Source organism: Dyella subtropica, from assembly GCF_026283965.1.
Taxonomy (GTDB): Bacteria; Pseudomonadota; Gammaproteobacteria; order Xanthomonadales; family Rhodanobacteraceae; genus Dyella_D; species Dyella_D subtropica.
Genome location: NZ_JAPDPD010000004.1, coordinates 115,344 through 173,014, shown reverse-complemented (window position 1 = coordinate 173,014; position 57,671 = coordinate 115,344). Strand labels below are relative to the sequence as shown.

Here is a 57,671-nt window from a genome sequence, read left to right as displayed (position 1 = left end):
AACGTCGTGCATGTCCAGCGGCAACTAAGTTCCAAGCGCTGCAGAATCGATCGTCGGGATATTTGCGTAGCCTGTCACTGCGATCCAGTTGGGGCCGAGGTCCGCTTTCGACCCGAAGTGGAGATCTCCAAGCACGTCTAAAGCTGCGTTTGATTGGAAGGGGGCGTGGATGGGTAGCCGCGCATCGTTCATGTAAACAGGGGGCAGCGATGGAAAGCCTCGCCAATGATGCAACGCTCCTGTACGTAGCGTACTGGGTTGCGGTACTCACTCTGCTGTTTGCCTTCGGCCTGTTGACGGTCATCGTTTTTCTGCGAGCGCATGCGCAGAGGCGTGAGCGGCGTGATGAGCGCGCGCGGCTGTACTGGTCACAGGCGATGCAACACGTGCTGGCAGGCAAGGATGTGCAAGTGCGCCGCTTGGAGCGAAGCGAAACAACTGGTTTCGTTGAAGCTTGGAACACGATCCACGAATCACTGTCTGAACCGGACTCGCGACGACTGACGTCACTGGGGCATCGCGTGGGATTGGTGGAGGCATCGCGGCGCATGCTGCGGGGTAGCTACCATCATCGTGCGATGGCCATCATTGCACTCGGATACCTGCGCGACCGAGAGGTGTTCGACGAGCTGGCATCGTTCCTTCGCGATCGCAGCCCCATCGTTTCACTGTGCGCGGCGCACGCACTGGGACAGGTGGACCCGCCCCGGGCGATGGCGATATTTGTGCCGATGATTCTGGAGCGTGAGGACTGGGTGCCGGGTAACGTGGCACGCATCCTGGCCAGAAACGAGGATGGCAGCGCAGCGCGCGAGCTCGGCGATGTTGTGCTGCGTGCCAATGCCGGCACCATGGCGAAAATGGTGCGGTTCCTGGCCGACATCGATTCCGTGCGCGCCGCGGGCGTGATCAGGGAATTGCTCGACAGTTCTGTCGATGACCACGTAACGTCGGTCTGCCTGCAACTAGTGAACGACAAACAGGATCGCGAGCGTGTGGCCGGCTTCCTTGCCGCATCGCGTTGGCATGTGCGCATGCATGCGGCGGCGGCACTGGGTCGCATCGGCGAGGCGGCCGATGGCCAGCGCCTGGAGCCCTTGCTGGCCGACACGGTGTGGTGGGTTCGCTATCGTGCCGCACAAGCGCTGTTGGCGCTTCCGGGAATGGGTACGGCAGCATTGCGCCAAATGCAGCAGCGGCAGACTGACGCTTTTGGTCGCGACATCATCGACCACGTGCTTTCCGAGCACGAGATGGGGGGGCTGGCATGAGCACGTACTGGGCGGGGTTCGTGACCTATCTGCACCACGTGCCTTGGGTACAAATTGCGGCATCCATGCAATGGATCTTCATGATCTACTTCATGGCGATCAATTTGGCCTACCTGATCCTCAATTACATCTCCGCGTATCAGATCGTGCGCTATATGCGCGAATACCGGGCCAACTACTTGCCGCCGGGTTTGCGCCAGTACCAGCCGCCGGTGAGCATCGTGCTGCCCGCGCACAACGAGGAGAGGTCGGTAGTGTCCTCTGTGCGCTCGCTACTCACGACCAGCTATCCCGAGTTCGAGATTGTCGTGGTCAACGATGGCTCCAGCGACCGCACGCGCGAAGCGCTGGTTGAGGCGTTTGGCCTGGTGCGGGTACCCGAGGCCTATCGCGACCGGCTGCAGACCGAACACGTCAAGGGTGTCTACGCTTCGGCGCGGTACCCACGCGTGCGCATGGTCGACAAGCTCAACGGCGGCAAGTCCGATGCGATCAATGCCGGCATCAACTGCGTGCGTTATCCATTGTTCTGCGTGGTAGATGCTGACTGCATTCTGCATACGGAAAGCCTTTCGCGAGTGGTGCGCCCATTCCTGGAGGACCGGCGAGTCGCAGCCAGCGGCGGCGTGGTGCGTGTGCTCAATGGCTGCACGGTCAGGGATGGCATGCTGTCCAAGGTAGGTCTACCCAATCGCTGGCTGCCAAGCTTTCAGGTGATCGAGTACCTGCGTGCGTTCCTGTTCGGACGCATGGGCTGGTCGCCAATGAACGCGCTGCTGATCATCTCTGGCGCATTCGGCGTGTTCTACAAGGAACGAGTGATCGCCATCGGTGGCTACCGCCCCGATACGGTGGGTGAAGACATGGATCTGGTGATCCGGCTGCACCGCAACCTGCGCGAGGAGAAGCACGACTATCGCATCGTATTCGTGCCGGACCCGGTGTGCTGGACGGAAGTACCGACGGACATCGCTTCGCTGCGCAACCAGCGCGTGCGCTGGCAGCGTGGCCTGGCCGAGAGCCTGTGGTCGAACATCCGCCTGATGTTCAGCCGTCGCGGCGGCGCAGCGGGCTGGGTGGCGTTTCCATTCATGCTGGTGTTCGAGTTCCTTGGCCCGGTGATTGAGGTGACCGGCTACATCTCGATGATCCTGCTGGCCCTGACTGGGCTGGTGTCGCTGAAAGTGTTCCTGGTCTTCCTGGCGGCGGCGGTGGGCATGGGCATCCTGCTTTCGGTCAACGCGATGCTGCTGGAGGAATTGTCCTTCGGTCTGTACGCACGACCCTCGCAGCAACTTCGATTGTTCGCGATTGCGGTGCTGGAGAACTTTGGCTATCGGCAGATCAATGCCTGCTGGCGCTTCTACGGCACCTTGACGTGGTTGCTCAAGCGCCGCAGGCGCCACGGGTGGGGCTATGTCAATCGTGATGGCTCGTGGCAACACGCCCCGGCGGAGACTGCGGCGGTGCCCATCGTGCAGACTGCTGACGGGAGCCGCTCCCCATGAAACGCAGCAGCTCATCCGGTGCCGCGCCATGGAGTCCGTCCCGCGCCTTTCGCACGCTGCGACCTTGGCTGCTGCTCGCATTGGCGGCGAGCCCGCCTTACCTCATGGCACAGGATGTCGCCCCCGATGCACTGACGGCGCAGATGCAGCAGGTACGCGAACTCGCCACCAGCGGCCAGCGGCAACTGGCCATCAAGCGCTACACGGCATTGCTGGCCGAGCACCCAGGCAACAGCGACCTGTTGCTGGCGCGCGGGCGTACCTATGCCTGGGACGGACAATACGACGCTGCCGAAGGCGACTTGCGCACGGTAGTGCAGAACAACCCGGGTTACGCCGATGCCTGGTCGGCACTGGGCGATCTCTATCGTTGGAGCAATCACCCACAGCAGGCAGCTGACGCCTACTCCCACTGGGTGGAGCTGGCACCGCAGGATGCGGCAGCGCGCATCGCGCGTGGCCGTGCGCTGCGTGATGCCGGGCAGTTCGCCGCCGCTCGCACCGATTTCGATGCTGCCGCAGCACGGGGGGCGGATGCCGGAGAGGTAGCCAGCCTGCAGCAAAGCCTGTTGCCGCGCATCACCAGCCCCGACAGTACTACCGTCGACGGCTATCGCTGGGGCGCCACCGCCAGCTGGGACCACACGGGCTTCAGCGGCAGCCGGCAAGACTGGAACGACGCCGATCTATCGCTGCGCCGCTATTTCAGCCGGGGCTCGCTCGCGCTGGAATTGCTGCGCGCGGATCACTTCGGCAGCAGCAACACGGCCTGGGCGCTGGACGGTTACGTACCCCTGTGGTCGCGTGCTTACGCCAACGTGCGCTACCAGCACGGTCCCTCCAATGGTGTATTGCCGCAGCAAGCATGGCGCATGGAGGCGTTCCAGGGCGTGGGTCGTGGCTGGGAGCTGTCGGCCAGCATCGACCACCTGCACTTCTCCAGCGACACCGATTTCTACGGCATCGGCGTGGGTCGCTACGTTGGCAACTGGTACGCGCGCTACAAGCTGCAGTACGTGCCTGGCGTGGGTTCCGGCAGTTGGAGTCAACGTTTGGTGGTCCGCAACTATTACCGGGGTGATGCCGACGATTACCTGGAGCTGAGCATCAGTAGCGGTCGCAGCACCGACGTAGCGCGCTTCGGCTCCGTGGTGCGCAACAGCAACGCGGCGATCGGCATTGCCTGGGCCCATTACTTTTCGCCACATTGGGGATTCAAACTGGGTGCGGGCTATGCCAACGACGACGGTGGCTACGACGAGCGCCGACTATGGCTAGCGTTGTACTCACGGTGGTGAGGGGGGCGTACCGATGACTGTCGAACATCACGGCAACGCCTACTCGCGCTTCTCCGCCGCGTTCCCGGCATTGCTGCTGGCGGAGTTCGTGCTGGTGGCAGACGCGGTGATCAATGGCATCGCCAACGCCACTTGGGACGGCCACCAGAAGTGGATGATCGCTGGTGTCGCCTTCGCGCAAGCATGGTGGGTACTGTTGCGTGGAGTACCCGCACTATGGCTGTTGTCACTTCCGCTACTGGCCTTGAAGAAGCCCTGGCTGCGTGCCATGGCGTTGGCGGTGCTGTGGTCGGTGCTCGTCGTCGCGCAGGCATTGCTTGACCAGTACTACCAGGTGGCGCACGTGCCACTGGGTACGGACCTGTTCGGTTACAGCGCGGCGGAAATCCGCACCACCCTGGCCGGTGGTGCGGCGCTCGATCCGCGCAGCCTGCCGGCTCTGGTTCTACCGTTGCTGGTGCTGTGGGCTGGCTTGGGCTGGCGGGCACGTCGGAATGCGCGCGGCTCGAGGTTGTGGACCACGTTGCTGCTGTGCGCCAGCCTGTTGGTCTGGCTGGTGCCGTTGCCGACGGGTGCAGGCACGCTGAAGGACGATGCAGCACGGGATCTGGCCTACAACAAGCTGGCATGGTTCGGCGCCGATGTCTGGCGCTGGTCGAAGGGCGACGCCAGTGCAGCGACGAGTGAGGCCGCCGCCACCGCCAACGAGCCACCACTGGACCCGCAGTTCCCATTCTTGCACCCGGAGCAGACGCCGGACGCGCTTGGTCCGTACTTCTCGCCCACCTCTGACGGCCACCCGCCCAACTTGGTAGTGATTGTGGTCGAAGGGTTGGGGCGCTCGTTCTCCGGCCCGCAGGCACCGCTGGGCAGCTTCACCCCGTTCCTCGACGAGCTGGCTGCGCGAAGCCTGTACTTCGACAACTTTCTGGCCAACCAGGGTCGCACCTTTGGCGTGTTGCCGTCGCTGTTTGGCTCGGCACCGTTCGCCAAGCAAGGATTCGCCGCACTGGGCGAGCACATGCCACCACATCCGGGGCTGTTCAGCGTGTTGGAACAGCAGGGCTACCACAGCGCGTTCTACAACGGCACCGATACCACCTTCGACAACGAGCGTGGCTACCTGCAGCTGCAGTCGCTGCAGCACCTGGTGGACTTGACGAACTTTGGCCCGGGTTACACGCGTAATCCTTTCGACGCTTGGGGCTACCCGGACGAAGAGCTCGTGTCGCGGGTACAAGCCGACAGCGCACGGTTGCAGGCTCCGTTCGTGCTGGCGATGCAGACCATCTCCATGCACACCAACTACCAATTCCCTGGACAAGACGCATACCGCACACATTTCGAACAACGCCTGCGCAAGCTGCTTATTCCCGACTCGCAACTGGCGGCCTATCGGGCCAATGCCGACATCTACAGCACCATCCTCTACACCGATGACCAACTGCGCCGTTACTTCGAATCGGTGGCTCAGGCGCCGTGGTACGCCAACACCATCTTCGTGATCACCGGCGACCATCGCCTGCCAGAGATTCCGATGGGCGAGCACGTGGACCGCTACCACGTGCCACTGATCATCTTCTCGCCGCTACTCAAGCAACCCAGGCGCGTCCGTGCGGTGTCCTCCCAGCTGGATGTCACGCCGTCGCTGTTGGCGCTGCTGTCCCATACCTATGGGCTGAAGCGACCGGAGCGGACGCCTTGGTTAGGTACCGGCTTGGACATGGCCGACAGCTTCCGCAACATCCACCAGCTGCCATTGAAACAGACCAAGACCAGCGCGCTGGAGTACTTGGCCGGGCGCTGGTGGTTGCGTGACGGGCAAGTCTATGAATTGCAGGATGGCATACACCTGGCACCCACCGACGATTTATCCGTGCGTGACTGGGTGGCCCACCGCTTGCAGCGCTATAACCAAGCCAATGCGATTTTCATGCAGCAGCAGGCGATGACACCGGACGGCCCCACGCCGAAGCTGGTGGCTTACCAAGCTACCGCGCAGAAAGTGGAACTGAGCAGCATCGCATCGGTCGTGCGTGGACTGTCGATGGAATCGGTCGATGTGGCCGCTGGTACTAGTGATGTGCAACTGACAGCCATCTTCAGCAACGGCGATGCACGGCAGAGCCGCGTGTTCGTGCCGCTAGCCGTGTTGACCGCCGATGACGGCCGCGAGCTGCAGGAAGTCGACGGCCACGCGTTGCAACTCCCAGCGGGCGGACGTCGGCAAGTGCTGCTGACCATGCGCCAGTCCGAGGCCTGCAACGGTCGCTGCTATGTATCGGTGTTCCCATCGGACCCGCAGACCGGCAAGGCCATTGGGCAGGGGCGCTACCACCTGACGGTGAATGCCGCCGCCATAGGAAGCCCGCCTTGATCCGTCTCACTGGCCTGTTTCTGATGCTCCTGATGTGTGCGTTGCCGATCAGCGCGACCGGCAACCTCAGCCGCGCCATCTGGATCTGGGAGACCGAGTCCTACGCCATGGTCAAGGATCCCGCCGTTGCCGAAGAAGCAGTGACCTATCTCAAATCCAAGCACATCGACAGCGTGTACCTGTACGCCGACGCTTACGAGGGTCACGACCTTCTCGTCGAGCAACCGCAGCTATACCGCGGCTTCATCGAGCGGCTGCATGGGCAACACCTGAAAGTGTACGCGCTACTGGGCTCGGCTTACCTGCACACCGAGAACTACGTACTGCCCGCCTACCGCAAGAAGGCCGAGGCGATGTTTCGCCGAGTGGTGAAGTACAACGTCGCCGCCCCGCAGATGGCACGCTTCGATGGCGCCAACCTGGACATCGAGCCGCACCTCCTCGACGAATGGAATGACAAAAGCCGCGAGCGCCTGCTCACCGACTTCATTGACATGGGCGATGCGCTCATGCGGATCAAGCGCGAATACGGCGCCACCTTGGCGGTGGGGCCAGCCATTCCTTTCTGGCTGGACGGCATCGAACTGGAATGGAAAGGTGTCCGACGCCCGGCAAGCGAGCACATCATCGACTTGTTCGACTACGTCGCGTTGATGGACTACCGCCACAAGGCCGAAGGCAGCGACGGCATCCTTTCAAATGCAGCCAGCGAGATCGCCTATTCAAACCGCGTTGGCAAGAAAGTGATGATCGGACTCGAAGTGTCGCCCAACGAGATCGACAAGGTCACCTTCGACAAAGTCGGGCCGAAAGTGTTTGAGCAGGAGGTGCGAAAAGTAGAACAAGCGCTGCGTGACGAGCCATCGTTTGGCGGCTTTGCTATCCATCATTATCGTGCCTATCGGCGCTGGGTCGAGCGGGATCGGGATTGAGAGCCCGTTCAAAATCGAAGCAGCCGCTCAGTGCAGAGGCGAACTATCGAGCGCCCCGCCGAGCAGCGAAGGTGATCAAACGAAAACAGAGAGATGCGATAGCAAGGGCTCTCATGGACTAATGGCAACGTTTTTTGGATGAATTGAGTCCATCCATACCATATCGATGCCTAGACTTTCCTCCTGTTCCTCAATCAACAGGAGAAACCATGAGCTTTTCACGATGGGTCGGTGCCGCCACCCTTGCCTCCACTTTGCTGCTGGCCCAGCAAGCCAGTGCGCAGAGCGCGCCTTCGATCCCCGGCTACACCTACGGGCAGCATTCGCTGGCCAAGGCGCCGTATACCCTGCAGGACCTGAAGTCGCTGGAGAAGACGCTGCTCTTCACCGATGAGGACGTGCGTTATCTGCGCATGAGCAAACCCATCCTCGCCGACCAGACCGACGCCATCCTCGATGTCTGGTATGGCTTCGTCGCCTCCACGCCAGAACTGGTCGTGTACTTCAAGAACAACAAGACCGGCGAACCGGACGCGGCGTACTTGGGCGCCGTGCGCAAGCGCTTCGCTCAATGGATTCTCGACACGGCAGACGCGAACTACGACCAGACTTGGCTGGACTATCAGTACGAGATCGGCCGGCGCCACACCACACCGAAGAAGAACCAGACCGACAAGGCCGACAGCACGCCTTCGGTGAACTTCCGCTATCTCCCCGCGCTGACGATCCCGGTGACGACGACGCTCAAGCCCTTCCTCGCCAAGAAGGGCGCCTCCCCGGAAGACGTCGAAAAGATGCATGACGCATGGGTGAAGGCCGTTCTGATGCAAAGCATTCTGTGGAGCTACCCCTACGTGCGCGATGGGCGCTTCTGATCCCTAGCCGGGAGAAGCGTTTTTTTGCTCGTCATTCCGGCGCAGGCCAGTACGCGGGGAGAGCACATGGATGTGCTCGGGCTTGAGGAGCGAGAAATCCAGTAGAGGTGCTGTGCGAAGCACTCAAAACAGCTTTTGTGTGCTTCGCACGGCTTATTTCATTCCCCACCACCTTGGAATCTTGACCATGAACCGTGCTCCCCTCCCGGTCACGCCGACGCTGCATGTCAGCCGCTGGTACAACACGCCCAAGCCGATCGCGCTGGACGCCTTGCGGGGTCGGGTCGTGGCGATTCACGCCTTCCAGATGCTGTGCCCGGGCTGCGTGACGCACGGCCTGCCGCAAGCCGTGCGGTTGCGCGAAGCCTTCCCCGAAGATCAGTTGACGGTGATCGGCTTGCATACCGTTTTCGAGCATCACGCAGTGATGGGGCCGGAGGCGCTCGAAGCTTTCATCCACGAGTATCGCCTGGCGTTCCCGATCGGTGTGGACGAAGCCGATTCGCACAGTCCGGTTCCCAAGACGATGGCCGCCTGGGGTTTGCGTGGTACGCCCAGCCTTGTGCTGCTCGACCAGGAAGGTCACGTTCAATTGAATCACTTTGGCCGCATCGACGACATGGCGCTCGGAGCGATCGTCGGGGCGTTGGTGGAGCGTCCGTTCAAGGCCTTGGCGGCGGAGCCACATGCGCTCGAAGAGCGCGATGAAGTTGGTTGTGGCGGTGATGCGTGTGCGGTCTAGCGCCCAGCACGCGTCACCGTAGGAGCGCACCCTGTGCGCGACAAACTGGCAGGATTGCCGGTTTGCACGGCGAAGCCGCCCGCAGGGCGAGGGCCATGGACGGCCCGAGTGAAGGCCCTGCGAAGCGGGGCTGCTTTCCAAGCGCGCGCCCAATCGGGCGCGTTTCGCGCACAGGGTGCGCTCCTACCGATGCTCACATCAGGCTCCGGGCATCACAGTACAAGCATGACGACGACACCAGGCACGGAAGGATCCAGTGCCAGCGAGATCGTCACTCGATCATCGTCCACCAGTAGGTCAACCAGTCGTAGTGATGCTGGATAGCTGAGCACCGGCTCGCTTTCGGCCAAGCGAACGTCAATGGCGCACAGATCGTCGCTCAGGCCCTTGCCGGTCGCTTTCAGCACGGCTTCCTTGCGTGTCTCGCCAGGCGGGTTCCATTGTGCAAGAGCGGTGCCCCACCCCCATCAATGCCGTCGACATTGTTCACTGTGAGATCAGTTCGAGCTGACCAAGTCCTTCCCAGCGAGTCTCGCCGCGAACGCGCATGGCCGAGTGCGGCATGCTCGCTTCGATCTCCAGCCCGACGACAAAATGCTTGCCACGGGCCGGCGTGCTGCCTGAAACAGCAGCCACGCCGCGGCCGGGCTCCACGTATTGATTCGCCGCTGCACCCTGTATCGATCGACCGGTGGCATCGGTCTTCGCCAGCGCCACAGTGTTGCCATCGAGCGTCGCGTTGCTCATGAGTACGGTGAAGTCACCCTGGTCGGCAAACATATAGCCGCCGCCTTGCGCCGGCGTCGCGTTGAAACGCAGCGCGATATCGGTGGATTGTTCACAGATCACATTGAGCGTCAGCCGGCGCTTGCCCAATAAGACATCGCTATTGGGCACGCTCGATACCTCGAGTTCCGCCCTGTTCAACTGACCGTAATCGACAGTGTTCTCACTGAGTTGCATCTCGCAGCTCGCCGCCTGCGCGTTCATCGTTGCACCCAGGGCCGCGAGCGCAACGACCAATGCCCACAGGCGTGTTATCCAGCGTCGCGTAATAGTGTTCATCATGGCGTCCTCACAAGATCCGGCGCGACGCGATCGCGTTTTCATAGTAGGCATGTTCATCGGCTTTCTCCGGAAGCGTCACGTTCAGTGCGCATTGCTTGCCATCGGGCAAGAAGACCTTCAGGCCTTCGCTGTTCATGGCATTGGCCAAGAAGAGTTGGCCATCGTCCACGACCGTGGTCACGAAGGTGTTGTCCGGCCCCATCACCGAAGAGCCTTTAGCAAGCGGATGCCCTTGGTCATCGATGGCGGTGACCAGGACTCGGCGGGTCTTGACGATGTCGAACTGCACATCGATCACCGAGCCGCGTCCAGCTTCGATTGTCTTGAAGCCGTTCTTGATATCCACATTGCGGGGTAGCGTTTTGGTAATGACTTCGACGCGGCTGCTCTTGTACGCCGGCAGCTGCGGGATCACCGCCTTGCCCCAGGGGTCCGTCCACACTGGCCCATAGGGCGTCGTGACCTTGACACCCGACAGATCGCCCACGGACAACACGCCGAAGGTGTCTTGAATCGGATACGGCGAGGCAGTGACACCGCCGTCGTGGAGAGCTACGCCACCGCGAAACTGCCCGAAGAAGGACGTGCTGCCCGAACCATAGTGGCCCGCGCCGAGATTGATCTGCGTGTAGCGCGGGGTCAGCGCCACGTTGCCGGTCAGGTCCGTGCCGCCGTCGCCGCCCTCGGCCGCGACACGATAGTTCATGGTGTCGTTAACCTTTTCGCTGAGTGTCGCGCCGGTGCGCAGCCGATCATCGCGTTGGTTGACGTAGGTCCTCAGGTTGCGCGAACCGAGCGGGATGTTCACGTTGACGTAGAACGCGTTGCCGTTGTGACGGGTAGTGTGCTGCCCCGACGAGCCCAGCTCGGTTTCCAGGCTGGCCGACACGCTGGCGTGTCGAAACGTTTTGCCCCATGAACCCACGAATCGCCCCGTCGTCGTTCCGTTAAAGGTCTGGACCGACGAATAGGAAAGATTGAGTCCGCCCCAGGTCGGATGGGACCATCCGAGCGTACCGGTGAACTGGCTCTTATAACGACTCGAACCGAATGCACCGAAATCCCCATAGGTGGTATCGAGCAGGTCACGATACCCCTTCGTCTGAAACGTCGCAGACGCACCGGCGCTGAGCGAACCGGTTAGATTGGCGTTGATGGCGAAACTGGTTTGTACACCCCGGGCGTTGTCCTTCGACGCATTGGAAAGTGTGTTGCGCGCGCTAACGATCGTACTCGTCGCCACCTTCGAATCCACGCCCAGGCCGAGCGCCTGGTAGCCCCTGCCGCCCATGACACCGCCTGAGGCGACCGTGCTCTTGCTTACCACCCAGCTTCCGGCAGCGGTGGCTACCACCGGCTGCGTACTTTCGATGCCCGAGATATTGCGGACCTTGCCCGCCGCCAAGGAATAGCCGGTACGCGGCAGAGACGACGCGTTGAGCGATGCCATCGGCACAATGAACTTGCGTTCCGCGCCGTCGCCCTCGACCACCGTTACTTCCAGATCGGTTCGTCCGTTGAGGAGGGGGATATCGTTCAACGCAAACGGCCCGGCCGGCACGCGCGTCGAATAGATCAGTGCGCCGGCCTGGCGTACGTCGACGCGCGCATCTGATTGCGCCACGCCTTCCACCACCGGACCACTGCCCTGGGCGGCGAGCGCACCTTCCGGGATGATCTGCACACCCGAAATCGGCGCTCCTGTGAACAGTGGGCTGGTAATGTTGATCTGTCCGGCCTGGAAGATGGCCTTGTGGCTGGTGAAAGTGCGCTGGGCGTACGCGTAAACATGCTCGAAGCGCGAACGGTCATCATTGGACGTATAGACCTGACGGCTCCGCATGATCCAGTCGCCCGCATTCGCGCCCACTTCCGTCGACGCGTACAGATAGCGGCTCGATTGGCCGCTCGTCCTCGTGGACTGTCCCAACAGGTCGTAATTGAGCAAGCCCGCGGCGCCACCGGTGGCAGCGTTGGCCAGGTCGTAGCCGCCCGGTTGGAATGCCTCTGTCGGAACCAGCAGCGCCACTTCATCCTGCGCCGGATTCAGCGTGACCTTGGTGGTTGGATAGGTCGCAGCGAAGTCGTAGCAACCCGATGCGTTCGCCGTATCGCTTGCCGAGGAAGGATTGACTAGCGCCGTCTCGCGAAGCTTGGCTTTCTCCAGCAAAGCGCGATCGAAGCAAAGCTGTCCGTTTTCATCGAAGGTCGCATCGACAAGTCCGAGCTTCGCCCCGTTGAGGATGAGGGTGACCGTATGCGTCCCCTCTCTAAAGCGGGGAGCCTCGCTGAAATACTCGGCGACCTTCGGATCGATACCGCGCGCCTGGAGTGTCCTTGTATCAAACGATGCGCGAGTCTTGGTGGTGCTTTCGGTATCCGTCGCCGACGCCTCCATGGAGCACAGAGCTAGCAGCATCGATGAGATGGCCGCCGCCAGCGGCTGCCGAAGCAGCACGGGACGAGCGGATTTCCGAATGGACATATATTGTCCGGTACTTCTCGGATGGGTAAGCGGTGAGTTCGGATGCATCGTCGTGGTCTCTCTGGGGCCGCGGCGGGCGTGTGTCGTCGTCAAGAACTGTTGGTAGCTGACGTCAACGGCGCGTCATAACTGTCCACGGCATAGCCGTACACGGTGGCCGGAAAGAGCCGTACGGAATGTGCTTTTGCGGTGTTGGCAGGCAATGGCAACTTGAAGGTCTCACCGGGCAACACGTAGGTGCGCGGAAGGCTGACTTCCGTCCCAGCCGGTTGCAGCTTGACCATTTGCGCCAACCGCACAACGTACGCGCTGTCATTGCGCACCACGAGATCGCTGCTTTCCACAGACCACGTCAGCAACTTCCACGGCTCCCGATTCTTCGGCAGGCCCTTGGGGTGAAGGATCAGTGGAATGTCCTGGCGCACTGTGATGTTGATGCGAGCGCCGCCCGATTCGTCCTTCTGGGGAATGCCTTCGAAGAACACGCGCTTCAGACGCTGGGTCTTGAGCGGTTCCTTCGACTGATTGATAAAACGCACGAGCTGCGTCTGGCCGCCCTCGACGCGCACCACCGGCGGCGTCAGCATGGCCAGCGGCTCGTCGTCCTCGGGAATGTTGTGGATCGATGAGTACAGCAGCGCGGGGCCGGCATCCGTATTCTGGATGTTGATGCTGGTTTCGCCATCGGCTTCATTGAGTACGATGACACTGGTTTCCGGCTTCATGCCGTCGGCCATGGCGGGCATAGCCAGCTGGGCGAACAGCGCCATGGCAAGGATCCTTCCCAGCGAACGTTGGGTCTTGGGCGTCATGGTCTTTCTCCTGATGTGGGAGCCAACCTGGCGTTGATGACGAGCGATTCGTCGGGTGGTTGGGGTGCTTTAGGCGTGTAGATCTCTCGGGCATCAGCGACGCCGTTGCCCCGTGCTTGATCGAATAGAGGAGGTGGGCAGGGCCGAATCGACGGCCCTGCCCGGACTTGCTGATTACAGATAGACCAGCGTCATCGTGGCCGAGCCGGCGAGCGGTACGTCAGCCGTCAGCGGAAGCGCGGAACCTTTGTTAAGTACCGCCTGTACACCCAAGGTGCCCGAGAAGAGCGCACCCATCGTCGGACCCGCGGCCGGCGTGGTGCCCCACGAGACCATCGAACCAGCAAAATGGCCCATGCCACCGCTAGTCGAGGAAAGCCAGGTGGTACCACTATCGTTGGAACTGATGGTCGGAGTGGCGGTGCCGTCGACCGTGAACGACCCCTGCTTCATACGCATCACGTAACCACCCACATTGGCGCCGGAAACCGTTCCGAGACCATAGTTGTAACCATCGGTGAAGCCAGCGGCGATTGCCGCGGTGATGCCAGCAACCATGCTCGACGACTCATTGTCGACAACCGTGACGCCGACATGAGCCGGGCCGTCGGGACACGTAATGGTGAATGCCACTCCCTTCTCAGGAAGCACGTTAAAGGCGGTCTGGTTCAACGTCGCAGCGGGAATGGTGCCGTAGTCGACCACACCACCGCCGGCGATGCTCGGGGTGCACACCGATGGGGTGATAGTGCCGATAACTTTGACGTCAATCGACTGCGCGTAGGTAGTCGGGGCTAGTGCGACTAGGCCGGTGACGGCAATGGCTGCAGCAAGAAGCTTAGTTTTCATGGTGTTCCTCTCTTAGTGGATCTCCTAATGGAGAACGTTACGAATGGGAAATTCTTTTGGCCGCACTCACCCTGTACCGCGGCTGCGATCAAGGGCATTGACTCAAGAATTTCGTGCAATGCAGACACCGTTGGAGCCTGCGGTGCGTCCCTGCGTTAGTAACGTTCCAGCCATCCAAGCGGAACGTATGCTTTGACAGTCACCTTAGGAATCGTCGCACTCGAGTGAAATCGTATTGGTCCTAAAAATCACCGCAGTGTGAGTTTCGATAGGAAGGCGGGCCCAAAAAAAGGCTCGAAGGTAAACCCTTCTAGCCGCCCAAATCGTCCATGATCACCGCAGAGATACCTTGGGGTGGTTGGCCTCTGTAGGTGATGCGGCCATCCTTACGCCGCTCCTTAGTTCTTGTCGTGAATAACTCGTACCGTGAATGCGCGAGATTCTTTCGCTCGTCTTGGCTGCGTGACGACAAACCGTTCTTTCCGAAGACTGTTACTGCACGCGAAAGAATCCTTGACGCGTGGCATGGGTATCGGGCTACGGACCATCGAGCATGACCATCGCCATGCCCATGACTGCCTCGCGCTCGGCGACGTGGGTGGGGAGGCCCACAGCATTGAACAGATCGTGCCGGCTGCCTATCCGCGCGTCTTGACGGAATATCTGTCAGCCGTTCGCTGGGCGACCGTTTGCGTCATCAAGGATGGCCACCGGTGGAACCGGTCCTTTTGGGCGTTTCTGGCCGTGGCCGCCGCTCGCATGATCGGCCTTGGCACCTCCCACCCCATCCGCAGTTCGCACTAAGGAACCGCTCGGCCTCCGCCGAGCGCTCTGCAATACGCGCATCGAGTTCGGCCTGCGACAGGCGCGCACTTCCTGGTTGCGTTTGCATTTGGCGCGGGACATGCTGTTTCCGCCGCTGGAGTGCGGCTAAACATTAGATTCCCGATATCACAGTACAAGCATGACGACGACACCAGGCACGGAAGGATCCAGTGCCAACGAGATGGTCACTCGATCATCGTCCACCAGCAGGTCGACCAGCCGTAGTGATGCTGGATAGCTGAGCACCGGCTCGCTTTCGGTCAAGCGGACGTCGATGGCGCACAGATCGTCGCTCAGGCCCTTGCCGGTCGCTTTCAGCACGGCTTCCTTGCGTGTCCAGCAGCGCTTGAACAGTGCTAGCTGCTTTTCCGGTGCCATCTCCTGGTCGATGTTTCGGCGTTCGACCGGATGCGTGATGGTGGCCAACAGGTCGCGATAATCCTGCAGATGCTCGAAGGTTTCGACGTCGATGCCGATTTGTTCGCTTTGGCTGATCGCACAAGCGACCCAATGGTCCGAGTGGGACAGATTGTAGGTGGGGCAACCGGGGAGGAACGGTTTGCCATAGCGGCCAAGGGAGAAAGCGCTTGGCTCTGAGACACCCTTCGGGCGAACGAGGTGATGAACCATCGTGCGGCCCAGAACGAAGTTGTCGCGATCGCGGGTTTGTCGAAAGCGCTTGGCGCGCTGACGGTCCTCGTCGACAAGCAGCTCTTCGTCAGCGAACGCGCCAGCCTCGCGCAGGATCGCCACGAAGGCGAATCCTTGCGCCAACGCCTTGTCGCAGGCCTGGCGAGCGTCCCTCCACAGTGCGGTACGCGCGGCGTTGACGGCGAAGACCTCAAATGTCGCGCAGCTCGCCTGAGTGGTGTCGAGTTCGCTCATCGCCTGGATATCCATCTCATCGGATCACGCACAAGCATCAGCGGCCTTCGATACATCGCTCTTGCGCCATCTGCCGAACATATCGTTGATGAGCGCTTCGCGGTGTTCGGTAAGGTAGAAGTGATCGCCGTCGAACTGGTGGCAGACAAAATCATGTGTCGCCCATCGATCCCAGGCCAGTATCTTAATTGGGTTGACGTGGACATCTCGGGTGCCGGCATACGCCGTGATGGGAAAGCGGGCGTCACAGTCGTCCGGCACGAGATATTCGTCGATGAGATTGAAGTCCGCGCGCAGTATCGACAGCACCATCTCAAGATATTCGGGATGCCCAAGAACTTCCTTCGGCGTGCCGCCGAAACCTTCCAGTAGCCGCAACAATTCGGCATCGCTCAGATGGGCGCGCGATGTGCCTCTGTGGCATAGGTGCGGTGCGGAACATGCCGATACAAAAAGGTGCTGTGGAACGGCCAGCTCACGCTCGTGCAGCTGCCGAGCCAGCTCGAAGCTGACCATCGCACCCAGGCTGTGGCCAAAGAATGCGAAAGGCAGATCCAGTGGCAACACGTCGATCAACATGCCCGCAAGCACGTGCAATTGATCGATAGGTTTCTCACCGAAGCGAGCTTCCCGTCCGGGCATCGCGACAGCCCACACCTCTGTATCCGGTGGGCAATGCCGATGCCACTCGCGAAACAAGGAAGGCCCACCGCCGGCATGATGGAAGCAAATCAGGCGGCGACGGGCGTGGGTGCTTTCACCGAAGCGCCTGAACCAACGGCCAGGTGGTTTCACATTGGCTCCCATGGCCCACACCAAGTCTTCGTCACACGCCCTGCCCTTGCCTTCACTTTTGCGCTCCTCAACTTTCGGCGTGCGCCAATACGATGTCGTTCTGCCGGTGCCTCACCGCGAGCCAGATCCGCCAGAAGTACAGGATGCCGATGCCTGCTTCGAACGACGAGCCGACGACCCAGCACACGGGAAGGTATTCGGCGTCGCCGACGTGACCGAGGGTCATCAGGTAGATCGTGGGGATGCTCAGCACCCACATCATGACGAAGCGCACGACGAACAGGAACCGGGTGAGGCCGAAGGCCTCCAGCACCGCCTGTCCGGTCATCGAGAACGCGAAGGCCAGCGAATACGTCCACAGCACCTTCGACGTCGCGACCGCTGCCCGGCGGATCTCGTCGGGCTTGTCGGCGAGACCGAACGGATCGAGCAGCACGCCGGGCGTGACGATCTGCAGGAAGGCGGTGACCGCCACGTACGCCAGTTCGATCCCGAGCGTGACGAGGAGGATCCTCGGCACCTGGTCGAACGCGCCCTGGCCCAATGCATTCCCGCACAGCACGCTGCAGCCTATCCCTAAGCCAAGGAGCGGAATCACGCCGATGTAGCTCACGGTGAGGTTGACGTTGTTGGCGGCGAGCGCGATCGCCCCGAGCCCGGCGATGATCCAGATGAAGGCGGCATTGCCGAAATTGCCGATGCCAGCCGTCACGCCCAGAGCCACACCTTTCCTGATCCTCGGCATCACGTCGCCACGATGAATACCGCGCGTCGCCACCAGCCGCCGGACGTCGCCCCAGACGCCGTTGGGCATGTACCCCACATAGATCAGCGTGATCGCCAGCGTGCCGGCCAGCGTACCCAGCGCCGAGCCGCGCATGCCGAGTTCGGGCAGGCCGAACCGCCCGAACACCAGGCCGATGGTCGCGAAGATCCCTACCGCTTGCCCGACCAGCCCGGCGACCAGGGTGATGCGGGTCTTGCCGATGCCGTTGAAGTACGACGACAACGCCATGTTGAACGTCATCGCGGCACCGAAGTACGCCGACCAGTAGAGGAACTGGGACTCCAGCCGAGTCAACGCGAGCGGCCGGTCGCTCAGCGCGGGAATCCACGCCATAAGAGGCGCCATGAGCAGCAGCAGTACGGCGAAGACGACGCCGACGACGATGCCGATGGCGGCCTGCCAGGAAGCGTTCGCATGACCCGAGCGGCCGAAGGCCTGCGCCACGCAGGATCGCGAGAACCCGACCACCGCCACGAAGAAGCCAACGATCGCCATGGCCGTGTAGACCGCGGGCCCGGAGGCCGCCAGCGTGTCGCTGGAATACCTCGCCAGGCAGATCCGGTCGACCAGCATCATGATCAGGTTGCCGATCATGGAACCCATCAAGGGCAGCGAGACGTGCAGGATCCGCTTGGCGATCTGCACGTTGGACGCGGACGCGACGGCGTTCAACGGGCCTCCCCTGCCGGCGGCACGCGCAGCTTCAGACGCACAGGCACCGAGCTGGGCGCCATGAAGAAATTCAACAGTTCCTTCGCCGGTGGGGCCTTGGGGTCGGGTTCCAACTCGAAGTTGCGCATGATCATCGAGACGACGACCTTGATCTCGGTGAGCGCCAGGAAGCGACCCGGGCACAGCCGTGCGCCGCCACCGAACGGGAACAGCTTGCGGGTGGGGTCGTCCTCTCCCGGGTCGCGCAGTTCAGCGATCCAGCGTTCGGGCCGGAACCGCTCGTGCCCGGGGAACTGCGCCTCGTCGCGCCCCTCGCCTGCCGTCGCCACAATGATGGCTGTGTTCTTCGGAATGAAGGTATCGGCGACGACGCAATCGGCATTGGCCGTGAGCCCGAGATACGGCGCGACCGCTTTCAGCCGCTGCGTCTCGCTGTGCGCCGCCTCCAGGTAAGGGAACGCCTTCATCTGCTCCCACTCGCGCGGCAGCGGCGCGTCACCGAGCACCTGGTCCGTTTCGGTGGCCAGCGCGGCGGCGGCGACGGGGTTTTGCGCGAGCAGGCAGAGCATCCACGCGATCGAGTTGGCGGTGGTGTCCTCGCCGCCGATCACGCTGAGGATCGCGTTGGCGACCAGTTCCTCGTCGGTGAACTCGGACTCCGGATCCTCGCTCGCCGCGATCATCGCCTCGAGCATGTTGGCGGGTTTGCGTTGCAGGTGCCGCTGCTGCTCCATGCGCTCGCGCGTGTGGTGGATGAACTCCGTCACCCGCGTCTCGATGTCGGCGAACGAGCGCTCGGCCGCGCGGTCCACCGGTAACTTGAAGTAGCGCCAGTACGGGAACGCCGCGGTGGTGCGGTTGCCCAGGCGCTGGAACATGTTGTCGATATCGCGCTGCAACGGGTCGCCGTCCTGGTTCACCGCGTCGATGTCGTGGCCCATGGCGATGCCGACGATGGTGTCCAGCGCCATGGCCTTGAGGTCGCGGCGCAGGTCGACGGCACGGCCTTCGGCCAGCGCCTTCTTCCAGCGTTCGAGCATCCGTTCGGTCAAGGCCACCATGGTCGGGAAGAAGTTGCGGATCACTTCGGCATTCAGCCCGCTCATCACCAGCTTGCGCTGCTTGCGCCAGGCGGCGCCCTCGGCAGTGAACACGCCGCCGATGTGCAGCTCATTCATGACCTGCTTCAAGCCGCCGTTGCGCCGGAACCCATCCGGGCGCTCGCGCATCACGCCATGCGCGGTGGCGGCGTCGGAGACGATCACGATGGTGTGGCCGAACACCTGCAGCCGGAACATCGGCCCGAACTCGCGTACCCAGGCGGTGAACTTCTGGTGCATCTGCCGGCCGCTGAGTTGCAGCGCGTTGCCGACGAAGGGCTGGCCTTTCGGGCCAGGCAGGTCGTCGATGCGGCGCGTGTAACGCAGCTCGGCCGGCGCTTCCGCGGCCAGACCGAGTTCGTCCGAGGCAATCGTTTCGTTCATGGCACTCCCCTCTTGGGCGGTCATACCTGATCAATCAGGGGTTGGTGGCGGTGAAGGAGAGGCGCGGCGCATAGCGCCCGATCCGCTCCGAGATGTCGCGCGCGAGCTTTTCGACCAGCGGCGACTTGACGATCGACAGATGCGAACCGCCGATCCTCGATACCTCCAGATGCCGGCCCAGCAACTCGCGCCAACCCAGCGCGACGTCCTCGCCTTCGCGGCGGTCCGCCGCGAAGTACGTCACCGGCAACTGCGCCGCGGGCGGCCGATAGTCGTCGGCTGCGCGGCCGCAGGCTTCGTACAGGGCCACGGTGCGCTTCACCTCGTCCGTATCCAGTCCGGGCGGCACCAGCCCTGCGCCCATGCATAGCGCGATCATGCCGTCGAGGTCGCCGCGCTGAGCCCGCGCCATCAGTTCGGGATACGCGGGATGGCGGCGCCAATCACCGGCAAGGTTCAGGTCGAGCAGCCAGTTCAGCAGCGCCCGGCACCCATCGTGCTTGATCGGATGTTCGTCGCGCTGCTTCGCGCGCATCGACGGGCCGCTGGTATCGATCATGCCTACGAACTGCACATCCTCGCCCGCCGCCAGCAGTCGGTGAGCAATCTCGTAGGCGACCATGCCGCCCAGCGACCAGCCGGCCAGCAGGTACGGACCGGACGGACGCACTTCGCGGATGGCGTCCAGATAGGTCGACGCCATGCTGTCGATGCTCGCCTGCAGCGTTTCGCCTACCGCCAGGCCATACACGGGCTGGTCGGCATCCAGGTGTTGCGACAAGTCGAAGGCGTACTGCACGCCACCGCCGATCGGATGAATCAGGAACAGCGGCGCGGCCGATCCCTTCTCACGGATGGGCACCAGGTTCGGGTGCGCACCGCCCTGCTTCCTCGTATCGACAAACGCTGCCAGCGCGCCCAGCGTGGCATGCGAGAACAAGTCGCGCAGCTCGATGTCGGCGACCTGGCGCTTGCGCAATTGTGATACGAGCTGCGTCGCCAGCAGGGAGTGACCGCCCAGTTCGAAGAAATCGTCGGTGATGCCAACGCTCTCCACCTTCAGCAGCTCCGACCACACCGCCGCGATCGCCTTCTCGGTCGCCGTGCGCGGCGCGACGTGCTCGGCTTCGTCGTGCGCCATCTCCGGCGCGGGCAGCGCCTTGCGGTCGACCTTGCCATTGGAGGTGAGTGGCATCACCGCCAGGGGCACGAAGTATTCCGGCACCATGTAGTCGGGCAGCGTCTGCGCCAGGGTCCGTCGCAGCGAGGCCGCGTCCGGCAGCGCCTGGCCATCGTGTGCCACCAGGTAGGCCACCAGGCGCGGTATGCCACGTTCGTCCGGCCGTGCCAGCACCACCACATCGCGCACGGCGTCCATCGCCGCCAGCGTCGACTCGATCTCGCCGAGCTCGATGCGCAGGCCGCGGATCTTCACCTGGTGGTCGCTGCGGCCGAGGTATTCGATAGTGCCGTCCGGCAGGTAGCGCGCAAGGTCGCCCGACCGGTACATGCGCACGCCTGGCGTCGCACTGAACGGATTGGGGATGAAGGTCTGCGCGGTCAGGTCCGGGCGGTTGACGTAACCGCGCGCCAGGCCGATGCCCGCGATGTACAGGTGGCCCACCACGCCCATCGGCACCGGGTTAAGAAAGTCGTCGAGGATATGGATCTGGATGTTGGCGATGGGCTTGCCGATCGGCACGCAATTCAGCGGGCTGTGCTTGCTGCATGGCCAGTAGGTGACGTCGACCGAAGCTTCCGTCGGGCCGTACAGGTTGTGCAGTTCCACGTGGTCCCACGTGGCGAAGAAGCGCTGTTGCAGTTCCATCGGCAGCGCCTGCCCGCTGCACATCACCTGGCGCAGCGAGCGCCCGCTGCCGGGCTCCACCTCGTTGAGGAACACGTCGAGCATCGGCGGCACGAAGTGCGTGGTGGTGATGCCTTCGGCGTCGATGAGGCCGGCCAGGTAGGCCACGTCCTGATGGCCGCCGGGCTTGGCGACGACGAGCGTGGCGCCTTCCAGCAGCGGCCAGAAGAACTCCCACACCGAAACGTCGAAGCTGAAGGGCGTCTTCTGCAGCACGCGGTCGGCGGCGGTCAGTGGGTAGGCCTCCTGCATCCATTGCAGGCGGTTGACGATGCCGCGGTGGTCGACGCCGACGCCCTTCGGCTTGCCGGTGGAACCCGACGTGTAGATCACGTAAGCCAGGTGGCCCGGCTGCGTGGTGTTCGCGAGATTGCTAGCGTCTTCGCCGGCCCACGTATCGGTGTCGCCGTCGATGCAGACCACCGGCACGCCGGGCACCGACGGCGCTGCCTGCCGCAGGTGCCGCTGGGTGAGGATCGCGGCGGGGGCCGCGTCGTCCACGATGGTCGCCAGGCGGTCGGCTGGATAGGTCGGATCGAGCGGCACGTAGGCGCCACCGGCCTTCACGATCGCGTACAAGCCCACGATCATCTCGATCGAGCGCTCGGTGCACAGGCCGACGAGCACGTCGGGTCCCACGCCGAGACGGCGCAGGTGGCGCGCCAGGCGGTTCGCCCGGGCATTGAGCTCAGCATAGGTCAGCGACGCGCCTTCATACACCACCGCGGTGTGGTTCGGGCCGCGCGCCACCTGCACCTCGAACAGCTGGTGCAGCGTGTGGGTGTCCGGCCCCACTAGCGGATAGACCTTCGTGGTGTCGTTGAAGCCGTAGACGAGGTGTTGGCGCTCGGCCTCGCCGACCATGGACAACTCGCCCACGGGCCGCTCCGGCTCGGCCACGATCGCCTGCAGGAGATGGGTGAAGTGGCCGCCCATCCGCTCGATCGTCGCGCGGTCGAAGAGGTCGGTGTTGTACTCGAAGCTGCCGTGCAGGCCCTGTGGACTTTCGGCCAGGGTCAGGGTGATGTCGAACTTGGCGGTCACGGTCTCGTGCGGCACCAGCTCCAGCTCCAGCCCTGGCAACGCCAGGTCGAGCGGCGTGTTCTGCAACACCAGCATCACCTGGAACAACGGCGAGTAGCTGGTGTGGCGCTCGGGCTGCACCGCACCCACGAGTTGTTCGAACTGCACGTCCTGGTGCGCATAGGCGTCGAGCGTGGTGGCGCGTACCTGCTTGAGCAGGTCGGTGAACCCGGCGCTCAGGTCCACCTGGGTGCGCAGCGCCAGGGTGTTCACGAAGAGGCCGATCAGGCCCTCGATCTCGCTGCGATTGCGGTTGGCGATCGGCGTGCCGATGCAGATGTCGGTCTGGCCGGAATAACGGGCCAGCAACACATTGAAGGCGGCGCAGAGGGTCATGAACAAGGTGCCCTGCGACTTCCGGCTCAGCGTCTGCAGCTTCGCGCTGAGGCCGGCCGGGAGGGCGTAGGCCAGTGCGGCGCCGTCCTGGCCCTGGGTGGGCGGGCGTGGGCGATCGGTCGGCAAGGTCAGCAGCGTCGGGCTACCGGCCAGTTGTTTCTTCCAATAGCCCAATTGCCGTTCCAGCACCTCGCCGCTCAGCCATTCGCGCTGCCAGCGGGCGAAGTCGACGTAACGCATCGGCAGCTCCGGCAGCGACGCCTCGCCGCCGAAACTGCGATGGGCGTACAAGGCGCCGAGCTCGCGCACGAGAATGCCCATGGACCAGCCGTCGGAGACGATGTGATGCATGGTCAACAGCAGCAGGTGTTCTTCGTCGGCCAGCCGCAACAGGCTGCCGCGAACGAGCGGACCGCCTTGCAGATCGAAGGGCGTGCGGGCCTCGTCGAGCATCAGCCAACGCATCTTCACCTCGCGCTCCTTCGGCGCGAGGCCACGCAGATCGTGCAGCATGAGCGCCAGGTCCAGACGCGGGGCGATGTGCTGCACCGGCGTGCCGTCCACGCTTCCAAAGCGGGCACGCAAGGCGTCGTGGCGGGCGACGACGTCATTGAGGGCGCCCTCCAACGCGTCGGCGCCCAGCCGGCCTTTCAGGCGAACCGCGGCGGGAATGTTGTACGTGGGGCTGTGCCCTTCCAACTGGTCGAGGAACCACAGCCGCTGCTGCGCGAACGACAGCGGGAACGACGCGTCCACCGACGCATCCGCCGTCGTCGCCACTGCTTGCGGGACATCCACTCCATCGGGCGTCGGCACGAACATGGAGAGGCGCTGGATGAGTGCGCCCAGGGTGGGCGCTTCCAGGATCGTGCTCACCAGCACGTCTACCCCGAACTCATCGCGAATGCGCGCGGCCAGCTGCGTCGCCAGCAGGGAATGACCACCGAGTTCGAAGAAATCGTCGTCGATGGCCACCGACGGGCGGCCCAGCAACTCGCACCAGATGCGCATCATCGTCTGCACGGGATCGGCCGTGCGCGCCGCGGTAACAGCAAGCGGGACGTCCGTTCGCACGGCGCCCATGGCAGGCAACGCATCGGCGGCGTCCGGGTAGCGGACATCCGTCCAGCAACGCTCGCGCGCGAACGGATACGTGGGCAGGCTGACGCGGCGGGGATGCATCGTGCCCGCGTAGAGCCCGCTTCCGTAGAGAGTGTTCCAGTCGAACGAGAAGCCCCTCACCCACAGGTCCAGCAACTTGCCGTACTTGCCCTTGGCGACCCACGCCTGCACGACGGTCTGCATGTCCTCGTCGTCGGCGAGCATAGAGAAGGCGCTGCGTTTCGCCTGGCCCGTGTAGAGGTCATCGACGTCCTTGCTGCCCACGACGAACGCCGCCAGCTTCGCGCACAGCTCGTCGAGCGATTCCACGAGTAGAGCGAGCCGCTCCTCCATCGCCTCGCGGCCCACTTGCAAGGTGTACGCGACGTCGGCCAGCGTCAGATCAGCGGCGCGGCGTTCGGGGGCGAGTGCCGCCAGCAATCGTTCGGCCCGCGCCTTGAGGCGTTCGGAATCGCGGGCCGAGAGCACGATCATGGCGGGACCGGCCAGCAGGCCTTCGCGGCCCGACGCCGCTGGCGCGACATATTCCTCGATCACCAGGTGGGCATTCGCCCCGCCCGCGCCGAACGATGAGATGCCCGCCCGCCGCGGGAACTCGCGGCGGCGGCCGTCGACGTCGAGCTGCGGACGCGGCCACGGGGCCAGGGTCTGCTGCACGAAGAACGGCGTATCGGCGAAGCGGATTTCCGGGTTGGGCGTGGCGGCGTGCAGGCTCGGCGCCAGCATCCCGTGCTTCATCTGCATCAGCACCTTGCTGACCGCGACGAAGCCGCTCGCGCTCTCGCTGTGGCCCACGTTCGACTTGGCCGAGCCGATCGCACAGAACTGCTTGTCCTGCGTCCACTGGCGGAACGCCTTCGCCAGACCGGCCACCTCGATGGGGTCGCCCAGGTGGCTGCCGGTGCCCTGCGCTTCCACGTAGCTCACGCTGCGCGCGTCGACGCCGGCATGGCGCAGGGCGTCGATGACCAGCTGCGCCTGCATGTTCGGGTTCGGCACGAGGTAGGCGTTGGTCTTGCCGCCCGAGTTGATCGCGCTGCCCTTGATCACGCCGTAGACGTGGTCGCCATCCGCCATCGCGCGATGCAGCGGCTTGAGCACGAAAGCGCCCACGGCCTCGGCATCGACGAAACCGTCAGCACCGGCGGCGAACGATTTGCACTTGTCGTCGGAGGAAAGCATCGTCATCGAGGCGAGGTCGATGAGCTGTGTGGGCGCGACGATCAAGTTCACGCCGCCCGCGATCGCGACCTCGCTGTCGCCACTGCGCAGGCTCTCGATCGCAAGGTGGATCGCGGTCAGCGACGACGAGCACGCGGTGTCGATCGCCAGGCTCGGGCCCTGGAAGTTGCACAGGTGCGAGATGCGATTGGCGATGGACCAGAAGCGCGCGCCGGTGGCGTAGTGCTCGTTGGTGACGCCAACGAAGACACCGACCTTGCGGCCCGTGCTGAGGTTCGCGGCGGTGTAGCCCGCGTCCTCGATGCCCGCGTGCACCTCCTGCATGAACAACCGCTCCTGCGGGCTCATCAAGCGTGCCTCGCCTGGCGCGATATTGAAGAACAGGCGATCGAAACCCTGCACGTCGTCGAGCAGCCCGGCCCAGCGCGTGTACGTCTTGCCGGCCTGGCCCTTGCGCTCGTCGAAGAACCGGCCGTGCTCCCAGCGCTCCGGCGGCACTTCCGTCACGCTGTGGCGTCCGGCGGCGAGGTTCTCCCAGAACTGGTGGATGTCGTTCGCGCCCGGGTACCGGCCCGACATGCCCACGATCGCCACGTCGAACGGCGCGGCCACAGCGGGAACGCTGGGGATCGTGGCTTCTACCGGCAGCACCTCCCGCGCCTCTGTGCCGTTCGCGTAGACCGGCGCGGCAGGCGGCGTCTCGTGGACCGCGGGCGGCATGGCATCGAGGCCCGTCCAGCGGGACAGCGCCACGGGATCGGCCTGCATGAGGTGATCGACCAGGCCTTCGATGTCGCTATGTTCGAAGAACAGCGTCGCGCTGATGCGCTCCTCGCCAAACACCTCGCGCAAGGCGCTGGTGAGTTCCATGACCACGATCGAGTCCATGCCGTACTCGTCGAAACCGACACCAGCACCGATGGCGTCCAGCGGCAGCGACAGGCGCCGGCTGATCAGCTTCCTGAGTTGCAGGATGCTCTTCTCGTGCAGGACGGCGGTGGCAGGCAGCGTGCCGGTGGCGTGGCTGTGGTGAGAGGTGATGCCGATGGAATCGTTCATGTCGTGAGTGTTCCTGTCCTTGTTCGTTTCACGTGACGGCTTCGGTGATGGCGTGGTTGACGGCTGAGGTGATGGCTTCGGTTCAAGGGTGCGCAGGCTGAGCTTTTGCAGGCGAACGCGGACGGCACCGTCGGCGTCGCAGAGATCGATATCGAGCTTGCTGATGCCGCCGCTGGCCGGTGTGCCTTCGGCATGGCGGACGTAGGCCCACATCTCGGCCGTGCACGGCGCGAACGCCTGCACGGCGTCGAGCGCGAACGGCAGGGCCAGCGCGATGCCGTCCTCGCCCCGTGCCGCGAGCTGCAAGCCCAGCGATGCCTGCAAGGCGGCATCCAACAGGCTGGGATGCAGCACGTAGTCGTGCAGCGACGAGGCGACCGATGCCGGCAGCGAGATCCTCGCCAGCACCTCGCCCTCGCCCACGAACAGCTCGTCCACGCCGCGGAAGGCCGGCCCGTATTGCAGGCCCTTGCGCTCGAACACCGCGTAACAGCGCTCGTGGCCGACGTGCGCCACGGTGCACCGGGCGCGCAGCGAGGCGAGGTCGTGACGGCCTGCCGGTTCTGCCAGGGTCGCGTCCGACGATGCGATGCCCTGGCTGTAGACGGTTCCGTCGTCGCCATGCAAGGCGAAGCGGAATGCGCCGTCCTGCTCCGGTTCCAGAGTCACGTTGAGCGACAGTCCAGTCTCGTCCGCGAACGCCGGCCGGGCCCACACGATCTGCCCAAGGCGAACGCGTGCCGAATCGGGCGTCGCCCGCTGGACGGCCACGCGCGCTATCTCCAATTGCGCCACGCCAGGCAGCACGCGGCGTCCCTGCACGCGATGGTCGGCGAGGAAGAACTCCGCGCCGTCGAAATGACTGCCGAAGCGACGTGCCGATGCGTCGGACGTGTCACGGTGCAGCATCGGATGCCGGCGAGCCTGATGCGTGACGCCTGCATCCGTCCCCGTCCAGCGCGCCATCGCCGCCGGTTCGGTCGCGACGAAGTGGTCGACCAGCGCGTCGATCGTCGGGTGTTCGAAGAACAGCGTCGAGGAGACCTTGTCCTCCATGCCGATGCCTTCGAACGCCGCACGCAGGGCGTTGGTCAGTTCCAGCACGAGGATCGAGTCCATACCGTAACGGTCCAACCCTGCGGCGGTGTCGATCTCGCTCACCGGCATCTTCAACGCTTTGCCGACCAGCTTCGCGATCCGCGAACGGCAACGCTCGCGCAACGACGCTGCTGCGTCGGAGTTCGAACGCGATGGCGCCGCGGCGGCTTCGACGGGACGCGAGACAGTGGCGACATCCACGCGGGCAGGCACGCTCGCCTTCGCACTCGCCTTCACGACCGGCTTCTGCAGGGTCACGCCGTCACTCTCGGCGACGATCACCTGCTGACCCAGGCCGTGTGCCGGCTCGGCCGGGAAATGCACGTGGCGATAGCCTTCCTCGCGCAACACGGCGTCCCAGCGTGCCGGCGACAGGCTCGGGCAGCCCGGTATGCGCAGCGCCTCGTCCTCGTACAGCCACCATCCGTCGAGCAAGCCGAACGTCAGGTGCGACCACAGCTCGCAGCTGGCGAGTTCGTTGAGCATGAGCAGGCCGTTCGCGCCGAGCAGGGCCTTGGCGTTGCGCAGGCTCTCGCGGATGTCCTTGGTGGCGTGCAGCACATTGGTGGCGATGACGAGGTCGTAAGCCCCGGCGTCGATGTCCTGCCCTTCCAGCGGGCTGCCGATGTCGAGCAGCCGGTACGAGAGGTACGGATAGTGCGGGCCATACTTGCCTTTGGCGTGCAGCAGGAACGCACGCGACAGGTCGGTGTAGCCGTATTCCCCGATGTGCTCCGCGTAAGGCGCGAGCCGTGCAAGCACCCTCGCGCTGGTACCGCCGGTGCCGGCGCCGATCTCGACGATGCGGAGCCGTGCCGCCGGATCGCGCGCGACGCGTGCCGCGACGAAAGCGCAGACGGCGTCGCACAGCACGTCGTTGAAGTGATCGGCCACGGCATTGCCCTGGTACACGCCCTCGACGAGCCGCATGGATGAGTCCGGGAACATCACCGCCGTGGCCTCGACCTTGCCCTGCAGGATCGCGGGCAGCGCGCGGAGCATCGTGTCCACCAGCGTCACCTGGGCTTGGCGCACATTGCCCGCGCCCAGCCAGGCCGTCTTGCGCTCGTTCCATGCCGCCCATGCGTGATCGAGTGACGGCGCGGCAGCGCCAGGTGCAGCTTCCGCGATCCAGCGCAGGCTGTGGCGCAGCCAGCGCGCATACCGCGGGTGCTCAGTCAGTGCTGAGTCCATCAACGACGAACCCATTAACGACGTGCTCATTAACCCCAGCGCCTGCAACTCGCCGCGCAGGATCGCGAGCGCCAGGCGGTCGATCTCCCTGCCCTCCGCGGCAAACTGTGCGGAGTCGCCCGGGAAGACCGCCGCGACGCCTTGTGCGAGCGTCTTCGCCAGCGAGTCGAAGCGGGCCGGATGCAGGCGCACCCGCACGTCGCCGACCAGGTCGAACATGCCGCCCCGGACATCCTCCCGCGTCGCCTTCATGAAACCGAGCTGGGGCATGGGCGAACGCAGCAGCCGGTCGAGCGCACGCATGCCCTCCGCGGGCTCGATCGAGCCGATGCCCTGCCGCGCCATGCGCTCGCGGTAGTCGCCGGAAGCGACCACGCCGATGCTGCCCCAGTAGCCCCAGTTCATGACCTTCACGGGATACGGCAGGCGAGCGGCCAGATGCAGGGCGTACGCGTCCTTGAAGGTGCAGCCCGCCGCGTAATTGCCCTGCCCCGCCGCGCGGACGAAACCAGCCAGCGACGAGAAGAACAGCATGAAATCCAGAGACAACGCGCCGAACACCTGACCGATCCTCACGCTCGCGTCGACCTTCGCCGACAGTCCCGCGCGCAGACGTTCCTCGTCCATCTGGGCAACGCTTTTGTCGAGCAGGTCGATCGCCGCGTGCACGACACCATGGATCATCCCGTGGCGTGCGAGCACGTCCTCGCGAGCGCGCTCCAGCGCCGACTGGTCGGAAGCATCAGCCGCGACGTAGAGCGGCATCGGCCCAAACGCGCCCAGCCGAGTCCGCGCCTGCGCGATGGCGTCGTCTTCGGGCCGGCGCCCGATCCACACAATCCGCGCGCGGTAGGTGCGAATCATGTGTTCGCTCCAGGCCTGGCCGATTCCGCCCGCACCGCCCACGACGACGTAGACGCCGCCCTCGCGATACGGCGATGCGCCCTGCTCGACGGAGGCCGCATCCACGGGCGACAGGACCTGCCTGAACCACTGGCCGCCACGCCACGCCAGCGTGGCGCCACGGTGGTCGTCAATCAAACGGCTCATGATGTCGACAGGCCACGCGCCTTCGCGCGCCATGTCGAGCAGGCGCAGGCGCCAGTGTGCGAACTCCTTCGCCACCGCTCCCGCGAAACCGTGCACGGCGGCATGCCGCGGCGCGTTGGCGTCGGAGCCGTGCACGGCCTGCGCCTGCACAGTCACGATGGTCCAATCGAGCGCACGCTGGTCGAAGCCAAGCGCAACCAGAGCCTTGACGAGGCGGAAGCCGGCAATGACGCCGCGCTCCTGCGCGGCGACCAGCGACTCGTCGTCATCGGCTGCGCTCGCCTCGTCGGCATCCACCAGCCAGATCAGCCGGTCGAAGGAACCAGATGCACGCAAGCGGTACTCGATCGCCGCGACATCGGCCAGCGCAGGCCATTCGAGTGCCGTCGCATCCGGTAAGACTGCGCGCAGCGCGGCCCGTTGCGTGGATGAGCCGCCGATGATCAAGCTGCGTCCGCCAGATGCAGGCGACGCGAGCTTCGGTTCGACGACCTCCCAGGTCGGCAGCAGTAGCCATTCGCGGCCGCTCACGGCGGGCTCCGCCGGCTCGCTACTGATCGGCGCCGTCCCGTCCTGCACCCAGTAACGGCCACGCGCGAACGGGTACGTGGGCAAGCTGACGCGGCGCGGTGTACGCGTTCCGTGCAGAGCGCGCCAGTCGAGCGCCAAGCCTTTCACCCATGCATCGAGGAGCTTGTCGAAATCGCGAGCCTCGACCCAGGCGGCGACCGTCCGCGCATCGTGCTGCGCATCCTTGCGCCCGCGCGATGCCACGCCGCGATGAACACGCCCTTCCTTTCCGTCGCCCGACGCGATCGAGCGCAACCTGTCGCGCAACTCGTCCATCGACGACACCACCAGCGCGAGCCGCGTCTCCATCGCCGCGCGTCCCACCTGCAAGGTGTACGCGAGGTCCGCCAGGTCGACGTCGGCGCTCGTGACGAAATCCAGCAGCAGGCGCACTTGCTCGCGCAGCCGTTCTTCGTCGCGCGCCGAGAGGAGCACCGGCACCGGTCCATCGATGGGTGACTTCGTCGCTGCGGGCGCGATGTATTCCTCGAGCAGCACGTGCGCATTCACGCCACCGAAGCCGAACGAACTCACACCCGCACGACGCGGCAGCGCCTGACCTTGCGCATCGCGCAGCGATGTCCAGTCCCGTGCCTCGCGCACCACGTAGAAAGGACTACCGTCGAGTTCGAGATACGGATTGAGACGATCGCTGTGCAGGCTCTTGACCAGGGTGCGGTGCTTCATCTGCAACAGCACCTTGACCACCCCGGCAACACCGGCCGCGAGTTCGAGGTGGCCGATGTTGGTCTTCACCGAACCCAACCCACAGTACGGCGCGGCGACCGCCTCGTCGCCGAACGCCGCCTTCAGGCCCTGCACCTCGACCGGGTCGCCCAGTCGCGTGCCGGTGCCATGCGCCTCGATGTAGGTCACCGAGCGCGGATCGATGCCGGCCTGCCGGTGCGCCTTGCGAATCACCTCGGCCTGCGCCGTGGGATTCGGCGCCGTCAGCGAATTGGCGTGGCCGCCGTGGTTTTCCGCGACGCCGCGCACGAGGCCATGGATGTGGTCGCCGTCGCGCTCGGCGTCGGAGAGCTTCTTCAGCACGAGCATCGCCACGCCTTCGCCGCGCACGTAGCCGTCGGCCTCGGCGGAGAAGGTCTTGCAGCGGCCGTCCGCACTCAGCATGCCTGCCTTGCTGAAGCTGATATGCGCTTCCGGCGTAACGATGGTGTTCACGCCGCCGACGACCGCGACGGACGCATGTCCGCGACGGATGGCGGCGACACCGCGTGCGAGCGCAATCAGCGAACTGGAGCATGCCGTTTCCACCGGCTCGCTCGGACCATGCCAGTCGAACAGGAAGCTGATCCGGTTGGGTCCGACCGACGGCACACCGCCGGTCGAGGCATAGGCTTCGCCACCCAGCCCCGCGCGATCGACCAGCCTGCCGTAGCCCGTGGCGCCCGTGCCGACATAGATGGCCGTATCGCTGCCCGCCAGCGCGGTACCGGCGTAGCCGGCATCTTCCAGCGCCTTCCAGACGTGGATCATCGCCAGCCGCTGCTGCGGATCCATCAGCTCGGCTTCCTTCGGCGAGATGCCGAAGAACATCGGATCGAACTCGTCGACGCCGTCGATGAAACCGCCCCAGATGATGTTGGTCCGGTGCGTTTCGCGGCCGGGGTCGCCATGGATGCTGCGCCAGTCCCAGCGGCCGGGCGGGATCTCGTCGATGCAGTCGCGGCCGTCGAGCAGGTTGTTCCAGAACGCGTCGATGTCCGCCGCGTGAGGGAAGCGGCCACTCATGCCGACGATCGCAATGGGCTCGTCGGCAACGGACTCGTCGGCGCTGGGTTTGTTGGCGCCGGGTTTGTCGAGGATGGACTCGTCGACGGCCGGCGCAGGCGTTGCCACGGGTGCACTCACCGACGCAACGGCAGCGTTCGCCGCGACACGAGTCCGCACCGGCGTCGGCGCGAGCGCGACACCGTGCTCGCGCACGAGGTGATCGGTCAGACCATCCAGCGTGGGATGTTCGAAGAACACCGTCGGCGTCAGCCTGAGCCGGTAATGCTGGTTCAAGGCGTTGCCGAACTCGGTCAGCGAGACGGAATCGAAGCCGTATTCGCTGAAGGTCGTCTCGCCATCGAGGTCTTCCGGCTTCACCTTGATCAGCGACGACACGAGGACTGCCAGCGAGCTCCATACCGCTTCGCGCGACGATGCTTCCGTCGCGATGTCTTCGTCCTCCGTCGCAGCGCTCGGCACTTTTACGGCCACCTGCGAGACCGTACCCAGCACAGCCTCGCGGATGCGCTCCGCTTCACCGGATACGACCAGCAGCTGGCTGGCGTCGCTCGCCCATGCGTCGCGCAAGGCTTGCACACCCTCTTCGGTGGACAGCGGATGCATGCCCAGGTGCTGGCGCATCATCGTCTGCGTGGCGGCATCCACCTGCATGCCGCCCTCCGCCCATAGCGGCCAGTCGATCGACAGCGTGCGCCCGCGGCGTTCCCCGCGGGCCACCCGCTCGGCGCGCTCAAGCACGAAGGCATCCATGAACGCGTTCGCCGACGCGTAGTCGGCCTGCCCTACGCTACCCATGACGGCGGCGATGGACGAGAAGCAGATGAAGGCGTCCAGCGCCATGTCGTGGCTGGCCCGGTCGAGGTTCAGCGTGCCCGCCACCTTGGCGCGAAGCACCTCGCGCAGTTCGCCCCGCGTCTTGGCGACGAGGAAGCTGTCGCGCACCACACCGGCGCTGTGGACGATGCCGTCGAGGCTTTCGAATTCTTCCGGGATGCCACGCACCAGTGCGGCGACGGCATCGGCATCGGCGACATCCACCGCGTGGTAGCGCACCACGGCGCCCCGTGCCTCGAGCTGGCGCACGTGTCCCTTGACGGTTTCGTTCATCGCCGAACGGCCGGTCAGCACCAGCACCGGGTTGCGTACCTCACCGGCGATCGCGTGAGCGAAGATCAGGCCCAACCCGCCGGCACCGCCGGTGATCAGGTAGACGCCGTGGTCCTTCCATGGCGAGGCGATTTGCGTCGCTGGCCGCGCCTCAACTTGTACTTCAACCCAATGGCCAACTTGCCGCTCACCGTGCACGTGGCGCACGCGCTGCGCTTCGCCGTCATCCAGCAGCGCGCGGACCACGTCCTGCCCGGTATCGATGGCGATCAACTGGCCGACGAGGCGCGAACTTTCCAGTCGCGCGGTGCGCAGCATGCCATCCAGCCCCGCCATCGCCTGCCACTCGCCTTCGCGCGGCACGACCACCTGGACCAGGTGCCGACCCGTTTGGACGGCCAATGCCTGGAGCCTCTCCAGCAACGTCGCCGCCGCCGATTCGAACGACACGGCAAGGTCCGCTCCGGCAGACACCACAAGGCAGGTCGCCTCCGGGAACTGCTCCCGGATGCGCGCCGCCTGTCCGTCTTCCACACCGCACAACAGCACGAGACGTGAGGCATAGCTCTCGCCCGCACGCTCGTCGGCGGTGAACGGACGTGTCGTCCACGCGGGCCGGAACATCAGCGTCTCGATCGGGGCAGCAGGTGTTGTCTCCGACAAGCTCACGGACTCGACGCGCGACGGAAGCTGCGCCGCGCCCACGGGGAACCAATGGCGCTCGCGTGCGAACGGATAGGTCGGCAGGCTGATGCGGCGCAGGTGTTCGCCGTCGCCGTGAAGGCGTCGCCAATCGACGTGCAGCCCCTTCGTCCACAGGTCGAGCAGACGGTCGTATTTGCCCCGGGCAAACCAGGTCGCCACCGTGCCCGCCATGTCGTCGTCGCCCGCCAGCGCGGCGAACGCGCCGGCACCGCGCCGCGCCTGCCCGAGGTATAGACCTTCGATGGCGGTCTCACCGGCGAGGTACGCCGTCAGCCCGTCGCGCAGTTCGTCGAGCGAATGCACGAGCAGCGCGAGCCGTTCGTCCATCGCCTCGCGGCCAATCTGCAACGTGTACGCCAGGTCCGCCAGTTCGATGCCCGGCGTCGCGAGGCAGGCGAGTAGTTCGCGCGCCCTCTCGCGCAGGCGTTCTTCGTCGCGGGCCGAGAGCGGCACCATCGCCGGACCGGCCGACGGCCGCACCGTGGCGGACGATACGTATTCCTCGACCACAATATGGGCGTTCGCGCCGCCCGCGCCGAAGGACGAGATGCCCGCGATGCGCGGCTGCTCGCGACCGTCGATCACCGGCCGCGACCACGGTGCGAGTTCCTGTTGCACCACGAACGGCGTGGCCTCGAAATCGATGTTCGGATTCAGCACGGCCGAGTGCAGGCTCGGTGCCAGTTGCCGGTGCTTCAATTGCAGCAGCACCTTGGTCAGCCCGGCGATGCCTGCCGCGCTTTCGGCATGGCCGATATTCGACTTCGCTGAACCGATCGCGCAGTAGCCCGTGTCCTGCGTCCAGTGACGGAACGCCTTGGAAAGCCCCGCGATCTCGATGGGATCGCCCAGGCTCGTGCCCGTGCCGTGCGCCTCGATGTAGCTGACGTGACGGGCATCGATGCCACCCGCGCGCAAGGCACGCTCGATCACCTTCGCCTGCGCGTTCGGGTTCGGCACCGTATAGCCGTTGGTCTTGCCGCCGTGATTGACCGCGGTGGCACGAATCACGCCGTAGATGTTGTCACCGTCGGCCTTCGCCTGGGCCAGCGGTTTCAACAGCACCGCGCCCACACCCTCGCCCGGCACGTAGCCTTCGCCGCCCTCGCCGAAGCTCTCGCAGCGGCCCTTGGCGGAAATGAACTTGCCCTGGGCGAGGACGAGGTATTTGTTCGGATGCACGGAAACGTTCACGCCACCGGCGATGGCCACGGAGCAACCGCCGCGCGCCAGGCTCTCGCACGCCAAGTGGATGGCCGTCAGCGACGACGAGCACATGGTGTCCAGCGCCATGCTCGGGCCGTTGAAGTCGCAGAAATACGAGATCCGGTTGGCGATCGACGCCGGGCTTCCCGGCGCGGCGACGAAACGGCCGCGCGCCTGTTCCTGTGCGCCGTAGAGCTGGTATTCCTCGTACATCACGCCAGCGAAGACGCCCACGTCGCCGTCCTCGGCGACGTTCTCGCGCGTGTAGCCCGCGTCTTCCAGCGTGGCGTGCACGCATTCGAGGAACAGGCGCTCCTGCGGGTCCATCAGCTCCGCCTCGCGCGGCGAGATGTTGAAGAAGCGCGCGTCGAAGCGATCGACGCCGTCGATGAAGCCACCCCACTTGCCGTACGTCTTGCCCGGCGCGTTGCGGTCCGCATCGAAGTAGAGAGCGTGATCCCAGCGGTCGGCCGGGATCTCGGTGATGCTGTCCCGGCCCTGGCTCAGATTGGCCCAGAACTCTTCGAGGTTGCGGGCCTGCGGATAGCGCCCGGCGATGCCGATGATGGCGATGCCGATGTTGGCAGTATCAGCGATGCCGACAGGCGCGCTGCGCAGGTCGAAACGCGAACGGCGCGGGACGGTCGGTGCGGCTGCCAGGCTGCGACCAGGCTTTGCTACGGTCGCAGACGCAGCGATGGCGGTTTGTTCACCAAGCAACTCCACCAGCACAGCGCGATGGCTTTGCAGGAAATAATCGGCCAGTGCCGCCATGGTCTGGTATTCGAAGAACAGCGTCTTGGGTAAAGAACCGAAGGACTTTTCCAGCTTCTGGGTCAGGTCCATCACCATGACGGAGTCGATGCCATAAGCCTCTAGCCGCGCTGACGCATCGATCTTTTGCGCGGGCAGTTTGAGCGTGGCCGACAGCAGGCGGGCCAGGTGACGTATGGTCTTTTCACGCAAGTCTTCAGCTATCGGCTCTGCGCGATGCGCCTCGATCACCACGGGGGGCGGCTGTACTGCCGAATCCTTCAGCAGCGTTGCTTTCAACTGCTCCAGCCGGCCTTCGGCGACCAGCACCTGCGGCCGGCCGCTGGACAAGGCCTGTACCAAGGCCACACAGCCGCTAGCGCGGCGCAACGGCGTCATGCCGGTTTCCTGCAGCAGGTACTGGCGCGTCGCGGCATCGACTTGCATGCCGCCCTCTTCCCACAACGGCCAGTTCACTGACAGCGTGCGGCCGTGACGCAGGCCCTGGGTCGCCAAGTCACCACGGTAATGCGCGAAGGCATCCATGAACGCGTTCGCTGCCGCATAGTCTGCCTGGCCCACGTTGCCGCGTGCGCCCGAGACGGACGAGAAGCAGATAAAGCAGTCGAGGGCCAGCTCGCGACTGGCTTCGTCGAGATGTAAGGTGCCGGCCACTTTGGCACGCAGCACCTCGTGCAATTCCTCGCGCGTCTTCTTGATGATGAAGCTGTCGCGCAGCACACCTGCGCTATGAATAATGCCGTGCAGGCCGCCGCATGTTGCGGCGATGTCGTGCACCAGGTTCATCACGGCTTCGCGATCGCCCACGTCGAGCTGGCGGTATTGCGCCGACGCGCCCAGTGCTTCCAGCTCGCGGAGTTTGGCCTGCGTCGCTTCTGTCGGTTGCGAGCGACCAGTCAGGACCAGCGTTGCACCTTTGGCATGAGTAGCGATCTCGCGAGCGAAGATCAGACCCAGGCCACCCGCGCCGCCGGTAATCAGATACACACCGTTCGCCTTCCACGGCGAGTCCGCGTCGGACGCGCCGGCCAATTCGGCCCAGCTGACGACTTGGCGCACGCCGTGGACATAGCGCACCTGCGATGCATCGCCGCCGCGATTTTCCAGCAGCGCCTGTACCACATCCTGTCCAGGCTCGATGCCGATGGTCTGGCCGACGATGCGCGGATTCTCCAGCTGCGCCGTGCGCAGCATGCCGCCCAATCCCACGAAGGTTTGATCTACGCCGTGGCTTGGCACCATCACCTGGATCAAGTGCTGACCCGGCTGGCTGCTCAGCGCCTGAATCTGTTCCAGCAGCGCCGCCGCCGCCGATGCATAGCCTTGCGCCAGATCCTGATCTGCGGCGAAGGTCAGGAACATCGCACCCGGCAGATCCGCCTGCACGCGATCCGTGTCCACCGCATCGAGGCCGCACAACATCACCAGGTGCCGCGCGAACGCAGGGTTCTCGATACGCTTGGCGGCGGACCGAGCTTCCCATACAGGCGTCGTCAGCAGCGTCTGCAAAGCCGTGTCGGGCTCAACAGTGATCGTCGATGCCCGCAGCTCAAGTTGGCTGAAGCGAACGCATACCATCCCCGCCTCGTCGCAGAGGTCGACATCCAGGACAGGCCATGCCTTGGGCGATGCATCGCCCATGACATGGCCTGCGCTGGGACGCACCACCGCCCACATGTCGGCGACGCAAGGTGCCAGCACTTCAAGCGATTCCAGCGCGACGGGCAGCCACAAGGTCGGTTCGCTCGCATCATCAGCCGGGTGCACCAAGCCGATTGCGGCTTGCAGCGCCGCATCCAGCAGACTGGGATGCAGCTCGTACCCATCCGGCGCCGACGCCGGGAGTGTGATGCGCGCCAGGACCTGCTGCGGCCCCACGAACAGTTCGCTCAGGCCCTGGAAGCCTGGGCCGTAGTGCAAGCCCATTTGCTTGAACGCGGCATAGCATTGCGCCGCACTCATAGACGCAGCGGTGCACTGCTCACGCAAGACGGCGAGATCGTGTGTTGCCACCACCTCCGCGTTGGCATCCGCCACGACCATCACCGAGCCCTGGCTATAGGTCACGGTGTCGCCGTCTTCGGTGTCGCGATATAGCTCGAAGCGGATGTCGCCGCCGTCCTGCGGCATCAGTGCGATATGCAGATCGAGCCCAAGCGCGCCAACCGTCACGGGCCGCAGCCAGGCGACGTCGCTCAAGCGCAGCGCGCATGTCTCTTCGATCGCTATGCTGGCCGCGTAGCGGGCCATTTCCAGTTGCGCCACACCCGGCAGGATGCGTGTGCCTTGCACCACGTGATCGGCCAGGAAGAATTCTTCGCCGCTGAAATGACTGCTGAAACGCTGCACCGAAAAGCTCGATGTATTGCGATGCAGTAGCGGATGCAACAGCCCGCCCGCTGTCGCCACGTCCGTCGATGGCGAGGCGGAAACCTCTATCCAATAGCGTTCGCGGGCAAACGGATAGGTGGGCAGGCTGATTCGGCGCGGGAGGTCGGCGCCATACAAACGCCGCCAGTCGAAGGCCAGCCCCTTCACCCACAGGTCGAGCAGCTTGCCGAACTTGCCTTTGGACACCCACGCCTCGGCGATGGCGCCCATGTCGTCGTCGCCATCCAAGGCGGACAACGTATCCTTATGGCGCTTCACCTGACCGCGATACAGCTCGTCGATCGACGTATCACCCGCCAGATAGGCGCTCAACTTCTCGCGCAGTTCGTCCAGCGAATTCACCACCAGGGCGAGACGCTCTTCCATCGCTTCGCGACCGACCTGCAGCGTGTAGGCCAGGTCGGCCAATACGATGTCTGCGCCCGATGTGATGGCTTCCAGCAACTGCTGCACTTGTTCGCGCAGCCGGTCTTCCTGGCGCGCCGACAGCACGATCAGCGCCGGGCCGCTTCCAGCTTGCGATGCGACGGGTGCAACGTATTCCTCGATCACCACATGCGCATTCGCGCCGCCTGCACCGAACGACGAAATGCCCGCGATCCGCGGGACTTCCCGCATCTCGTCACCCGCGTCCAACAGGGGCCGCGGCCACGGAGCGAGTTCCTGCTGCACCACGAACGGCGTGGCCTCGAAATCGATGTTCGGATTCAGCACGGCCGAGTGCAGGCTCGGTGCCAGTTGCCGGTGCTTCAGCTGCAGCAGCACCTTGGTCACACCAGCGATGCCTGCTGCGCTTTCACAATGCCCGATGTTCGATTTGGCCGAGCCGATGGCGCAGAACTGCTTATCTTGTGTCCACTGACCAAACGCCTTGGACAGCCCCGCGATCTCGATCGGATCGCCCAGGCTGGTGCCCGTACCATGCGCCTCGATGTAGCTCATTGCCCGCGCATCGATCCCGCCTTCACGCAAGGCCCGCTCGATCACCTTCGCCTGCGCGTTCGGGTTCGGCACGGTGTAGCCGTTGGTCTTGCCGCCGTGGTTGACCGCGGTGGCCCGGATCACGCCGTAGATATGGTCGCCATCGGCCTTGGCCTGGGCCAGCGGTTTCAACAGCACCGCGCCCACGCCCTCGCCAGGCACGTAGCCTTCACCGCCCTCCCCGAAGCTCTCGCAGCGGCCCTTGCCCGAGATGAAGCGGCCCTGGGCCAACGTGAGGTACTTGTTCGGGTGGATCGAGACGTTCACGCCACCCGCCACGGCCACCGCGCAATCGCCGCGCTGGATACCCTGGCAAGCGAGGTGAATCGCCGTCAGCGACGACGAACACATGGTGTCCAGCGCCATGCTCGGACCGTTGAAATTGCAGAAGTACGAAATCCGGTTGGCGATCGATGCCGGGTGACCGGATACCGCGATCGGCCGTCCGCGTGCCTGCTCCTGCGCACCGTAGAGTTGGTACTCCTCATACATCACGCCGACGAACACGCCGACCTCGCCGTCCTGGCTCACGTTGTCCCGGGTGTAGCCGGCATCTTCCAGCGTGGCATGTACGCACTCCAGGAACAGCCGCTCCTGCGGATCCATCAGCTCCGCTTCGCGCGGCGAGATGTTGAAGAACAGCGGATCGAACAAGTCGACGCCGTCGATGAAGCCACCCCACTTGCCGTACGTCTTGCCTAGCGCGTTGCGGTCTTCGTCGTAGTAGCGCGTGTGGTCCCAACGCTCGACCGGAATCTCGGTGATGCTGTCCCTGCCCTGGCTCAGGTTGGCCCAGAACTGCTCGAGGTTAGCCGCCTGCGGATAACGCCCAGCCACACCGATGATCGCGATCTCGCCGACGTCGCGGCCGGCATCCTTGCCGATCCGGCCGCGCGCCCCGTAACGCGAGCGGCGGCTCATCGGCGCGGAAGCCGGCTTATCAAGCTTGGTTGCCGAAGGCACCGACACGACGGCCGCGGCTGCGCGGCTTTCACCAAACAGCGCCGCCATGGCAGCAGGGTGATGCTGCACAAAGTATCCGCTCAACGCGGCAATCGTCTGGTATTCGAAGAACAGCGTTTTCGGCAACGGGCCAAACTGCTTTTCCAGGGCGCGTGTCAGATCCAATACCAGGAGGGAATCGATGCCATAGGTTTCCATCTGCGCCCGCGGATCGATCCGGTGGGTCGGCAGCTTCAGCGTTGCCGAAAGGAAACGCACGAAATAGCGGGTAGACCTTTCCTGGATATCGTCCGAGACGTTCTCCACGGTTCGCACAGCAGTTGTTTCTACCAGCGGCAGTGGAGTGGAGTCATTCACCAAGCGGTCCTTTCCATGGCTCGTCGCTTCTTCATGTTTCGCATCGCGGACCAGGCCTCCGGTCGGCGGTGTCGCCAGCACCCTCAGACCAAGCTGCTTGAAGCGCAGGCAAGGCACACCGCTTTCATCGCAAAGATCGATATCAACGGTGTGTACGGCATCGCCGCTTGCGCGATCGGAACTGTGACGAACGACTGCCCACATGCTGGTCGTACACGGGGCCAATACGTCCAGGGATCCCATGGCAAACGGCAGCATCAACGTCAGATCGCCAGCGCCTGCGCCCATCTGCAAACCGATCGACGCTTGCAGCGCCGCGTCGAGCAGGCTGGGGTGCAGCACGTAGCGATCCTTCGTCGCCTGTACGGCGGAAGGCAGCGTGATCCGTGCCAACACCAACTTCTCGCCGACGAACAGTTCGCTCAAACCCTGGAAGCCATCGCCATAGTTCAAGCCCAGGGCTTGGAACGCCGCGTAGCATTGCGCTGCACTCAGATGTACCTGTGTGCATTGCTGACGCAGTGCTTCGAGATCGTGCGGTGCCGGAGAGATGTCGTCGATGGTCTCCGTCACCACGCCTCGTCCATAGACAACGATCTCGCCATCCACAGGATCGGCGTGAATCTCATAGCCGATGTCGCCGCTGTCTTCCGGATACAGCGAAACATGCAGCTCCAGCCCCTCACTGCCGGCGACCGCGGGGCGCGACCACACCACATCCTTCAGATGCAGCTGGCCGGCGCCATCCATCGCCTCGCTTGCCGCAAAGCGCGCCATCTCGAGCTGGGCCACGCCCGGCAATACCCGCTTATCCAACACCACGTGGTCGGCAAGGAAAAACTCGTCTCCGCCAAAGCGGCTGCTGAAGCGCGGGCCGAGCAAGTTCGATGAATTGCGCTGCACCAAGGGATGCAGCAGGGCACCCACACTGGATGCCGTCGGCAGGTTGGCATCCCCGGCCGGCACCCAATAGCGTTCCCTGGCGAAGGCATACGTCGGCAAACTGATGCGGCGGGGTTTATGGGCGCCATAGAGCGCGCTCCAATCAAGGCCATACCCCTTCACCCACATATCGAGCAGCTTGCTGAGCTTGCCCTTCCCGACCCAGCTCCGCACGGTATGGGCCATGTCCTCATCGGCCGACCATGGTCCCAGCGCATCCTTGTTGCGCTTGGCCTGGCCGCGATAGAGCTCGTCCACGCCACCATCGCCGGACAGGAAGCGTGCCAGCTTGTCGCGCAACTCGGTGTGCGAACCGGCCACCAAGCCCAGCCGCTCTTCCATCGCTTCGCGTCCGACCTGCAGCGTGTAAGCCAGATCGGCCAACGCGATCTCCGACTCCGCTTGCGGCGAGTCAAGGAACGCCAACAGTTGCTGTGCCTGTTCGCGTAGCCGCTCCTCATTGCGTGCCGACAGCACCACCGCGACCGGACCGTTTGCGACAGGAACGGACGCTGGCGCGAGATATTCCTCCAGCACCACATGCGCATTCACGCCACCGAAACCGAACGAACTCACGCCAGCGCGGCGGGGCAGCACCTGGCCTTGTGCATCGCGTACTGCCTTCCATTCGCGTGCTTCCTGCACTACGTAGAACGGGCTGTCATCCAGGTCGATGTACGGATTGAGGCTGTCGCTATGCAGGCTCTTCACCAGCGTCCGATGCTTCATCTGCAGCAGGACCTTGATCACGCCCGCCACACCGGCTGCCAATTCAAGGTGGCCGATGTTGGTCTTGACCGATCCCAGGCCGCAGTGCGGTGCTGCGACCTCACTCTCACCGCTTGCCGCGTACAACTCCTTGAACGCTGCCTTCAGGCCGTTGATCTCCACCGGATCGCCGAGTGGGGTGCCGGTGCCGTGTGCTTCGATATAAGTCACGCTGCGCGGATCGATGCCGGCTTGCTGATAGGCCCGCCGAACTACCGCCGCCTGCGCCTTCGGATTGGGCGCGGTCAGCGAGTTGGCACGACCGCCATGGTTCTCCGCCGTGCCGCGCACCAGACCATAGATGTGGTCGCCGTCGCGCTCGGCGTCCGACAACCGCTTCAATACCAGCATCGCGACGCCTTCGCCGCGCACGTAGCCATTGGCTTCGCTGGAGAAGGTCTTGCAGCGACCGTCCTCGCTTAGCATGCCGGCCTTGTTGAAGCTGACGTGCAGTTCCGGGTTGACGATGGTGTTCACGCCACCGGCGATGGCCATGCTGCAATCGCCCCGGGCGATCGCGAGCATCGCGCGACGCAAAGCGATCAACGAGCTGGAGCACGCCGTTTCCACCGGCTCGCTCGGGCCGTGGAAGTTGAGGAAATAGCTCATCCGGTTGGGCCCCACCGAGGCGACCGCCCCGGTCGAGGAATACCCTTCGATCGCCATCCTGGCGCGGCTGATCAAGTGGCCGTATCCGCTGGCCATGGTGCCGACATAGATGGCCGTGTCACTGCCCGACAATGCGGGGCCGGCGTAACCGGCATCTTCCAGCGCCTTCCAGACGTGGATCATCATCAGGCGCTGCTGCGGGTCCATCAGCTCGGCTTCTTTGGGCGAGATGCCGAAGAACATCGGGTCGAATTCATCGACGCCATCGATGAAGCCGCCCCACTTGATATTGGTCTTGTTCTGCTCCCTCGCCGGATCGCCGTACCACGCACGCCAATCCCAGCGTTCGCGCGGAATCTCGCCGATGCAATCCTTGCCCTCGACCAGGTTGCGCCAGAACGTCTCGATGTCCCGCGCCTGCGGGAACTGACCGCTCATGCCGATGATGGCGATCGGTTCGTCGACCGCCGCGTTCCGGTTCGCAGCGGACGCTGCCACCGACGTGCTGAAACGGCTGTGCCGGCGGGACCGGATGCGCTCATGCACCGAAGCGGTGGCCGGCACCGCGACCACCGTCGCCGGTGCCGGAGATGCCGCGCTATTCGCCGACGCAAAGCGCGGCGTCAGCGCTGACTGATGTTCGCGCGCCAGATAGTCGGCCAGACCGTCCAGCGTCGGGTATTCAAAGAAGATCGTCGGCTTCAATTCGAGCCGGTATTGCTGATTCAGCGCGTTGCCGAATTCGGTAAGCGAGATGGAATCGAAGCCGTATTCGCTCAGGGCCGTATCGCCGTCGATATCCTCCGGCTTGACCTTGATCAGCGACGACACCATGCCTACCAGCGCACGCTTTACCTGCCCCCGTATGCCCCGCTCCTGTAGGCGATGCTCCGAGAAAGCGGCAGCGCTCCCGCTCTCCTTCGCATTGCCGTCATGGCTATCGATCGCTGCCGGCATGACCGCAAGCTTTTCCTGCGGCTTGCCCAACACCACCTGGCGGATACGGGCCGCATCACCCGCCACCACCATCAGCTGGTTCAACCCGCTCGCCAGGGCTTGCCGCAAAGCCAGTAGACCGCTGTCGCTGGCTAGAGGCTGCATGCCCAGCTGCTGCTTCAGCATCGTGCGCGTGGCCGCATCCACCTGCATGCCGCCCTCGTCCCACAGCGGCCAGTTGATCGACAGCGTGTGGCCGTGGCGTTCCCCGCGCGCCACGCGTTCGGCGCGATGATGCGCAAAGGCATCCATGAAGGCATTCGCCGTCGCGTAATCCGCCTGACCCACATTGCCGATCGCACCGGCGATGGACGAGAAGCAGATGAAACAGTCGAGCACCATGTCGCGACTGGCTTCATCGAGATTCAGCGTGCCGGTGACTTTGGCGCTGAGCACCTCATGCAATTGCTGCCGCGTCTTCCTGACGATGAAGCTGTCGCGCACCACACCAGCGCTGTGGATGATGCCGTCGAGACTTTCAAACTCTTCCGGAATGCTGTGCACCAGTTGCGTCAGCGCGGCGGCATCGGTGACGTCGATCGCGTGGTAGCGCACCACGGCGCCCAAGGCTTCCAGCTGGCGGATATGGGCCTGGATGCTTTCGTTCAGCGCCGAGCGGCCCGTGAGGATCAGCACGGGGTTCCTGGCCTGGCTCGCAATCTCGCGAGCGAAGATCAGGCCAAGTCCACCTGCGCCGCCCGTGATCAGGTACACGCCGTGTGCCTTCCACGGTGAGCCGGCGTTGGCCGCGCCGGCCAGCTCGGCCCAGCCGCTGACCTGACGTTCGCCGTTGACGTAACGCACGTGCGACGCATCGCCGCCGCGGTTGTCCAGCAGCGCCTGCATCACGTCTTGTGCGGGTTCGACACTGATCACCTGACCAACGATGCGCGGGTTCTCCAACTGCGCCGTGCGCAGCATGCCGCCCAATCCCGCCATGGTCCGGCCTGCGCCCTGATCCGGCACCACTACCTGGATCAGGTGCTGCCCCGGCTGGCTGCCGAGCGACTGGATCTGTTCAAGCAAGGCTCCGCCGACCGATTCATAGTGCTGCGCCAAATCTTGATTCACGGCGAAGGCCAGGCAGACCACGCCCGGCATGTGCGCCTGCACGCGATCCGCATCGGCCGCATCAAGCCCACACAACACCACCAGATGCCGCGCGAACGCACGACCGGTCGCCGTCACGACAGGTTGCGCCTCCCATGTCGGACGCAGCAGCAGCGTCTTGACCGGTGCGCCATGTTCAGCACTGGCGACCACCGGCCTCAGGCTGAATTGCTTGAAGCGTACGCATACAGCGCCGAGCTCATCGCAGAGGTCGATGTCGAGCCGTTGCACCGCATCACCCGTCTTGCTACCAGCGCTGTGACGCACCACGGCCCACATGGCGGATGGGCATGGCGCCAGTACCTCCAGCGCGCCCAATGCAAACGGCAGCATCAGCGTCATCCCGCCGGCTTCCGTCGCCGCACCCATCTGCAGACCCAGCGTCGCTTGCAGCGCCGCGTCCAGCAGACTCGGATGCAGTACGTAGTCATCTTGCGAGGCCTGCACCGAGGCCGGCAGCGTGATCCGCGCCAGGACTTGCCGTGATCCCACGAACAGTTCGCGCAGGCCCTGGAAGCCCGGGCCATAGTGCAAGCCCATCTGCTCGAACGCCGCATAGCACGCTTGGGCGTTCCAATGCGCTTGCGCGCACTGCTCGCGCAGCGCCGCCAGATCGTGCGCCGTGGATGCGCCTGACGTTTCCGTCGCACCCACCAAGGCCACGCCCTGGCTATGCACCAGAGCTTCACCGTTCTCGTCTTCGCTGCAGATCTCGAAACTGATGTCGCCGGTTGCTTCCGGATAGAGCGCGATATCCAGCGCTAGCCCCTTGGCACCCACCTTGATCGGACGCACCCACACGACATCGCTCAACGCGATATGACCCGCAGCGCCGATCGCCTCGCCGACCGCGCAACGTGCCATTTCCAGTTGCGCCACGCCCGGCAGGATCCGTGCGCCTTGCACTAGGTGATCAGCCAGGAAAAATTCGTCGCCGCTCAAACGCGTGCTGAAACGCAGCCCGGTCACGTCCGAGGTGTTCCGATGCAGCAGCGGATGCAGGGCCGCGCCAGTGCCGGACGAAGTCGCTGGCTGTGTCGGCCCGGTCTGTACCCAATAACGCTCGCGGGCGAACGGATAGGTCGGCAGGCTGATACGACGCGGCCGTTCAGCGCCATACAAACGCTGCCAGTCGAAGGCGAGGCCCTTCACCCACAGGTCGAGCAACTTGCCGAACTTGCCCTTGGCGATCCACGCCTCGACAGCGGCGCCGATGTCGTCATCGCCAGCCAAGGCGGCAAACGCATCCTTGTTGCGTTTGACCTGACCGCGGTACAGGTCGTCGACAGCCGTTTCGCCAGCGACAAAGGCGCTCAGCTTCTCGCGCAGCTCGTCCAGCGTGTTCACCACCAGAGCAAGGCGCTCCTCCATCGCTTCGCGACCGACCTGCAGGGTGTAGGCCAGATCGGCCAGTGCGATGGTCCCGTCCGACGCGATGGCGTCCAGCAAGCGCTGCACTTGTTCGCGCAGCCGGTCTTCGTGGCGTGCCGACAGCACGATCAACGCCGGGCCGCTCATCGTTGCCGGTACAACCGGTGCGACGTATTCCTCGATCACCACGTGCGCATTCGCGCCGCCCGCGCCGAACGACGAAATGCCGGCGATTCTTGGATATTCGCGGCTGTCCACCCACGGCCGCGGCCATGGAGCGAGTTCCTGCTGCACCACGAACGGCGTGCCGCCAAAATCGATGTTCGGATTCAGCACGCTCGAATGCAGGCTCGGCGCCAGTTGCCGATGCTTCAGCTGCAACAGCACCTTGGTCACACCGGCAATGCCCGCCGCGCTTTCGCCGTGCCCGATATTCGATTTGGCCGAACCGATCGCACAGAACTGCGTGTCCTGCGTCCAGTTTCGGAACGCCTTGGACAACCCCGCGATCTCGATCGGATCACCCAGGCTGGTGCCCGTACCATGGGCTTCCACGTAACTCACGGCGCGCGCATCAATGCCGCCCTCGCGCAGCGCCTGCTCGATCACCTTCGCCTGCGCGTTCGGGTTGGGCACGGTGTAGCCGTTGGTCTTGCCGCCGTGATTGATGGCAGTGGCCTTGATCACGCCGTAGATGTGATCGCCATCGGCCTTCGCCTGGGCCAGCGGCTTGAGCAGCACCGCGCCCACGCCTTCACCGGGCACATAACCTTCGCCGCCTTCGCCGAAACTCTCACAGCGGCCTTTGCCGGAGATGAACTTGCCTTGCGCGAGCATCAGGTACTTGTTGGGGTGCACCGATACGTTCACCCCACCCGCGATCGCCACCGCGCAGCCGCCGCGTTGCAGGCTCTGGCAGGCCAGGTGAATCGCCGTCAGCGACGACGAGCACATGGTGTCCAGCGCCAGGCTGGGGCCGTTGAAATTGCAGAAGTACGAAACGCGATTCGCGACCGATGCAGCGCTGTTGAGCATCGCCAGGTTGCGTCCCCTGGCCTGCTCCTGCGCGCCGTACAGCTGGTACTCCTCGTACATCACACCGACGAAGACGCCGACGCTGCCTTCCTGTCCCGCACCGGCATGTTGGGTGACGGTTTCCCTGGTGTAACCCGCGTCCTCCAGCGTGGCATGCACGCATTCCAGGAACAGCCGCTCCTGCGGATCCATCAGTTCCGCTTCACGCGGCGAGATATTGAAGAACAGCGGATCGAACAGGTCGACGCCGTCGATGAAGCCGCCCCACCGACTATAGGTCTTGCCGGGCTTACTGCGGTCTTCGTCGTAATAGAGGTGGTAGTCCCAGCGTTCGGACGGGATCTCGGTGATGCTGTCTTTGCCCTGGCTCAGATTGGCCCAGAATTGCTCCAGATTGGCCGCCTGCGGATAACGCCCGGCTACGCCGATGATCGCGATCTCGCCGACATCCTTGGTGGTCGTGGACGGATTGGCGTGCGCGAAGTCCCTGGTTGGCGCGATCACGTTCGGGAAGCCAGGTTCGCGCGCTCCGAAGCGCGGGCGGCGAGTCGTCGTCGCGGCAACGATCGGCGCCTCTTCCTCGCGCGACGATGTCGCTACAGGGGCATCATGCAGCGTTTCACCCAACACCTCGCTCAAGCGGGCGAGGTGATGCTGCAAGAAATAGCCGGCCAGCGCGGCGATGGTCTGGTATTCGAATAACAGCGTCTTGGAAAGCGGGCCGAACACCTGCTCCAAGGTTCGGGTCAGGTCCATCACAAGGATGGAGTCGATGCCGTAGGCCTCCATCTGCGCGCGCGCATCGATGCTGTGCGCCGGCCGCTTGAGCGTGCTCGACAATAGCCGCACGAAATAACGTTTGGCCTTTTCCTGCAACTCGTCAGACAGCGCGCTCGGCGCCGAGCTTTCAGGCTTGGCCGCCACAGCGATGGGCTTCGCGACACCCGACAGGGCGGACTTGAACCGGCGTATCGCGCCTTCGGCCACCAGCACTTGCGACAGGCCGCTCGACAAGGCCTGCACCAAGGCCGCACAGCCGCTGGCGGTGCGCAATGGAATCAACCCGGTCTGCTGCGTCATGCTCTGCCGCGTAGCGGCATCGACCTGCATGCCGCCCTCTTCCCATAGCGGCCAATTGATCGACAACGTGCGCCCCTGGCGCTCTCCTCGCGCCACGAGCTCAGCACGATGGTGCGCGAAGGCATCCATGAAGGCATTGGCTGCCGCATAGTCGGCCTGACCTACATTGCCAAGCGCACCCGATGTGGATGCGAAGCAGACGAAGCAGTCGAGCGCCAGATCGCGGCTGGCTTCGTCGAGATGGAGCGTGCCAGCCACTTTGGCATGCAACACCTCGTGCAGTTCCTCGCGCGTCTTCTTGATGATGAAGCTGTCGCGCAACACACCCGCGCTGTGGATGATGCCGTGCAAGCCGCCGAAGGTTTCGGCGACGTCATGCACCACATGCCTCACGGCCTCGCGATTGCCCACGTCGAGCTGGCGGTATTGCGCCGTCGCGCCCAACGCTTCCAGCTCGCTGAGTTTGGCCTGGGTGGCCTCCGTCAACGGCGAGCGTCCAGTCAGGATCAGCGTTGCGCCCTTGGCGTGGGTAGCGATCTCGCGGGCGAAGATCAGCCCCAGGCCGCCCGCGCCGCCGGTGATCAGGTAAACGCCCTGCGCCTTCCATGGTGAGCCGGCATCGATCGCACCGGTCCATTCGATCCAGCTGCCGACCTGGCGCACGCCATCGACGTAACGTATCTGCATCGCGAAGCTGTCACGGTTTTCCAGCAGCGCCTGCGCCACGTCCTGCGTGGACTCGACGCTGATCAGCTGGCCCACGATGCGCGGGTTTTCCAACTGTGCCGTGCGCAGCATGCCGCCCAATCCCGCCAGGGTCTGCTCTATGCCCTGGCTTGGAACCATCACCTGGATCAGATGCTGTCCTGGCTGGCTGCCCAGCGACTGGATCTGTTCCAGCAAGGTGGCGGCGGCCGATTCATAGCGCTGCGCTAGTTCGTCGCCGGTGCCGATCTCCATGCATGCCGCGCCAGGCAACCTCGACTGCACGTCGGGCAAGGCGACGCGAATGCCGTCCGGTCCGCCGCACAACAGCACGAGATGGTTCGCATAGCGTGGCGCGCCGGAAGCGGTCGCCGGCTGCGCTGTCCACTCAAGCTGCAGCAGCGCGGTGCGTACCGGCTCATCGGCCCCTGCATGCATCGACGCGCGCGCGCAAAACTCCCCGAGGCGCACGCATACCGACCCAGCCTCGTTGCACAAGTCGATATCGAATTTCTGCAGCGCATCGCCTGCCGCACTGCCAGCACTGCGGCGTATCACGGCCCACATGTTCTCGGTGCAGGGCGCGATGACGTCCAACGATCCCAGCGCGAAGGGCAGCGTCAACGGCGCATCACCGAGCCCGCCCGCGTCCTCGGCTTGAAAAGCTATCGCCGCTTGCAGCGCGGCATCGAGCACGCTGGGATGAAGGACGTAGCTTTCCTGCAGCGATTTCACCGAATCCGGCAGCGCGATGTGCGCCAGTGCCTGCCCCTGTCCGACGAACACTTCACTCAAGCCACGATGGCCAGGCCCATAGTTCAGGCCCATCCGATCGAACGCGGCATAACAAGCCGCCGCGCCCAGCTGCGATTGCGCACATTGCCGGCGCAGCGCGGCAAGGTCGTGCACCGCCGCAGCGCCGAGCTGCGCATCCGGGACGGCCGTCACTGAGCCTTGGCTGTAGACCACGCCCTCGTCGCCATCGGCACTGTCGTAGAGCTCGAAACTGAATTCACCGTTGCTCTCCGGAAACAGCGCCAGGTGCAGTTCCACCGGCTCGGGCCCGACCACGACGGGCCGCAGCCACACGATGTCTTTCAAGCTATACGCGCCCGCGGCGGCAACGACCTGGTCGGCCGCGCAACGAGCCATTTCCAACTGGGCCGCGCCCGGCAAGGTGCGTTCGCCTTGCACCAGGTGATCGGCAAGGAAGAACTCCTTCCCGCTAAAGCGACTGCTGAAACGCAGCCCGGAAATGTTCGACGTATTGCGATGCACTAGCGGATGGATCGCTGTCTGCGGCGCGGCCGATGCCGTCGACGGGATGGCATCGATCCAGTGCTTTTCCCGGACGAACGGATACGTCGGCAGCGCGAGGCGGCGGCGCTTGCGCCCTTCGTGCAAGGCCGCCCAATCAAACTCGTGGCCTTCGACCCACTTTCCCGCCACCGCGAGGAGATCCCCACTGACCAGCAGGGTCGACAGCGAGTCTTCACGTTCCGCCACTCCCCCGGCCTGCGCCAACGTCTCGGCCGAAAGTTGCCCAACAAACACATCGCCCGGCTTGGAACGTTGCGCCACCCAGTCTTCCAACCGTTCTTGCAGCGTTTCGAAAGAATCGACCACCAGCGCCAGGCGCGCCGCCATGGCCTGCCGCCCCGCCTGCAGCGTGTAGGCCAGATCAGCCAGGCCAGCGTCACGGACTTCGGCTGACTCGATGGCGGCAAGCAGTTGCCGCACGCGCTCGCGCAGCACGGGCACGGTCTTGGCCGACAGCACCACTAATACAGGAGACTGCACCAGTACAGGAGACTGCTCGGATGAAGATTCATCCGTTGCTTCTTGGCCCTGGCCAGAGGGCGCCACCTCGGGTTCGAGATACTCCTCGACAATGACGTGGGAGTTCACACCACCAAAGCCAAAGGAGCTGATGCCGGCGCGACGTGGGATGGCCAGCCCGTTGTCGTCGACCAGCGCCAGCCACGGCCGCGCCGTATCGACCATAAAGAACGGGCTGCCATCCAGCGTGATGCGCGGATTGAGCTTCTGGTAATGCACCAGTGGCGGAAAGCTCTGGTGCTTCATGCATAGCATCGTCTTGATCAAGCCAGCCACGCCAGCGACCGATTCCAAATGGCCAATGTTGGTCTTGACGCTGCCGATACCGCAGAAGCGCTCGCTCAATACTTCACCGCGATCCGCTGCGACGCGGGAGAACGCCATTTTCAGGCCTTCCACTTCGATCGGATCGCCCTTGGGCGTGCCCGTCCCGTGCGCTTCGACATAACCGATGGTACCGACAGGCACCCGTGCCTCGCGCAAAGCTTCAGCGATCACTCTGGATTGCGCTGAAGACCCTGGATAGGTCACCGTGCGCGCGCGGCCACCATGATTCACCGCTGAGCCTCGCAGTACGGCGGCAATGCGGTCCCCATCCCGGATGGCCTTATCGAGCGGCTTGATCAGAAGCATGGCCGCGCCTTCGCCGCGCACGTAGCCATTGGCGCGCTCGTCGAAGCTCTTGCAGCTGCCGTCCGGCGAGAGCATGCCGGTCTTGGAAAATGAAATGAAATGGGTGGGGCTGCACAGCACGCTCACCCCGCCGACCAGCGCCTGGTCGCACTCGCCGCGGCGGATCGCGTGCGCCGCTTTGTGCAACGCCACCAGCGAGCTCGAGCATGCGGTATCGATCGGCATGCTCGGGCCGTGCAAATTCAAAAAGTACGAGATCCGGTTCGGAATGAGGGCGGTATGCGTCCCCGTGGAGACGTGCCCCTCGATGGCATCGAGCGCACCCCGGAGGTGGTCCTCATAGTCGAAATTGAACACCCCCACATAGACGCCTGTGCGGCTGCCGCTGAATACCTTGGGGTCGTAGCCCGCGTCTTCGATGCATGCCCATGCCTGTTCCAGCATGATCCGCTGCTGCGGGTCCATCACCGCCGCTTCGCGCGCCGACACCCCGAAGAAATCCGAATCGAAAAACTCTACGCCATCGACAAACCCGCCCCACTTGCTGATGGACTTGTTCTTGTCCTGCGCATTGGCCGAATAGAAAGCGTCTTTGTCCCACCGGTTCTGCGGCACCTCGCTGATGCTGGACAGCCCATGGCACAGGTTCTCCCAGAACTGTCCATAGTTTTCGGCACCGGGGAAACGGCAGGCCATACCGATGATGGCGATGTCTCCGCTGTCACGATGGTCGAACCTGCGATCCTCCCCTTCCTTGCCGGTGAATGGCGACGGGTTTTCCTGGGGCGGAAACTGACGGACATTCATGATCGTGCCTATCCTGTGGTGTGCTCATTGGATGCTTCGGTCAACCTGATGGCCGCGGTCGAAGCGGCAGCCCGCCTCGACCAGGCAACTCCGCGAGGAGCTGGATCGTTTGCACGCGCGGTACGCGATACCGTCGCTTCGACCGTCCAGGTCACATGACCGAAGGCTGCGGCTCTGCGCTAGTCAGGCGAGCCCATGCCAGGCCGCTTCTTCAGCTACTGAAAAAGCGGGCAAAGGACCGTGTGAGGTGCTCTGCCGTCGCATCCATGATCTTGATCGCGATGTGATCCACGTGCCGCTTGGTCCATGATTCCAATTCCGTCCCTTTGACCCACTGATTGAACGAGCCCAATGCCGGGCCCGTCTGGATTTGATAGTTCACGCGGTCTTCTCCCTTGCCTTCCATGGCAATGCGCGTGCAATAGGCGAAGTACCAGCGAAACACCAGCGCCATCTTGTGCTTCCCATTGGCTTCCGCCTTGGCTACTTCATGCTCGAGGTTGACCGATTTGAAATAATTCGCCGTCTCGTGCCAGATCTCGTCGAACGTCTTCTTGAAGAACGTGCCTTCCAACTGGTTCCGGGTGCGCTGTGGTATGTCATCCAGGCTTTCGTAATGGCGGTAGAGCGAAAGCAACTTGTTTGCCCGCGCCGGGAAGAAGACAGACTTCTTCATCACTTGAACCTGTGCGCCAATCTCGAACATGTCCCCCGCCGGCGCATATTCGGTGTCCTGGATGTCCATTTCCTGCAGCATCGACTTTCCGTCCGGACTCATGCCGGCTTCGACGGTGCACTGGTTGATCGAACCGGTCGCGACGAAATCCGCGCCAAGCAGGAACGCCGAGGCCGCCGCTTCAGGCCCGCCGATGCCGCCCGCCAGCCCCATGCAGATCGGCTCCATGTAGCCGTGCGCCCGCTGCATCTCGTCACGGAGTCGCAGTAGCGGCGGCAGCATCACGGCCGCGATGCCGCCATCGGTGTGGCCGCCGGAATCGGCTTCGACGCAGATGTCGTGGCTGACTGGAATGCGTTGCGACCACTCCGCCTGCTGCGACGTGATCAAGTGGCGCTCCAGCAACTTCTCCACGATGGCGAGCGGCGGCGGACACATGAACGCCCTCGCCACTTCCGGACGCGACACTTTCGCCACGATGTGGTGGTCGCAAACGATCTCGTTGCGCGCGTTCGTGCGCAGTCCTTGCAAGCGAAACCTGACCAGGGCCAGCGTCATTTGCATGAAGGCCGCCGCCTCGATGTTCTTGACCCCGTATTTGAGATACAGGTCGACCACCGCCTCCTCTTGCGCGGGGTATTCATAGTTCGCCAGCAGGTTCATGCCGTAGGGTCGGCCCTGATTCCGCTCAGCCCGATTCCATTCGGCCTGATTCGATTCAGCCTGATTCCATCCGGCATGATTCAACTCGCCCTGTATGCGAACGATGTTCGCCTCGATCTTGTTGAGCGAAAGCCCACCCGAGCCGAAAAAGCTCAGCAAGCCCGCCTTGCCCATTTTTATTACCAGATCGGCAGAGGCGACGCCGCGATACATCGCACCCGCCATATAGGCGTATTTCAAGCCATATCGACGCTGAAACACCTCGCTACCGAGCGACGTCGCTTCTATCCGAAGCGGCACACTGCGGCCGGTTACCTCGCTTATTCCAGGTGCTCTCTCGGCACTATTCGCCTTTGGGTCAGCCGCGCTCGAGACCACCTCTTCCTCGCCTTGCATGGCCCCACGCATATCAGCGTCGTTCTCGAGCCGAGCGCCCGGCGCATCGTCGACAATCGGGGTTGCCTTGGCCTTTATTTCGACAACCATTTTGGAAAGCACGCTCGCTCCGATTTCCTGGAACTCGACATCCCCCTTCCCCATCAGGTAGCGGATCGAATCCACCCACTGCACCGGCGCTGCCATTTGCGCGGCCAAGGTTTCGGCCATGCGAGTTGGGGCGTAAGGACGCGCGGTAGCGTTGGCGATCACTGTGATCTTTGGCGCCGCAAAAGAGAATGGTCGCAAGAATTCGGCAAACTCGGCCTGCGCCGATCGCATGTGGCGGGAGTGGAATGCCGCGCTGACATTCAACGTCACACAGCGCACATTCTTTCGTGCAAACAGTTCGGACGCCGCAGCAAGTGCGTTGTTGTCACCGGCAATCACGGTTTGCGTGGGTGTATTGAGGTTGGCGATGTCGATCTGCATAAGTTCATGCTCGTCGAGCATCGCCCTGACTTCCTTGGCCGAGATGCCCAGCACGGCCGCCATCCCGCCGCCGCGAGCGGCTCCCATCAGTTCTCCGCGCTTCTTGACAAGGCGCAGGCCTGTTTCAAAGGAGAACACCCCTGCCGCGAGCAAGGCGTTGTATTCGCCGAGGCTATGACCCGCGAGGAAATCCGGTTGCGCATCGGTTTCGGAATCGGCATGCAGCTCTTGCCGCCTGTGGTCATGCAGCGCGTAGTAGTGAAGCGCATTGACCACAAACAGCGCGGGCTGCGTGTATTGCGTCAGCGACAAATGTCCTTGGGGATCGTTAAGGCACAGATCCTCCAGCGAATAGCCAAGAATGTCGGACGCGCTCTTGACTCGTTCCGGGAAGAGCGGAAAGAGGTCCTTGCCCATGCCCTTGAACTGGGAGCCTTGGCCGGGAAAGATGATGGCCTTCATGTTGCGCGACTCCATGATGCGTCCGTTCTGTGCCTGCTCGTCTTGGTGATCCGATGTCACCGAGTCCATTGATTGATTCATGGTTCGCCTCGTCGATCGAGAAGTTGCTGATTGAGAAGTCGCCGGATGAGCAGCCTCTGATCGAGCAGTCTCTGATCGAGCAGCCTTTGATCGAGAGCGCGCAGTCAATTCGGCCAGCCGGTCCGCGTCACCACCGAAGGGCGACATGACCTGATGTACCTGGGATGTCGAATCGGTCGGCAGTGCGTATTTCAGGAACGTCGCCATCGTTCCGCCGGGACCGACATCGATATAGCGGAAGCTGCCCTGGGATTCGATCAGGCTGAATTTGATCAGGCTGATCGTTTGCGAAAAGAGGATCGGGTCGCGTACGACCGACCAGAAGTGACCCGTGGGCAAGGCATCCAAGAGCTTGCCGGTAGCGCAACATGCGATGGGAACCTCGCCCTTCCGAAGTGGAAGCGCTTTCAGAAACTCCTCGTAGGGTTGTCTGGCGGCGTCGATCCAGCGCGAATGAAAAGCGAAGTTGACCGGAAGTCGCTGGAACGCCACGCCATGCCGGCGAAGATGGGTTTCGACCGCGGCAACGTTCGGTTCCGGTAGCGAGATCACCGAGTGGGTAGCGAAGTTGCTCGCCCCGAGCTCACAAAGCGCAAGTAATTCAGGCGTGAGATAGCGCTCCGGCTCACCCACGACCGCGATCATGCAGCCAGGCTCGCTGCGCTCTTCCAGTGCGATCGCCTGCTCGATCACGGCCAGCAACGCGGCATCCGGATCGATGTAGCCCGCCACGGCCGCCGCGGCAAAGCTCCCCAGGCTCGCGCCAAGCACCATGTCGGCGCGCACGCCACTGTCGATCAGCGATTTCGCCAACGCGTATTCCACCATGAAGATGGCGGAATGACTGTGCAAGAGGCGATTGAATGGGATATCCCTGGTATTGCGTTCTGCGAACAGCGCGGCCAATACCGATTCGCCACAACGTTCGCGCACCACGCTATCTGTGTGCAACAGAGTGGCGCGAAAGCAGGCATCACGCTCGAATAGCTCCCGGCCCATTTGAAAATGGTGCGAACCCTGCCCAGAAAAAAGAAAGACGGTTTTCACGTGCTGCGCACACATGCTGGGCGATAACTCCACTTCAAAATCACGCCACCCATGGCCACCAAGATCGGGCTGGGTTGGCGAATTCGGGAAATATGGCAGACCGTACAAACAGCCTCCTTGAGCGTGCACGAACGGGTGCATAGCGACGGAAAGCGCGCGCAAAGAAACAGGCCACGCTTATCCAGCATGTCACGCCCAGGCTAGGATGCCGCCGTTTTATTTCATTTCGCCGCTCGCGACGTTAGCTAACCGGACTGCACCCGGGCACGAAGCGAATGCGGACGCATATCGGTCCAAACTTCCCTAATGAATTCAAGGCAAGCTTCTTTTGAGCCCTGCTTACCTGCTTTCGTCCATCCATGTGGCACGGCTTTGTTCACAGGCCAAATCGAATATTGCCCTTCTTGGTTGACCACCACTTCATACATCGCATCCGACTGGCTCAAGCTGGTAGACATGCACGCTCCTTTGCAAAAGAAATACGCAATCGCCCTTACGGGCCGATTGACCTACCACTACATGGAAAAGATGGCTTGCAACGTGCTTTGGGTATGAATAAGACACCCTGCGGAATAGGAGTGCCTGCTCATCCAGAGCTGGTCCGTCATCAGGGTGTCGTTCGCGATCTCGGCGCGAAAGCCGCAGGATCGATTTATGGCGGCAACGATACCTATTGCGCTTGAGAGGAACGTGACCTGGGTATCAGGACGACATAGATAGGATTTTTTCTGATGGGATGCCAGCGCATTGGCACGAATGATGCCGCCTTGATCGCTTGAGCTGCGGCTCAAGCGATTAAAGGTCTCCGCCGTGCGGCACCGCGAAGCGGCACCCGAATTAGTCCCCACATACTCCATGTATCGCCTCAACCTGAGCGCCCTACTCAGCGGCACTCATCGCCTCGTGAGCAATGAGTTCGTCTTCTACTTGATGTGTTGCTTGAATAGATGGAAGCAGCTGCTGCAGACCTTGGCCATTCCCCGCGTATTGGCATGGCCTCTTGAGTCCATTCTCAAACGCGCATGGAGCAGGCCATGCCGCAGCAGTCCCCTCTGCTTAGTGCTCACATACTTCGAAGAATACGGCCCGGTTTGTCAACCAGCATGATCTTGCGTATTTCCGCAAAAACATACTAAAGCCACCTCGACGGAGCATGGCTTCGTCAACCCTCATACGCACCATGACGCCACCCCATACACCCCATCGGTAGGAGCCTACCCCCGAATCGAGTGCGGGGTGGGCTCCGGCAAAAGCGGGAAGGACGCCGTTTGCAACAAACTCGCCACACGCGGCTTAAGCCCAATGTCTTGGTCCGGCAGTCCAACCCCGCGACCGCAATAACTTACGCATCAAAATCACTTGCTCGTCATACTTTGAACCGATAATTTATCGGGCGCGAATTTGTACGGTGGGGTCAGGGGCTCCGCTGACGGTCGCGAAACAGGGAACAATGGAATGACTCGTACACCCAGAGCAGTTCTGGGAGGTCGCGGCGCACGGATTCTTGCCTTCAAA

The 57,671-nt window shown here is 63.7% G+C and carries 22 protein-coding genes (1 of these 22 only partly in view); 9 read left to right on the top strand and 13 right to left on the bottom strand.

Going from position 1 to position 57,671, the window contains the following annotated elements:
• The first annotated feature begins 209 nt into the window (after nt 1-209).
• The 7 genes from OUZ45_RS05205 (at nt 210) to OUZ45_RS05175 (ending at nt 9,003) form a co-directional block, all read left to right on the top strand.
• Entirely contained in the window at nt 210-1,271 is a 1,062-nt protein-coding gene (locus OUZ45_RS05205; protein WP_266168874.1) for a HEAT repeat domain-containing protein, read from the top strand.
• Complete coding sequence (locus OUZ45_RS05200; RefSeq protein ID WP_266168873.1) at nt 1,268-2,779, top strand: glycosyltransferase family 2 protein; 1,512 nt, start codon at nt 1,268-1,270, stop codon at nt 2,777-2,779. The genes OUZ45_RS05205 and OUZ45_RS05200 overlap by 4 nt, the downstream gene beginning before the upstream one ends.
• The gene (locus OUZ45_RS05195) at nt 2,776-4,077 is read left to right on the top strand and encodes a YaiO family outer membrane beta-barrel protein (protein ID WP_266168872.1); all 1,302 of its coding nucleotides are present in this window, start codon (nt 2,776-2,778) and stop codon (nt 4,075-4,077) included. Before OUZ45_RS05200 ends, OUZ45_RS05195 begins: the two co-directional genes overlap by 4 nt.
• A gap of 13 nt (nt 4,078-4,090) precedes the next feature.
• Complete coding sequence (locus OUZ45_RS05190; RefSeq protein WP_266168871.1) at nt 4,091-6,454, top strand: LTA synthase family protein; 2,364 nt, start codon at nt 4,091-4,093, stop codon at nt 6,452-6,454.
• Nucleotides 6,451-7,386: a hypothetical protein gene (locus tag OUZ45_RS05185; protein ID WP_266168870.1), complete on the top strand. Its 936-nt coding sequence runs from the start codon at nt 6,451-6,453 to the stop codon at nt 7,384-7,386. The genes OUZ45_RS05190 and OUZ45_RS05185 overlap by 4 nt, the downstream gene beginning before the upstream one ends.
• Before the next feature lie 209 nt (nt 7,387-7,595).
• The gene (locus OUZ45_RS05180) at nt 7,596-8,261 is read left to right on the top strand and encodes a protoglobin domain-containing protein (protein ID WP_266168869.1); all 666 of its coding nucleotides are present in this window, start codon (nt 7,596-7,598) and stop codon (nt 8,259-8,261) included.
• 187 nt (nt 8,262-8,448) lie between these two features.
• Nucleotides 8,449-9,003 carry a peroxiredoxin family protein gene (locus OUZ45_RS05175; RefSeq protein WP_266168868.1) on the top strand — a complete coding sequence of 185 codons (555 nt, stop codon included), beginning with the start codon at nt 8,449-8,451 and terminating at the stop codon, nt 9,001-9,003.
• A 212-nt stretch (nt 9,004-9,215) separates the two neighbouring features.
• Here the strand turns inward: OUZ45_RS05175 and OUZ45_RS05170 are convergent, their stop codons facing one another.
• The 5 genes from OUZ45_RS05170 to OUZ45_RS05150 all read right to left on the bottom strand — a co-directional run bounded on the left by OUZ45_RS05170 (nt 9,216) and on the right by OUZ45_RS05150 (nt 14,217).
• Nucleotides 9,216-9,410, bottom strand: coding sequence for a hypothetical protein (locus OUZ45_RS05170; RefSeq protein WP_266168867.1), 195 nt, complete (start codon nt 9,408-9,410; stop codon nt 9,216-9,218).
• Between the two features lie 79 nt (nt 9,411-9,489).
• A complete protein-coding gene (locus OUZ45_RS05165; protein WP_266168866.1) occupies nt 9,490-10,071 on the bottom strand; it encodes a DUF1120 domain-containing protein in 582 nt (193 codons plus the stop codon).
• Between the two features lie 7 nt (nt 10,072-10,078).
• The gene (locus OUZ45_RS05160; RefSeq protein ID WP_266168865.1) at nt 10,079-12,556 is read right to left on the bottom strand and encodes a fimbrial biogenesis usher protein; all 2,478 of its coding nucleotides are present in this window, start codon (nt 12,554-12,556) and stop codon (nt 10,079-10,081) included.
• An 89-nt stretch (nt 12,557-12,645) separates the two neighbouring features.
• Entirely contained in the window at nt 12,646-13,368 is a 723-nt protein-coding gene (locus tag OUZ45_RS05155; RefSeq protein ID WP_266168864.1) for a fimbria/pilus chaperone family protein, read from the bottom strand.
• 174 nt (nt 13,369-13,542) lie between these two features.
• On the bottom strand, nt 13,543-14,217 hold the full coding sequence (locus tag OUZ45_RS05150; protein WP_266168863.1) for a DUF1120 domain-containing protein: 675 nt from the start codon (nt 14,215-14,217) through the stop codon (nt 13,543-13,545).
• A gap of 525 nt (nt 14,218-14,742) precedes the next feature.
• On the opposite strand from OUZ45_RS05150, the gene OUZ45_RS05145 reads away from it, so the two are divergent.
• On the top strand, nt 14,743-15,021 hold the full coding sequence (locus OUZ45_RS05145; RefSeq protein WP_266168862.1) for a hypothetical protein: 279 nt from the start codon (nt 14,743-14,745) through the stop codon (nt 15,019-15,021).
• Between the two features lie 147 nt (nt 15,022-15,168).
• Here the strand turns inward: OUZ45_RS05145 and OUZ45_RS05140 are convergent, their stop codons facing one another.
• The 8 genes from OUZ45_RS05140 to OUZ45_RS05105 form a co-directional block, all read right to left on the bottom strand.
• Nucleotides 15,169-15,927 carry a 4'-phosphopantetheinyl transferase family protein gene (locus tag OUZ45_RS05140; RefSeq protein ID WP_266168861.1) on the bottom strand — a complete coding sequence of 253 codons (759 nt, stop codon included), beginning with the start codon at nt 15,925-15,927 and terminating at the stop codon, nt 15,169-15,171.
• Between the two features lie 24 nt (nt 15,928-15,951).
• A complete protein-coding gene (locus tag OUZ45_RS05135) occupies nt 15,952-16,734 on the bottom strand; it encodes a thioesterase II family protein (RefSeq protein ID WP_266168860.1) in 783 nt (260 codons plus the stop codon).
• 55 nt (nt 16,735-16,789) lie between these two features.
• A complete protein-coding gene (locus tag OUZ45_RS05130; RefSeq protein WP_266168859.1) occupies nt 16,790-18,181 on the bottom strand; it encodes an MATE family efflux transporter in 1,392 nt (463 codons plus the stop codon).
• Entirely contained in the window at nt 18,178-19,689 is a 1,512-nt protein-coding gene (locus OUZ45_RS05125; RefSeq protein ID WP_266168858.1) for a cytochrome P450, read from the bottom strand. Before OUZ45_RS05125 ends, OUZ45_RS05130 begins: the two co-directional genes overlap by 4 nt.
• 10 nt (nt 19,690-19,699) lie before the next feature.
• A complete protein-coding gene (locus tag OUZ45_RS05120) occupies nt 19,700-52,360 on the bottom strand; it encodes a non-ribosomal peptide synthetase (RefSeq protein WP_266168857.1) in 32,661 nt (10,886 codons plus the stop codon).
• A 211-nt stretch (nt 52,361-52,571) separates the two neighbouring features.
• The gene (fabD, locus tag OUZ45_RS05115) at nt 52,572-56,264 is read right to left on the bottom strand and encodes an ACP S-malonyltransferase (protein WP_266168856.1); all 3,693 of its coding nucleotides are present in this window, start codon (nt 56,262-56,264) and stop codon (nt 52,572-52,574) included.
• A gap of 137 nt (nt 56,265-56,401) precedes the next feature.
• The gene (locus OUZ45_RS05110) at nt 56,402-56,614 is read right to left on the bottom strand and encodes an MbtH family protein (RefSeq protein WP_266168855.1); all 213 of its coding nucleotides are present in this window, start codon (nt 56,612-56,614) and stop codon (nt 56,402-56,404) included.
• A 57-nt stretch (nt 56,615-56,671) separates the two neighbouring features.
• Nucleotides 56,672-56,947: a hypothetical protein gene (locus OUZ45_RS05105; protein WP_266168854.1), complete on the bottom strand. Its 276-nt coding sequence runs from the start codon at nt 56,945-56,947 to the stop codon at nt 56,672-56,674.
• A 664-nt stretch (nt 56,948-57,611) separates the two neighbouring features.
• On the opposite strand from OUZ45_RS05105, the gene OUZ45_RS05100 reads away from it, so the two are divergent.
• Nucleotides 57,612-57,671, top strand: partial view of an efflux RND transporter periplasmic adaptor subunit gene (locus OUZ45_RS05100; RefSeq protein WP_266168853.1) — the 5' end (the start) only. Its footprint extends 810 nt past the window's final position; 60 of the gene's 870 nt are visible here — the first part of the coding sequence; its start codon is at nt 57,612-57,614; its stop codon lies beyond the right edge, outside the window.

Bases quoted from the DNA above. Each gene is read 5' to 3' on its own strand.
- OUZ45_RS05205 (WP_266168874.1), top strand. From the start codon at position 210: ATGGAAAGCCTCGCCAATGATGCAACGCTCCTGTACGTAGCGTACTGG.
- OUZ45_RS05200 (WP_266168873.1), top strand. From the start codon at position 1,268: ATGAGCACGTACTGGGCGGGGTTCGTGACCTATCTGCACCACGTGCCT.
- OUZ45_RS05195 (WP_266168872.1), top strand. From the start codon at position 2,776: ATGAAACGCAGCAGCTCATCCGGTGCCGCGCCATGGAGTCCGTCCCGC.
- OUZ45_RS05190 (WP_266168871.1), top strand. From the start codon at position 4,091: ATGACTGTCGAACATCACGGCAACGCCTACTCGCGCTTCTCCGCCGCG.
- OUZ45_RS05180 (WP_266168869.1), top strand. From the start codon at position 7,596: ATGAGCTTTTCACGATGGGTCGGTGCCGCCACCCTTGCCTCCACTTTG.
- OUZ45_RS05175 (WP_266168868.1), top strand. From the start codon at position 8,449: ATGAACCGTGCTCCCCTCCCGGTCACGCCGACGCTGCATGTCAGCCGC.
- OUZ45_RS05165 (WP_266168866.1), bottom strand. From the start codon at position 10,071: ATGATGAACACTATTACGCGACGCTGGATAACACGCCTGTGGGCATTG.
- OUZ45_RS05160 (WP_266168865.1), bottom strand. From the start codon at position 12,556: ATGTCCATTCGGAAATCCGCTCGTCCCGTGCTGCTTCGGCAGCCGCTG.
- OUZ45_RS05155 (WP_266168864.1), bottom strand. From the start codon at position 13,368: ATGACGCCCAAGACCCAACGTTCGCTGGGAAGGATCCTTGCCATGGCG.
- OUZ45_RS05150 (WP_266168863.1), bottom strand. From the start codon at position 14,217: ATGAAAACTAAGCTTCTTGCTGCAGCCATTGCCGTCACCGGCCTAGTC.
- OUZ45_RS05145 (WP_266168862.1), top strand. From the start codon at position 14,743: ATGGGTATCGGGCTACGGACCATCGAGCATGACCATCGCCATGCCCAT.
- OUZ45_RS05140 (WP_266168861.1), bottom strand. From the start codon at position 15,927: ATGAGCGAACTCGACACCACTCAGGCGAGCTGCGCGACATTTGAGGTC.
- OUZ45_RS05135 (WP_266168860.1), bottom strand. From the start codon at position 16,734: ATGGGAGCCAATGTGAAACCACCTGGCCGTTGGTTCAGGCGCTTCGGT.
- OUZ45_RS05125 (WP_266168858.1), bottom strand. From the start codon at position 19,689: ATGACCGCCCAAGAGGGGAGTGCCATGAACGAAACGATTGCCTCGGAC.
- OUZ45_RS05120 (WP_266168857.1), bottom strand. From the start codon at position 52,360: ATGAATGTCCGTCAGTTTCCGCCCCAGGAAAACCCGTCGCCATTCACC.
- OUZ45_RS05110 (WP_266168855.1), bottom strand. From the start codon at position 56,614: ATGTCTACCAGCTTGAGCCAGTCGGATGCGATGTATGAAGTGGTGGTC.